Raw genomic sequence first — 56263 nt, forward strand, 5'->3', positions numbered from 1 at the left:
GCTGAAACAGCGGCTAAGCGAACGCGGCAAAGCCGGCAAGCAGATCGTGTGCGCCGCCATGCGCAAGCTCCTGCACCTCGCCTATGGCGTCCTCAAATCGGGCACCGCGTTCGACCAGAAAAGGAGCCTTGCCTGCTAGGGGGTAAGACGGTATCTACGAGACGCCGAGACGGGGCCGGGCCACAGCGCATCACGCATGAACGGCGAAGGACATCCGACGTGCCTCGCCACCGCTCACGCGTGCAGCGCCGCCTGCAACGCCGCCACCTCGTGCCGTGGCGGCCGCAGCGCGCCCAGCGTGCCGACCAGTTCACGGTAGCTGCGCGCCAGTTGCGCGAACAGCCCGGCGTCGCTGTCGCGGGTCTCGGCGACTTCGGCATAGGCGCCGCGGCCGAGATCGATGAAGTAGTCGACGCTGACCCGGCGCCGTTCCGCCACGCCGGGAAACAGCCCGGCGATCAGCAGACAACCGTCGCCGACCTCGCGCAACGCGTCGGCGCGCGTGCGTCCGACCTGCTCCTGCGCATGCAGCCAGGCCAATGCCTGGATGCGCGCCAGCAACTGCGCGTCGCGCTGGTAGCGCAGCAGCACGAACACCAGATAGTGCTCGCGCGATTCGTCCAGCGGCCGGCCCAGGCGCTGCCCGGCCTCGTGCACCAGCGCCTGCCACACCTCGGCCGGCGCCCCCTGTCTGAAAGACTCGTACATACGTCCTCCTGCGTGGTGGGAACCCTCGCAGGAAGCTTATGCATAACCCGGGCCAGTGCGCTGGCAGCCGACCACGCCGTCTGCCAAGGCGGTGCCGCTGCGGCGCCTTACTCCACCGTCACCGACGTGGCCAGGTTGCGCGGCTTGCCCACAGGCGCCAGCGTTCGCCGCATGGACTGGCGGCGCGGCGCGCGCATCAGAACCGGACGAAGCGCGATGTGCCTCCGCCTCCTCGGCGACACCACCTGGCGACCGATGCTGGACGCACCGATACCGTGGCCTGGCCATGTCATTCCGGGCAATGAATCGCGCCAGGCCGACGGCGCTGGCTGCACAGACTTAGCTGCGCCGGCACTAGCGCGACGGGGCGACGTGCGCGGCGTGCGTGCCAGCAGCAGGCGCGTCCTGCAGGACCGCTCAGGAATGACGGGGCTTTTTGCGCGCGCCGCCGGCCACCTGCGCGCCGCCCTGCGCCACGATGCCGACAAGGATCAGGTCGATCCCGGCGATGAAGTCCACGCGGTCGTCGTGCGTCTGCAGTGCGCCGGCCATGCTGCGCACGAAGGGATATGCGACCGGATCGAGCCGCGACCACGTGCTCGCCATTGCGGCCAGGGTCGCGTCGCGGACAAGACCCTGGGTGAGCGCCAGTTGCGTATTGGCCGCGTTCTGTCCGCTTACGCCGAGCATGTAGTTGAGCAGCGCGGACACCGCCGCCCACTGCGCCGTGTCGGCCACACCGAGCGCACGCAGCGGCCGGCCAAGGCCTTCGATGATGCGCACGATCGGCAACTGTCCCGGCGCCTGCCACAGGGCCGACCCGATCCAGGGATGCGCATCGATCGTGTCGAACATGGCCAGGGCCAGCGCGCGGATGGCGGCCTGCGGCGTGGCGCCGGCCGGTGGCGTCGGCAGGCTGCGCGCGATGACGGCGTCGCAGGCGGTCGTCAGCAGATCGCGTTTGTCGGCGATGTGTCCGTAGAGCGCGCCCGGTCCGGTGGCGAGCCGTTCGGACAAGGCGCGGAAGGTCAGCCCGGCCTCGCCGTCGCGATCGAGCAGGGCGATCGCCGCCTCCACGATCTGCTCGCGCGACAGTGCTGCGTCACGGCGGGGCTGATTGCGTCGTGTCTTGGTCATGGCCGATCTTGACATGAATGGAACGCCATTCCAAGATGATGGAACGCCATTCCATCCAGCTCGGCGCAGCGGGGTTCGTTGCGCCCACCCGCCATCGAGGCACCATGCACACTCCCATCGCGATCATCGGTGCCGGACTCGGCGGGCTCGCGCTCGCCCGCGTGCTGCACCTTCACGGCATCGCCGCGACCCTCTACGAAGCCGAGGCATCGGCCGATGCGCGCCCGCAGGGCGGCCTGCTCGACATCCACGACTACAACGGCCAGCTGGCACTCAAGGACGCCGGGCTCTACCCGCAGTTCCGCGCGCTGGTGCTGCCCGGCGCGGATGCGAAACGGGTCGTCGACCGCGATGGCACCCTCCTGATCGAGCGGCCGGACCTCGGCGCCGGCAACCGGCCGGAGGTGGATCGTGGGCAGTTGCGCCGCCTGCTGCTCGACGCCCTCCCCGCCGGCGCGGTGCGCTGGGGCTGCAAACTCGCCGATGTGTCGCCGCTCGCCGATGGGCGGCATCTATTGCGCTTCGGCGATGGCGCCACGGTGACCACCGATCTGCTGGTCGGCGCGGACGGCGCCTGGTCGAAGGTGCGGCCATTGCTGTCCGCTGCCGTGCCCGCCTACAGCGGCACCACGTTCGTCGAGACCCGCCTGTTGGAGGCCGACACCCGGCATCCGGCCAGCGCGCAGCTGGTCGGCCACGGAACGCTGATGGCGGTCGCACCGGGCAAGGGCCTGTTCGCGCACCGCTATGCCGACGGCACGCTGCATGCGTATGTGTCGCTGGTCAGGCCGCAGGCGTGGTTCGACGGCATCGACGTCGCCGTGCCGGCGAGCGCGATGGCGCGCATCGCCGCGGAGTTCGCCGGTTGGGCGCCGGCGCTGACGGCGTTGATCACCGCCAGCGACACGCCGCCGGTGCTGCGCCCGATCCATGCCTTGCCGGTCGAGCACCAATGGGAGCGCGTCCCCGGCGTGACCCTGCTCGGCGACGCGGCGCACCTGATGTCGCCGTTCGCCGGCGAAGGCGCCAACCTCGCGCTCTACGATGGTGCCGAGCTGGGCAAGGCCATCGCCGCGCATCCCGGCGCGATCGAGGCCGCGCTGGCCACGTACGAAACCCGACTGTTCGCCCGCAGCGCGCCGTTCGCCCGCGAATCCCAGCGCAACCTCGCCCTGTTCTTCGACGACGCCGCGCCGCAGAGCCTGGTCGACTTCTTCAACGGCGTCGCCACGTAGCCGCCAGCGACCTCCGCTGGCGCTACGGCGGACATCGCCACAGCGCGCCACATCCGCATCGCACCGTCATGGCGGCCCGCGCACGCCCGCCATCGCTGGCGCGCCGAACGTCCCTGGACGCGCTTACTCCACCGTCACCGACTTGGCCAGATTGCGCGGCTTGTCCACGTCGGTGCCGCGCGCCAGCGCGGTGTGGTAGGCCAGCAATTGCACCGGCACGGTGTGCAGCACCGGGCTGAGCACGCCGGCGTGGCGCGGCGTGCGGATCACGTGCACGCCCTCGGATTCGTTGAAGTTGCTGTCCTGGTCGGCGAACACGAACAGCTCACCGCCGCGTGCGCGCACTTCCTGCATGTTGGATTTCACCTTCTCCAGCAGGGTGTCGTTGGGCGCGATCACCACCACCGGCATGTTGGCGTCGACCAGCGCCAGCGGGCCGTGCTTGAGCTCGCCGGCCGGGTAGCCTTCGGCGTGGATGTAGGTGATTTCCTTGAGCTTGAGCGCGCCCTCCAGGGCGATCGGGTAATGCAGGCCGCGGCCGAGGAACAGCGCGTTGTGCTTGTCGGCGAAGCGCTCGGCCCATACCGCGATCTGCGGCTCCAGGTTGAGCACGTGCTGCACGCTGCCGGGCAGGTAGCGCAACTGCTCCAGGTACTCGGCCTCCTGCTCGGCGCTCAGCCGCCCGCGGCGCTTGGCCAGCACGCAGGTGAGCTGGAACAGCGCTGCCAGCTGGGTGGTGAAGGCCTTGGTCGAGGCCACGCCGACCTCGGCGCCGGCGCGGGTGTACAGCACCATCGCGCTGGCGCGCGGGATGGCGCTCTCGGGCACGTTGCAGATCGACAGGGTCTTGGCGTGGCCCAGCGACTTGGCGTACTTGAGCGCCTCCATCGTGTCCAGGGTTTCGCCGGACTGGGAAATGGTCACGATCAGCTGCCGCGGATTGGCGCAGGCGTCGCGGTAGCGGTACTCGCTGGCGATCTCCACGCTGCACGGCAGCCCGGCGATGCCCTCGATCCAGTAGCGCGCGGTCAGCCCGGCGTAGTAGCTGGTGCCGCAGGCCAGGATCTGCACGCCGTCCACGTCGGCCAGCAGCGCCTCGGCCTTGCTGCCGAACAGCGCGGTGTCGAACCCGCCGGCGTCGAACAGCGCCTCCAGCGTGTCGGCCAGCGCGCGCGGCTGCTCGTGGATCTCCTTCTGCATGAAGTGGCGGTACGGGCCCAGTTCCAGCGAGGCCAGCGACACATCGGACACGTGCGGCTCGCGCTGCACCGGCTGGTCCTGCGCGTCGTACACCTGCACGCCGTCGCGGCGCAGTTCGGCGGTATCGCCCTCTTCCAGAAAGATCACCCGGCGCGTGGCCTGGATCACCGCCGAGACGTCGGAGGCGATGAAGTTCTCGCCCTCGCCCAGGCCGATCAGTAGCGGGCAACCCATCCGCGCGCACACCAGCAGGTCCGGGCGCGACTTGCTCACCGCGGCCACGGCATAGGCACCGGTCAGCTCCTTCACCGCCGCCTGCAACGCGCCGAGCAGGTCGCGGCCCTGGTCGATGTAGTGGTGGATCAGGTGGGCGATGACCTCGGTGTCGGTCTGCGATTCGAACACATAGCCCAGCGCAGTCAGGCGCTCGCGCTGCTGTTCGTGGTTCTCGATGATGCCGTTGTGGACCAGGGCCAGGTCGCCGTGGCTGACGTGCGGATGCGCATTGGCCTCGGTGACGCCGCCGTGCGTGGCCCAGCGGGTGTGGCCGATGCCCAGCGGCGCATGCAGGCCCTCGGCCAGCGCGGCGCTCTCGGTCTCGGACACGCGGCCGGTGCGGCGCACGCGGCGCACCTGCCCGTCGGCGATGGCGGCGATGCCCGCCGAGTCGTAGCCCCGGTATTCCAGGCGCTTGAGCCCCTCGATCAGGACCGGAACCACATCGCGATCCGCGATCGCACCGACGATACCGCACATAGCCACGCCCTTCGCCGAAAAGTCCGCCATTCTAGCCAAGTCCGCTGAATGTCTCGCCGCTGTCCGCTGCCGGACTAGGGCGTGTCACCAATTCCCGAGGATGTCGCGTTGGGTCTGGCAAGCCCAACCCGAAGGGCCGCGATTGCTCGGGAATTGATGACGCGCCCGAGTGTCCGCGAACGTGTCCGCGGACACTCGGACACTCGTCCGCGCCGCCCACCTCCATGCAATTCAATGGTTTGCAGTTGGCACGCATCCTGCGATGAAGTTCCCATCCTCACCGCTGCGATCGTCCGATGATCCGTGACACCTCCGCCCAGGACCAGGTTCTCGCCCGCCCCCGCTCCGCCGCCTGGCGCCGCTGGCTGTGGCCCGGGCTGATCGTTGCGCTGGTGCTGCTGGGCATCGCCTTCGCCGCACGCGGCTGGATCGCCGGCAGCCGCTCGTTCGACGCGCAACGCGTGCGCATCGCCACGGTGACCCGCGGCGACCTGGTCCGCGACATCTCCGCCGACGGCCGCCTGATCGCCGCCAACAGCCCGACCCTGTACGCCATCTCCGGCGGCACCGTGACGCTGAAGGTGGTCGCCGGCGACGTGGTCAAGCAGGGCCAGGAACTGGCCGAGATCGACAGTCCGGAGCTGCGCAGCAAGCTGGCCCAGGAAGAGGCCACCCTGGCCGGCCTGGAAGCCGAGGCCGGCCGTGCCGACCTGGACGCGACCCTGGCCCGCGCCAATGCCAGCAAGCTGATCGACCAGGCGCAGATCGAGCGGCAGGCCGCCAGCCGCGACCTGGAGCGCTACGAGCGCGGCTACGAAGGCGGCGCGGTGCCGCAGGTGGAACTGGCCAAGGCCCAGGACACGCTGAAGAAGGCCGACATCGCGATGAGCCACGCGCAGAAGGATTCGGGCCTGCAGGCGCAGGGCGCCTCGCTGGACGCACGCAACAAGCGCCTGCTGGCCGATCGCCAGCGCGCGGTGGTGGCCGAGGTTCAGCGCCAGGTCGACCTGCTGACCCTGCGCTCGCCGTTCGACGGTCAGGTCGGCCAGGTGCAGGTCTCGCAGCACACCAACGTCGCCGCCAACGCGCCGGTGCTGAGCGTGGTCGACCTGTCCAAGTTCGAACTGGAGATCAAGGTACCGGAGAGCTTCGCCCGCGACCTGGCGATCGGCATGCCGGCGCAGTTGACCAGCGGTGCCGGCGAACCGTTCGCCGGGGCGATCTCGGCGGTGTCGCCGGAAGTGGTCAACGGCGAGGTCAACGCGCGCATCCGCTTCACCGACAAGCAGCCGCCGGGCCTGCGCCAGAGCCAGCGCATGAGCGCGCGGGTGCTGCTGGATACCCGCAAGAACGTGCTCAAGCTCGAGCGCGGTCCGTTCGTCGAACAGTCCGGCGGCCGCTACGCCTACGTCATGGACGGCGACTCGGCGGTGCGCCGCCCGGTCGAACTGGGCGTCACCAGCCTGGGCGAAGTCGAAGTGCGCTCTGGCCTGCAGCCGGGCGACCGGGTCGTGGTCTCCGGCAGCGACCTGTTCGGCGACGCGCCGCAGGTGACGGTGCATTGAAGGCCGGGATTGGTGAGTCGGGATTGGGGATTGGTTGAAGCCCCATGCTGCTCTCCTGTCCTTGCCACTGATCCAGACGCGTCGCACCCCACCAATCCCCAATCCCCAATCCCCGCTCCACCACCACAGGAACTCACGCCATGCTCGAAATGCGCTCCGTCTCCAAGGTCTTCCGCACCGAACAGGTCGAGACGCATGCGTTGCGCTCGCTGGACCTGCATGTCCGCGAGGGCGAGTTCGTCGCCGTCACCGGGCCGTCGGGTTCGGGCAAGACCACCTTCCTCAACATCGCCGGCTTGCTGGAAACCTTCACCAGCGGCCAGTACCTGCTCGATGGCCAGGACGTCAGCAACCTCAACGACGATGCGCGCTCGCGCATGCGCAACCAGAAGATCGGTTTCATCTTCCAGGGCTTCAACCTGATCCCCGACCTCAACCTGTTCGACAACGTCGACGTGCCGCTGCGCTACCGCGGCATGGGCGCGGCCGAGCGCAAGCAGCGCATCGAGGAGGCGCTGGGCCGGGTCGGGCTGGGCTCGCGCATGAAGCACTATCCGTCCGAACTGTCCGGCGGCCAGCAGCAGCGCGCGGCGATCGCCCGCGCCCTGGCCGGCAGCCCGCGCCTGCTGCTGGCCGACGAACCGACCGGCAACCTCGACTCGCAGATGGCGCGCGGGGTGATGGAACTGCTGGAGGAGATCAACGCGCAGGGCTCGACCATCGTCATGGTCACCCACGATCCGGAGCTGGCCGCGCGCGCGCAGCGCAACGTGCACATCGTCGACGGCCAGGCCACCGACCTGCAGCGCGAACCGGTGCTGGCGCACGGCGGCAACGACGCCGCGGCCGCAGGCTGATCGGCAGGGTGACGGCGCGGAGACCGGCATGCTCGGCTACTACTTCCAGCAAGCGTTGCGTAGCCTGCGCCGCAGCCCGGTGCTCACCGCGCTGATGGTGCTGTCCATCGCCGTGGGCATCGGTGCGGCGATGACCACGCTGACGGTGATGCGGCTGCTGTCCGGCGATCCGTTGCCCGGGCGCAGCCAGCAGATCTTCTTCGCGCAACTCGATCCGCGCCCCAGCAACGGCGCCAACCAGAAGCCGTACGACAAGCTGGACTACCCCTCGGCCATGGACCTGTGGAAGAGCGGGCGCGCCGATCGCCAGGCCATGGTCGCCGAGAGCGAGATCAAGGTGCGCGCGCCGGACAGCGCCACCGCGCCCTTCATGACCCAGTTGCTGATGACCCAGGCCGATTTCTTCCCGATGTTCCAGGTACCGTTCGCCTACGGCAGCGGCTGGCGGGCGCGCGACGATGAGGACAGGGCACGGGTGGCGGTGATCTCGGCCGATCTCAACGCCAAGCTGTTCGGCGGCCGCAACAGCGTCGGCCGCAGCCTGCTGGTGCGCGGCACCGCGGTACGCATCGTCGGCGTGCTGGCGCCGTGGCGGCCGTCGCCGCTGTTCTACACGCTGGCCGGCGGCAGCTTCGCGCATGGCGATACCGCCAGTTTCTATGGACGGCCGCAGGACGTGTTCATGCCGCTGTCCAGCAGCCTGGAGGTCAACGACGGCCATATCCAACCATGGACCTGCTTCAGCAAGGTGGATTCCGCAATGGACCTGCGCGATGCGCCGTGCGTGTGGCTGCAATTGTGGGTGCAACTGGACACGCCGGCGAAGGTCGCCGACTACCGCCGGCTGCTGGCCGACTACGCCGCGCAACAGCACGCCGCCGGGCGCATCGGCCGTGCCGACACCGCGCGCCTGCTGTCCCTGCCGCAATGGCTGGAGCACAACCGCGTGGTGCCGGGCGACGTGCGCCTGCAGAGCTGGCTGGCGCTGGCGTTCCTGGGCCTGTGCCTGTTCAACAGCGTCGGCCTGCTGCTGGCCAAGTTCCTGCGCCGCGGCGGCGAGATCGGCGTGCGCCGCGCGCTGGGCGCGTCGCGGCGCGCGATCTTCGCGCAGTGCCTGACCGAGGCCAGCGTGATCGGCCTGGTCGGCGGCGCCGGCGGCTGGCTGCTGACCCTGCTGGGCCTGTGGAGCGTGCGCCAGCAACCCACCGCCTACGCCGACCTGGCGCATCTGGACCCGACGACGTTCGCCGGCACCTTCGCCCTGGCGATCGCCTGCAGCCTCGCGGCCGGCCTGTTCCCCGCCCTGCGCGCCAGCGGTATCGCGCCGGCCATGCAACTCAAGAGTCTGTAACCGGGGCGCACGACGATGCAGATCAAACCCATCCTGAGCGCGCTGGCGCGCCACCGCATCGCCGCGGGGCTGATCACGCTGGAAGTGGCGCTGGCCTGCGCCGTGTTGTGCAACGCCTTCTTCCTGATCGGCAACCGCCTGGAATTGGTGCATCTGCGCAGCGGCATCGACGAGGCCGCGCTGGGCTTGGTGTCGCTGTCCGGCTGCGACGACTGCAACAATGCCGACCTCAACGCCCGCGCGCTGGATGCGGTGCGCCGCACGCCCGGCGTACGTGCGGCGGGCGTGGTCAACAGCGTGCCGTTCGCCACGCCCACCAACAACAACGGACTGTGCCTGGACCAGGACTGCACCCAGATCGGCGGCGTGCCGCATTTCTACATGGTCAGTCCCGGCGCCGTCGCGGCCCTGGCACTGCAGCCGGACAGCGGCCGCACCTTCGGCGACGCGGACTACCAACCGCTCAAAAACGGCCTCCCGACCGCGGCCGGCGTGTGGATCACTCGCGCGCTGGCCGCACATCTGTGGCCGGGTCAGGATCCGCTGGGGAAGGAGTTCTGGGCCGGCGGCCATTTCCGCGTGATCGGCACACTCGACCACCTGGCGCGTCCCGATCCAGGCCGTAGCGAAGACGGCGTGATCGGCAGCGACTGGTCGGTGGTCATCCCGGTGCGCGAAGCGGAGCGCTCAGGCACCTACGTGCTGCGCGCCGATCCGCGCGAGCTGCCGCGGGTGTTGGCGCAGGCGCGCGCCGCAGTGGCGCGGGCGGTGCCCGAAGCGGTGATGGACAACGCGTACAGCAAGCCGCTGCTCGACCTGCGCCAGGAATACTTCCAGAGCGACCGCGCCATGACCGGGCTGCTGGTCGCGATCATCGTCGCGATGCTGCTGGTGACCGCGCTGGGGATCGTCGGCCTGGCCAGCTTCTGGGTGCAGCAGCGCACCAAGCAGATCGGCATCCGCCGTGCGCTCGGCGCCACCCGCCGCGACATCCTGCGCTATTTCCAGACCGAGAACCTGCTGCTGGTCGGCGCCGGCGTGGCGCTGGGCATGCTGCTGGCCTACGGCGGCAACGTGCTGCTGATGCAGGTGTTCGAACTGGAACGGTTGCCGTCCAGCTACCTGCCGGTCGGCGCGCTGCTGTTGTGCGCGCTGGGCCAGCTTGCCGTGCTCGGCCCGGCCCTGCGCGCCGCCGCCGTCGCTCCCGCCATCGCCACCCGCAGCGCCTGACCCGGAGCCCGCATGTTCGCTTATTACCTCAGCCTGGCGCTGCGCAGCTTCGGCCGCAACCGCATCCTCACCGCGCTGATGGTGCTGGCCGTGGCGCTGGGCATCGGCGCGTCGATGACCATGCTGACGGTGCTGCATACGCTCTCCGGCGATCCGCTGCCCGGGCGCAGCGCCACGCTGTTCCATCCGCAGGTGGACCCGCGTCCGCGCAACCTGCCCAGCGCCGACCGCGAGCCTCCGGACGAGCTGACCTGGCAGGACGCCACCGCGCTGTATCGGGCGCAGGCGGCACCGGCGCAGACCATGACCAGCGCGAACTGGCTGCCGGTGCGCCAGACCGTGCCCAACAGCCCCTTGCGCATGCTCACCACCCGCGCCGCCACCGCCGACCTGTTCGCCATGTTCGGCATGCGCTTCCTCTACGGCAGCGGCTGGAGCCGTCATGACGATACCCAGCGCGCGCCGGTGGTGGTGCTGAGCCGCAAGCTCAACGACGCGCTGTTCGGCGGCGCGGACAGCGTCGGCAAGACCCTGACCATCGCCACCCGCCCGTTCCGGGTGGTCGGGGTGATCGACGATTGGAATGCGCAGCCGCGCTTCTACGACCTCAACTCCGGCGCGTACACGCCGCCGGAAGCGCTGTACATGCCGTTCGAGACCTGGCTGGACCTGCCGCAGGACTACGGCTACGGGCCGATGCAGTGCTGGGGCAAGGACGGCGAGGCCGGCCTGCACGACCCCAAGGCGGCGCAATGCACCTGGGTGCAGTACTGGGTGCGGCTGGACACGCCGGAACAGGTGCGGCGCTACCGCGCGGCGCTGGACGCCTACAGCGCGCAGCAGGGCCAGCTCGGCCGCTTCGAACGCGCTCCCAACACCCGCCTGCGCAGCCTGGTCGACTGGCTCGACTACAAGCGGGTGGTGCCGGCCACGGTGCGCATGCAGACCTGGATCGCCTTCGGCGTGCTGCTGGTGTGCCTGCTCAATGCGGTCGGCCTGCTGGTCGCCAAGTTCATGCGCAAGGCCGGCGAGATCGGCGTGCGCCGCGCGCTCGGCGCCAGCCGCCGCGCGGTGTTCGCGCAATGCCTGGCCGAATCGGCGCTGATCGGCTGCCTGGGCGGCCTGCTCGGCATTCCGCTGACCTGGATCGGCCTGTGGCTGGTGCGCCAGCAACCGGTGGCCTATGCGCAGCAAGCGCATGCCGATCCCGCGATCCTGGGCATCGCCCTGGCGGTGGCCACGCTGTCGGCGCTGGCCGCCGGCCTGTGGCCGGCCTGGCGCGCTTCGCGCATCGCTCCCGCCCTGCAGGTGAAATCGCTATGACCGCGCTGCCTCCCGTGCGTCCCATCCTGTCCGCACTGGGCAGCCATCGCGCCGCGGTGGTGCTGATGGCGCTGCAGATCGCCCTGACCCTGGCGGTGCTGTGCAACCTGGTGTTCATCATCGCCCGCACCTACCAGCGGGTGCAGACCCCGACCGGGGTGATGGAACAGGACATCGGCCTGATCCAGAGCATCGGCGTGGTCGGCGAGCCGGGCAGTATCAGCAGCGTCGGCCGCAGCCTGGACATCCTGCAGGCGGTCCCCGGCGTGGAAGCGGCGGCGTTCGGCGCGCCGCCACTGTGGGGTCCTGCGCAGGCGCAACTGTTCCTGGAGCCGCAGGCCACGCAGCCGGCCGCTCGGGCGACATTGTTCACGGGCAGCCAGGGCCTGAACCGCACCCTGGGCATCCGCATCGTCGCCGGCCGCGACCTGCGCGATACGGAACTTCCCGGCGCCTCCGCGTTGTTCGGCGCGCCCGCCGAGATCGAGCGGCGCCTGCCGGCGCTGATCACCCCGTCGCTGGCCGCCAAGCTGTTCCCCGGCGCCTCCCCGCTGGGGCGCTCGCTCTACACCAGCGTCTTCAGTCAGTCGGTGCGCCTGGACATCGTCGGGGTGATGGCGCCGGTGCGCGGCGAGATCACCGGCCACGACGACGATGCCGATGCGCTGCTGACCGAACTGCGCGTCGGCAGCGAAGGCTGGGGCGGCGGCTACCTGATCCGCAGCGCGCCCGGGCAACTGGCGCAGGCGCTGCCGCGCGCGGCGGCGGCGATGCAGCGCGCCAATCCCACCTACGTGCAGCAGCAGGTCGCCACCATGCAGGAGCTGCGCGCCGACTACTTCAAGAGCGACAACGCGGTGGCGCGGATGCTGCTGGCGATCATCCTGATCCTGCTCACCGTCACCGCGCTGGGCATCGGCGGGCTGGCCAGCTTCTGGGTGCAGCAGCGCACCCGGCAGATCGGCATCCGCCGCGCGCTCGGCGCCACCCGCGGCGACATCCTGCGCTACTTCCAGTTGGAAAACCTGCTGATCGTCGGTGGCGGCGCGCTGCTCGGCGCCGTGCTCGCCTACGTCATGAACCAGTGGCTGATGCAGCGCTTCGAACTGGAGCGGCTGTCCTCGCCCACCGTGCTCACCGGCATCCTCGCGGTGTGGCTGCTCGGCCAGCTCGCCGTGCTCGGCCCCGCCCTGCGCGCCGCCGCCGTCCCGCCCGCCACCGCCACCCGCAGCGCCTGACCCCGGAGCTCCCATGTTCGGTTACTACGTCCGCCTCGCCTTGCGCAGCTTCGGCCGCAACAAGGTCCTCACCGCGCTGATGGTGCTGGCCATCGCCTTAGGGATCGGCGCCAGCATGACCACGCTGACCGTGTTCTACGTGCTCTCCGGCGATCCGATCCCGCAGAAGAGCGACCGCCTGTTCTATGTGCAGGTGGATGCACAGCCCAAGGCCGGCTACCAGCCGGGCGAGGAACCGGATTTGCAGAACACCCGCTTCGATGCCGAGGCCCTGCTGCGCGAGAAGCGCGCCAAGCGCCAGGCGCTGATGACCGGCGGCAGCGTGGCGATCGAACCGCGCAAGAGCGGCCTGAAGCCGTTCAAGTCGGAAGTGCGCTTCACCTCGGCGGACTTCTTCCCGATGTTCGATACGCCGTTCCTGTACGGCCACGGCTGGACCGGCACGGAAGACGAGCGCCACGAGCGCGTGGTCGTCATCAGCAGGAAGCTCAACGAAAAGCTGTTCGATGGCGCCGACAGCGTCGGCCGCGAACTGCGCATGGACCAGAACACCTTCCGCATCGTCGGCGTGCTCGACACCTGGGAACCCAAGCCGCGCTTCTACGACGTCACCAACACCTACGGGTCGGACGAACAGGCCTATCTACCGTTCTCGGTGGCGATGGACCTGAAGATGGACCGCAACGGCAGCATGAACTGCTTCGGCGACAACAACGGCGACCAGACCGCGCTCAATGCGCCCTGCGCCTGGGTGCAGTACTGGGTGGAACTGGAAAATCCGGCGCAGGCCGCCGACTACAAGGCCTACCTGGAGAACTACTCCTCGCAGCAGCGCGCGGCCGGACGCTTCCAGCGCCCGAACAACGTGCGCCTGCGCGACGTCATGCAGTGGCTGGACCACAACGAAGTGGTGCCCGGCGACGTGCGCCTGCAGCTGTGGCTGGCGATGGGCTTCCTGCTGGTGTGCCTGCTCAACACCGTCGGCCTGCTGCTGGCCAAGTTCCTGCGCCGCAGCGGCGAGATCGGCGTGCGCCGCGCGCTGGGCGCCTCGCGCGGGGCGATCTTCGCGCAATGCCTGGTGGAGGCCGGCGCCATCGGCCTGGCCGGTGGCGTGGCCGGACTGGGCCTGGCCATGCTCGGGCTGTGGGCGGTCCGCCAACAACCGGCCAGCTACGCCAAGCTGGCGCACCTGGATCCGAGCATGCTGGCGCTGACCTTCACCATGGCGGTGGGCGCCAGCCTGCTCGCCGGCCTGTTGCCGTCGTGGCGCGCCATCCAGGTCGCGCCCGCCCTGCAACTCAAGTCCTGACCCTGCGCGCCCTGCGCCGTCCACGCCCTCTCACAAGGTCATCGCCATGGATATCCGCCCCATCCTGTCCACCTTGCGCCGGCACAAGACCGCCGCCGCGCTGATCGTGCTGGAGATCGCCCTGGCCTGCGCGATCGTCTGCAATGCGCTATTCCTGATCGGCAACCGCATCGAGACCCTGCACCGGCCCAGCGGCATCGCCGAGTCGGAACTGGTGACGATCTCGCTGGGCGGCATCGGCCAGCAGGTCAACGCCGCCGCCCGCACCCGCGAGGACCTGGCCGCGTTGCGCGCCGTGCCCAGCGTGCGCAACGCCACGCTGCTCAACCAGGTGCCGTTCGTGCACTACTCCTGGAACACCAGCCTGTCGCTGACCCCGGACCAGGAGCGCCCCACTCTCAACGCGGCGCAATACATGGCCGAAGAGGGCACGCTGAAGACCCTTGGCCTGAAGCTGGTGGCCGGACGCGATTTCGCGCCCGACGAGTACATGGATATGGACGCCGCCCAGACCGACAAGCAGATCCGAGAGAAAGGCACCGCCATCATCCTCAACCGCGCCACCGCGGAAAAGATGTTTCCGGGTCAGAACGCGCTGGGCAAGACGGTGTATACCGGCCCGGTGGGCGCCCGCGTCGTCGGCATCGTCGACCCGCTGGCGCGCCCCACCGCCGCCAGCGGCCTGGCCGAGATCGACTACGCGATGCTGCTGCCGTTACGCCTGAAGTACACCGACGGGCTGTACGTGCTGCGGGTCACCGACCCGGCGCGGCGCCAGGAAGTGCTGAACGCGGCGACCGCGGCCTTGATGAAGGTCGACAGCAGCCGCCTGGTGCTCAAGCAGCAGACCTACAGAGAGATCCGCGACGACTACTTCCAGGGCGACCGCGCGATGGTGTGGCTGCTCGGCGCGGTCTGCGTGGCGTTGCTGGTGGTCACCGCACTGGGCATCGTCGGCCTGGCCAGCTTCTGGGTGCAGCAGCGCACCAAGCAGATCGGCATCCGCCGCGCGCTCGGCGCCACCCGCGGACAGATCCTGCGCTATTTCCAGACCGAGAACTTCCTGCTGGCCAGCACCGGCATCGTGCTGGGCATGCTGCTGGCCTACGCCATCAACCAGTGGCTGATGGGCAAGTACGAACTGCCGCGGCTGCCGCTGGCCTACCTGCCGATCGGTGCGGTGGCGCTGTGGCTGCTCGGCCAGATCGCGGTGTTCGCGCCGGCGCGGCGCGCCGCCGACGTGCCGCCGGCCGTCGCCACCCGCAGCACCTGACCCCTCCCCTTGGCCGGCTCCGGCCGGCCTTTTTTCTTCAGGCTCCCCGATGGTCGGCTACTACTGCAAACTGGCGCTGCACAGCTTCCGCCGCAACCGCCTGCTCACCGCCCTGATGGTGCTGGCGATCGCGGTCGGCATCGGCGCGTCGATGACCACGCTGACCGTGTTCCATGTGCTGGCGGCCGATCCCATTCCCGGCAAGAGCGCGCAGCTGTTCAACGTCGAATTCAACGTCGAGCCGGACGACCATTACGATCCGAACGACACCGACCCGCAGCAACTGACCCGCCGCGATGCCGAGGCGCTGCTGCGCGACAGGCGCGGCGATCGCCAGGCGCTGATGTCGGCCGGCAGCGTGACCGTGGTGCCGACGCAGCCGCAGCTGACGCCGTTCGGCGCCGAAGCGCGCTACACCAGCGCCGACTTCTTCCCGATGTTCGCCGTGCCGATGCGCTACGGGCATGCCTGGACCGCGGACGACGACGCCCGGCGCGCGCGCGTGGCGGTGATTTCGCGGCGGCTCAATACCCAGCTGTTCGGCGACGTGGACAGCATCGGCCGCCAGCTGCAGCTCGGCGATGCGGTGCTGCGCGTGGTCGGGGTGATCGACGCCTGGGACATGAACCCGCGCTTCTACGACCTCACCAACAACGAATACGGCGACAGCGAGGACGTGTTCGTGCCGTTCTCCACCGCGCGCGACCTGGACCTGGACGTCAGCGGTTCGATGTCCTGCTGGGGCGACAGCGGTGGCGACAAGACCAGCGAGAGCGCGTCCTGCGCCTGGATCCAGTACTGGGTGGAGCTGGATAGCCCCAACAAGCGCGCCGCCTACCTGGACGCGCTGCAGGCCTATGCGCAGCAGCAGCGCGACGCCGGCCGCTTCCGCCATCCGCCGGACATCCGCCTCAGCGACGTGATGACCTGGCTGGACCGCAACCACGCCGTCCCCTCCGACGTGCGCCTGCAGGTGTGGCTGGCGTTGGCGTTCCTGGGCATCTGCCTGCTCAATACCGCCGGGCTGATGCTGGCCAAGTTCCTGCGCCACAGCGGCGAGATCGGCGTGCGCCGCGCGCTGGGCGCCTCGCGCCGCGCGATCTTCGCCCAGCACCTGGTCGAAGTGGCGGCGATCGGCGTGGTCGGCGGCAGCGGCGGCCTGCTGCTGGCGTGGATCGGCACCTGGCTGGTGCGGCAGCAGCCGTCCACTTACGCCGCGCTGGCGCACATGGATGGCCGCATGCTGCTGCTCGCGCTGGCGTTGAGCCTGGGCAGCAGCCTGCTCGCCGGGCTGCTGCCGGCCTGGCAGGCGATGCGCGTGCCCACCGCCCTGCAACTCAAGTCGCAATGACGCGCCGCACGCGCCCCTCTCCGCCAGGAACTCCCGCCGTGTCCCTCCATCCCATCCTCTCCAGTCTGCGCAAGCACCGCGTCGCCGCCGGCCTGATCGTGCTGGAGATCGCCTTCAGTTGCGCCGTGGTCTGCAATGCGCTGTTCCTGATCGATCAACGGCTCGAACGCATGCACCGGCCTAGCGGCGTCGCCGAGCGGGAACTGGTGCAACTGCGAAGCCGCAGCGTGGTCAGCGACGGCAACGGCGCCGCGCAGACACGGGCCGACCTGGACGCGCTGCGCCGCATCCCCGGTGTGCGCGACGCCAGCATCATCAACCAGGCACTGTTCGGCGATTCGCTCGGCTACAGCGGCGTGTCGCTGCGCCCGGACCAGGAACGCAGCACCCTGCATGCGGTGCAGTACTTCGGCGACGCACGGCTGCTCGACACCCTGGGGCTGCATCTGGTCGCAGGGCGCCGCTTCGCGGAAGACGAGTTCATCGACTACGCGCAACTGCGCGATCCGGTCGCCAAGCGCATCCCGCCCTCGGTCATCCTCAGCCAGTCGCTGGCGCAACGCCTGTTCTCCGGCCAGAACGCGGTGGGCCGCACCATCTACGTCTACGGCGAACACCGCGTCGTCGGCGTGGTGCAGCGCCTGGTGCAGCCCCGCGAAGGCGGGACCACCGGCCAGTACGAAGACACGATGCTGTTCCCGGTGAACGTTCCCTACGATCACGGCACCTACCTGCTGCGCGTAAGCGACCCGGCGCAGCGCGAGGCGATATTGCGGCAAGCCAAGGCGACGCTGTCGCAACACGGTCCACGGCGCATGGTGAACGGCGCCAAGACCTTGCAGCAGGCGCGCGCGGCCTACTACCGCGACGACCAGGCGATGGCCTGGCTGCTGGTCGGCGTGAGCGTGGCGCTGCTGCTGATCACCGCGCTGGGCATCGTCGGCCTGACCAGCTTCTGGGTGCAGCAACGCACCAAGCAGATCGGCATCCGCCGCGCGCTCGGCGCCACCTGCACGCAGATCCTGCGGCATTTCCAACTGGAGAACTTCCTGCTCGCCAGCACCGGCATCGTGCTGGGCATGTTGCTGGCCTACGCCGCCAACCTGTACCTGATGAGCGCCTACGAGTTGCCGCGGCTGCCGCTGTGGTACCTGCCGGTCGGCGCGCTGGTGCTGTGGCTGCTCGGCCAGCTCGCGGTGCTGCCGCCCGCGCGCCGCGCCGCCGCGGTGCCGCCGGCGGTGGCCACGCGCAGTGTCTGACCCGACGCGGCCACCCCCCAAGGAAGGAGCTGTCGCATGTTGAACTATTATCTGCCGCTGGCCTGGCGCAGCCTGCGGCGTACGCCGGTCGCCACCGCGTTGATGGTGCTGGCGATCGGCCTGGGCATCGGCGCGAGCATGACCATGCTGACGGTGCTGCATGTGATGTCGCGCGATCCGCTGCCGGGCAGAAGCGCTGCGCTCTACACCCCGCATCTTGACCCGTTGCCGGCCAGTTACCCCGATAGCCAGGAGTGGAGCGATCCGGCTGACAACCTCACCTGGCCCGACGCCATGGCGCTGCTGCGCGCCGCCCCGGCCACGCCACAGGCGGCGATGACCGGCGGGCAGGCGTTGCTGTGGCCACCGCGCGGGGCCCAAGCGCCGCTCGACCTGAGCGGGCGCTACGCCAGCGCCGGGTTCTTCGCCCTGTTCGGCATCCCGTTGCAGCGCGGACGCGGCTGGAGCGCACAGGACGACCAGAACCATGCCCGTGTCATCGTGCTGAGCCGCACCCTGGCCGATACCCTGTTCGGTGCGCGCGACCCGGTCGGCCAGCGGGTGGCGCTCGGGGAAAAGCGCATCGGCTTCGAGGTGATCGGCGTAGCCGGCCCATGGAATCCGCAACCGCTGTTCTATGGCGATCCGGGCAGCAAGGGCAGTTTCGGCCAGCAGGACGATTTCTTCCTGCCGCTGTCGACCGCGATGGAACTGGCGCTGGACGTCAACGGCAACATCAGTAGCTGGGACAAGGTCAGCGGCGACGACGCGGCGCGATTAAAAGATCCTTCGACCAGCTGGCTGCAATTCTGGGTGCGGCTGGACACGCCGCAGCAGGTCGCCGACTACCAGCGCCTGCTCTACGACTATGCCGCGACACAACACGCCAGCGGACGCTTCCAGCGCCCGCCGGAGCGGGCACGACTGTATGCGTTGATGGACTGGCTGCGCCACCTGCGGATGGTGCCCGACGATGTGCGCCTGCAGACGCTGCTGGCACTGGGCTTCCTCTGGATCTGTCTGGTCAACGTGATCGCCTTGCTGCTGGCGAAATTCCTGCGTCGCGGCGGCGAGATCGGCGTGCGGCGCGCGCTCGGCGCCCGCCGGAGCCATGTGTTCCTGCAGTTCGGCAGCGAAGCCGCACTGATCGGGCTGCTCGGTGGCAGCTTGGGCATCGCGATCGCCGAGCTGGGCCTGTGGAGCGTGCGCCAGCGCCCGGACGACTACGCCAGGCTGGCGCGGATGGACCTGCAGATGCTGCTCGCCACCGTGGCGCTGGCGGTGATCGCCGCGCTGCTGGCGGGCCTGCTGCCCGCATGGCGGGCGAGCCGGATCAACCCCGCCCTGCAGATCAAGGACCTGACATGAATCTGCCGATCCGCCCCATCCTCTCCAGCCTGCAACATCACCGCCTCACCGCCACGCTGCTGGCGCTGCAGGTCGCGCTGACCTGCGCCTTCGTCGCCAACGCCGTGTTCCTGATCGGTGGGCGCATCGAACGGTTGCGGGTCCCCAGCGGCTTGCCGGAGCAAGAACTCGCGCTGATCTCGGTCCGCGGCGTCCAGAGCGATGGCAATGCGTTGGCCCAGCAACAATCCGATCTGCGGGCGTTGCGCAGCATCCCCGGTGTCACCGCAGCCGCCGCGATCGGCTTCAGCCTGCCGCTGTCCGGCGGCGCCAACGACTATGGCGGTTGCCCCGACCGGCAGACGCTGGACCGCGCGATGGCGCAGCATTCGATGGACAATACAGGGTGCATCCAGGCCACGTATTACGCCGGCTCGCAAGGTTTCGTGCAGGCCATGGGCGCGCACCTGATCGCCGGCCGCGACTTCCGTGCCGACGAATATTCCACCGCCTCGCCAAGCGCGGTGATCGTCACCCGCACGCTGGCGCAGCAACTGTGGCCAGGTCAACCTGCGGTCGGCAAAACGCTGTATGGCGGAGTCCAGGGCGCCATCGTCGTCGGCGTCGTCGACGATCTGCTGCGCACGACGCTGCGTGGCGCAACGGTCGACCATCTTGCCGCACTGTCGCCGCAGCTTCCCGCGGGCAACCACGTGCAATACCTGTTGCGCAGCGCGCCGCAGGACCGCGAACGGGTCCTGGCCGCAGCGGCCGGCGCGCTGGCAAAGGCGGGGCCGCTGCGGCTGATTCCGCGCGAAGGGCGCCGCAGCTACTCCCAGCTGCGGCAGCGCTATTTCCAGCGCGATGCCACCATGATCGGGTTGCTGCTCGCGGCGACCACGGGCCTGTTGTTCGTGACCGCCCTGGGCATCGGCGGCCTGGCCAGCTTCTGGGTGCAGCAACGCACGCGCCAGATCGGCATCCGCCGTGCCATCGGCGCGACCCGTCGCGACATCCTGTGGCATTTTCGGACCGAAAACCTGCTGATCGTGAGCGCCGGCAGCGCCGTGGGCATGGTGCTGGCATTGCTGCTCAATCACGCGCTTTTGCAGCGCTACGATCTGCCACGCTTGCCGCTGGTCTACCTGCCGGCCGTCGCTGCAGCGCTCTTGCTGCTCGGCCAGCTGGCGATACTGGCGCCCGCGCGCCGCGCCGCCGCGGTGCCGCCGGCAGTGGCCACGCGCAGTGTCTGAGCCAGCGATGCGCGGACACACGACAAGCCGGACGCAGGCTGCGATGATGCGGCCTGATCCGTTTTCCTCCACCGGCGCGCCGACCCGCGCCCAAGGTGCACGATGCCCTGCCTGCTGATCATCGACGACAACCCCGCGGTCGCCACTGCGCTGGAAGTGCTGTTCTCCCTGCACGACATCGACACCGTGTATGCCGACAGCCCGCAAGCTGGCCTACAGCGCCTGGGCGAAGGCGACATCGACCTGGTCCTGCAGGACATGAACTTCACCGCCGACACCACCTCCGGCGAGGAAGGCGTGGCCCTGTTCGAGGCGATCCGCACGCGCCATCCGGACCTGCCGGTGATCCTGCTGACCGCCTGGACCCAGCTCAGCAGCGCGGTGGAACTGGTCAAGGCGGGCGCCGCCGACTACCTGGCCAAACCCTGGGACGACCGCAAGCTGCTGACCACGGTCAACAACCTGCTGGAACTGTCCGAGACGCGCCGCGAACTGGAGCGCCGCCGCGACGGCGAGCGCCGCCATCGTCAGCAACTGGCGCAGCGCTACGACCTGTGCGGCGCGGTGTTCGCCGACCCCGCCAGCGAGCGCGCCATCGCCCTGGCCTGCCAGGTCGCGCGTTCGGAACTGCCGGTACTGATCACCGGCCCCAACGGCAGCGGCAAGGAGAAGATCGCGCAGATCATCCAGGCCAATTCCTCGGTGCGACGCGGCCCGTTCGTGGCGCTGAACTGCGGCGCGATCCCGGCCGACCTGATCGAGGCCGAACTGTTCGGCGCCGAGGCCGGCGCCTACACCGGCGCCAACAAGGTGCGCGAGGGCAAGTTCGAGGCCGCCGACGGCGGCACCCTGTTCCTGGACGAGATCGGCAACCTGTCGCTGGCCGGGCAGATGAAGCTGCTGCGGGTGCTGGAGACCGGCCGCTTCGAGCGGCTCGGTTCCAACCGCGAGCGGCAGGTCAAGGTGCGGGTGATCAGCGCCACCAACGCCGACCTGACCGCGATGATCCGCGAGGGCAGCTTCCGCGAGGATCTGTACTACCGGCTCAACGCGGTGGAACTGTCGCTGCCGGCGCTGGCCGAGCGCCCCGGCGACATCGTGCCGTTGGCCGAGCACTTCCTCTCCGGCGACAAGCCGCTGTCGTCCGGCGCCTGCCAGGCACTGCAGCGCCACGCCTGGCCCGGCAACGTGCGCGAACTGCGCAACGTGGTGCAGCGCGCCGAACTGCTGGCCAGCGGCGCGCAGATCGAGGCCGCCGACCTCAACCTGCCGAAGCCCGCGGCGCCGCGCATGACCGCCGCCGCCGAGCCCGACCGCGAGCGCATCGTGGCCGAACTGGGCCGCGCGCACGGCGTCATCGCCCAGGCCGCCGCCGAACTGGGCATGAGCCGGCAGGCGCTGTACCGGCGCATGGACCGCTACGGCATCCCGCGCGAATGAAACTGCGCCGCTCCTTCACAGCCATGCTGTTCCTGCGCCTGCTGCCGGTGCTGGCGCTGGCGGCGGCCTTGCCGTGGCTGCTGGCCTACTGGATGGACCGCGGCTGGGAAGTGGTGACGGCCTCGACGCTGGCCCTGCTGCTGCTGATGTGGTGGACGCTGCGCCGCGCCACCGCGCCAATGCGCTCGGTGTTCCGCGCCCTGGCCGGCACCGTCAGCAGCTATCGCGACGGCGAGTACAACTTCGGCGTGCACTGGCGCGGCGACGACGAACTGGGCGAGATGGTCGCCGCGCACGCGCAACTGGGCGAGATCCTGCGCGAGCAACGCCAGGGCCTGGCGCAGCGCGAGCTGATGCTCGACACCATGGTGCAGAACACCCCGGTGGCGATGCTGCTCACCTCCAAGGGCGGCGACGGCCTGCGCCGCGTGGTGTTCTCCAACCTGGCCGCGCGCAAGCTGCTGCACAGCGGCTGGAAGCTGGAAGGCCAGCGACTGGACGACCTGTTGCTCGGCGTGCCGGCCCCGCTGCGTGAGGCGATCTCGCGCGGCGGCGACAGCCTGTTTGCGATCGAGGGCGGCGACGAGGATCCGGACGAGGAGCAGATCTACCACCTGTCGCAGCGCCGCTTCCATCTCAACGGCCGCCCGCACGAACTGCTGCTGATCCGCCTGCTCACCGCCGAGCTGCGCCGCCAGGAAGTGCATACGTGGAAGAAGGTCATCCGGGTCATCAGCCATGAGCTCAACAACTCGCTGGCGCCGATCGCCTCGCTGGCGCACTCCGGCGCCGAACTGGTGCGGCGGCAGAAGGTGGAGCGGCTGGAAGAGGTGTTCGGCACCATCGAGGAACGCGCGCGGCACCTGGAAGGCTTCATCCGCGGCTACGCGCGCTTCGCCAAGCTGCCACAGCCGCAACTGCAGACGGTGCACTGGGCGCAGTTCCTGGCCGGGCTGCAGCAGCAGATTCCGTTCGCGCTGGACCTGGAGTCGCCGGACCTGCACAGCCGGGTCGATCCGGCGCAACTGCAGCAGGCGCTGCTCAACCTGGTCAAGAACGCGCACGAATCCCTGCCCGAGGGACAGACGCCGGCCGACGGCGTGCGCGTGCGTGTGTCCACACGCCCGGACTGGCTGCGCCTGGAAGTGCTGGACCGCGGCAGCGGCATGAACGAGGCGGTGCTGCACAACGCGCTGATGCCGTTCTATTCGACCAAGCGCAACGGCACAGGCCTGGGCCTGGCCCTGACCCGCGAGATCGTCGAAGCCCACGGCGGCCGCCTGTCGCTGCACAACCGCGACCAAGGCGGGTTGTGCGTGACGGTGCAGTTGCCGCAGGGGGAGCGGGGCTGAGTGTTTTTGGAGCCGGGATTGGGGATTGGGGATTGGGGACCCGGGACCCGGGACCCGGGACCCGGGACCCGGAGAGCGTAATCGCGGGTGAGGCTGCGGGTGATGATCTAGCTCGCGGCGAGGGCCGTCACTGTGGGTGTGGACGCGCACGACGCGTTCGATGCTGCGCCACGGTCGATGGCCAAGTGCTCTCTCACTCCGCGATGACCAGCGTGCATTCCTTGACCGTTGGTTCGACATCGGTCTTGCCGATGAAGCGACCATGGCCGGCGCGAGAAACGCGTTGGACGTGCACGACGTCCACTCGGCACCGTGCAACGCTACGCCCGCGACCGGGGGCGCCGATTGCCGCGCGTCAGCGCGACGGCAACGGACAACGCATCGCCACCCGCAGTTGCATCGGAAAACCGAGTGCGGCTTCCTGTTGCCAGGTGGCGCGCAGCTGCGGTCCCCACTGCGCAGGCGGCAGCTCGGCGAAGCCTTCGCTGGCGTAGAACGGGGCGTTCCACGGCACATCGCGCAAGGTCGTGAGCAGCATGCACGGGAAGCCGGCGGCCACGGCGACCGCGCGTGCATGCCGCAGCAGCGCCCGACCATGGCCGCGGCGCCCGGCATCGGGATCCACATCCATCTGTAGCACATGGAAGCCGTCGTCCAGGCGCCCGCCCAGCAGATAGCCGACGCAACGCTCGTCCTCGTCCACCGCCACCCAGAGCTGCCCGCGCGCCAGTCCGGCGCGCAACGCCTGCGTATCCAACGCATGCGCCGCGAATACGGCCTGCGCCGCATGGCCCTGCAGCAGGGCGCCGGCGCGCCGCTCGATTTCCGGCAACCGCGCCAGCTCGTGCTCGCGCGCCAGGCGGATGTGCCTGGCCATGCCTCAGTCGCGCTTGCCCGGGCGTTTCCAGCCCTCGACGGTTTCCTGCCGCACCCGTGCCACGCTCAGCTTTCCGGCCGGCGCGCTGCGGGTAATCACCGAGCCGGCACCGATGGTGGCGCCCTCGCCGATCTCCAGCGGCGCCACCAGCGCGCTGTTGGAGCCGACGAACACGCCATCGCCGATCACCGTCTGCGACTTGTTGACGCCGTCGTAGTTGCAGGTGATCACGCCGGCGCCGACGTTGACGCCGCTGCCGATGGTGGCATCGCCCAGATAGGTCAGATGATTGGCCTTGCTGCCGACACCGAGCACCGCCTTCTTGGTCTCGACGAAATTGCCGATGTGCACGCCATCGGCCAGCACCGTGCCCGGTCGCAACCGGGCGAACGGACCGATCTGCACCGCGCCCTCGGCCACTACGCCTTCCAGATCGCAATGCGCGCGCACCTCGGTGCCGGGCCCCAGCACCACGTCCTTCAGCCGCACGAACGGGCCGATGCTGACGCCGTCGCCCAGTTCCACCTCGCCTTCCAGGATCACGTTGGCGTCGATGCACACGTCGTGGCCGACACGCACGCGGCCGCGCTGGTCCAGGCGATGCGGGTCGATCAGCTGCACGCCCTGTTCGCACAGCGCACGCGCCGCGCGCAACTGCCAGGCGCGCTCCAGTTGCGTCAGCTGCCACGGATCGTTGGCGCCCTCGGCCTCGATCGGATCGGCCACCAGCACCATTTCCGCCGGAGTGAACTCGGCGGCAGCCGCGGCGAACACATCGGTCAGGTAGTACTCACGCTGCGCGTTGTCGTTGCGCAACTGCGCCAGCCAGCGCTTCAACGCAGTGGACTCGGCGGTGACGATGCCGGTGTTGATGGTGCGGATGCGCCGCTGCTCGTCGTCGGCATCCTTCTGCTCGACGATCGCCGCAACCTTGCCGGCGGCGTCGCGCACGATGCGGCCGTAGCCGGTGGGATCCTCCGGTTCGGCCACCAGCACCGCGACGCGGCCGGGCGCATGCAGCAGGCGGATCAGGGTTTCGGCGCGGATCAGCGGCACGTCGCCGTACAGCACCAGCACCGTGGCCGCGTCGGGCACGGCCGCCATCGCCTGCTGCACCGCGTGGCCGGTGCCCAGCTGTTGCGCCTGCTCGGCCCACAGCAGGTCCGGCTGGTCGGCGAAGGCCGCCAGCACCGCATCGCCGCCATGGCCATGGACGATGTGGATCGCATCCGGCTGCAGCTGGCGCGCGGTCTCGATCACGTGCGCCAGCATCGGCCGGCCGGCGATCGGCTGCAGCACCTTGGGCTTGACCGACTTCATCCGCTTGCCCGCGCCGGCGGCGAGGATCACGACGTGCAGTGGCAGGCTCATGGGGCGGTTCCGTTGCGGGTGGACGACGAATTCTAGAGGCTGCCGGCCACGCCTGCCGTCACGACCGCGCCACACGCGGCGGGCTGTACATCGACGCCGCAGGCGCTAGCATGCGCGATCGTCTCCTCCTGCGGATGTTCATGGGTCTCCTGCGCCAGGGCAGCCAGTTCCTGCTGATCGGCCTGCTGCAATTGCTGATCGACTGGAGCGTGTTCGTCGCCGCCACCGCGGCCGGCATGCCGACGGTGCCGGGCAACGTGCTGGGCCGCGTCTGCGGCGCCCTGCTCGGGTTCTGGCTCAACGGCCGCATCACCTTCGCCAGCGACGACGCCGCACGCCTGGGCTGGCGCCGCTTCGGCCGCTTCATGGCCATGTGGCTGGTGCTTACCGTGCTCAGCACCTGGCTGGTGGCGCTGTGTGCGCACGGGCTGGGCCTGCGCCTGGCGTGGCTGGCCAAGCCGCTGGTCGAAGGCATGCTGGCGGTGGTGTCGTTCTTCCTCGGCCGGCAGCTGGTCTACCGCTAGCGTTGGCAGCACGGCGGGCATACAGACGGCACGCCGCAGCGCGCAATCGGCATCGATGGCTGTCGGGGCTGAAGCCCCTCCCACAAGAGCCAGCGGATGCCGGGAGCGTCCCTGTGGGGGCGACTTCAGGGAACCTCGAATAACCACGCAGTCCCTTTGTAGGAGCGGCTTCAGCCGCGACAAGCTCTACCGGAAACGCCGGTCGCGGCTGAAGCCGCTCCTACGAGGATAAAGACATGTCCGGCTGCGCCGCGGCAACGAGCGTTATTAGAGAGACCCTTCAGTCGCGACGATCGAAGCCCGAACGACGGGCCCGCATCTGGGGCGCTGATCGCCAGAACAACTTCGCCTCCCTCCAACGCAGGCCATCCGTCGCCGGCCCGCTAGCGACCACTCAGTGGCAGAAATCGCCCAGGCTGCGCACCAGCGCGGTGCGGTGCAGCTGGTCCAACTGCCAGCGCAGCGCATAGGCCTCGGCCGCGCGCGCGGTCGTGGCCGGGCAGTCGGAGGCCTGGCGCACCGCGGCGCTGGCCTGCAGCGCATCCAGCATCTCGCCCTGCAGTTGGTCCAGGCGCGCACGCAGCGCGGTCAGGTCCGGGCGCGGGCTGTTGGGCGCACGACCGCGCAGGTGCCAGCGCGACAGCAGTTCGTACTGCACCAACTTGTTGGATTCGATCTGCATGCCGAAGAAGCGCGCCGCATCGTCCGGATCCACGCCGTGGGCCGGCGCCTGCTCGCGCACGCTCGCCAGCACCGCGGCCTCGCGCGTGGCGTCCAGCACCGGTTTGCCGCTGTCCCACTTGCTCAGCGCGACCTGGTCACCGATCGCATTGCGCTCGGCGATGCGATCCAGCAGCGGCTCCAGCGGGGTGGCGCTGCGTGCGGGCAAGGCGCATCCCATCAACAGGGCGCCGGCCAGCACGGCGGTCAACGCGTGCACGCAGGGACGAGGAACGGAAGCGGACAGGGGCATCTCGATTCTCCGGTAACCGTCTGCGGGTGGGGGATGGACCGCAGATCGGGCGGTCATCTTGCCGTAGTCCGCGGACCGAACGATGACCGCACTCGAGTCTTGTCGCATGACATCGCGGCCGAGTCAGCGACCAGCAAGCCAGCGCCGTGCGCTGCGTCGCATTCCGCATCGATGCCGCGACGACGATCCAGGCGCACGCGCGTGGACGCACCACGTAAGCGCGGAGCACCCATCTCCAGACACGACAACGCCGGCAAACGCCGGCGTCGTCGTCGTGCATGCGGCCGCCGGCCGCGTGGCACGGAACTCAGTGCTTGAGATTCTTGCGCAGGCGCTCCAGCGCCTGCAACTGCGCGGTGACCTCGGCCAGCTTGGCCTGCGCCTCGGCCACGTCCATGCCTTCGCCGCGGTTGGCGAGCAGGCGCTCGGCTTCTTCCTTGGCCTTTCGCACCGACGCCTCGTCGATGTCCTGCGCGCGGATCGCGGTGTCGGCCAGGATCGTCACCACCTGCGGCTGCACCTCGAGGATGCCGCCGGAAATGGCGAAGTCCAGCTGCTCGCCGCTCGGGGTGGTCACCACCACCTTGCCGGGCTTGAGCCGAGTGATCAGCGGCGCGTGCTTGGGCGCGATGCCCAGCTCGCCCAGTTCGCCGGTCGCGACCACCAGGGTGGCGTCGCCGTGGTAGATCTCATGCTCGGCGCTGACGATGTCGCAACGGATGGTGCTCATGATTACCTCGCTGGCGCGAGGCGGGATTGGGGAGTCGGGATTGGGGATTGGCACAAGCGGTCGCTCCGCTTGGTCCTCACACCCACTCCCTTGTCCTCGATGCCGCCTTGCGAATCCCTAATCCCGAATGCCGAATCCCGGCGCTTACGCCTTCTCGGCCATCTTCTTGGCCTTCTCGACCGCTTCCTCGATGCCGCCCACCATGTAGAAGGCCTGCTCCGGCAGGTGGTCGTACTCGCCGTCGACGATGGCCTTGAAGCCGCGGATGGTGTCCTTCAGCGACACGTACTTGCCCGGCGAGCCGGTGAACACTTCGGCCACGTGGAACGGCTGGCTGAAGAAGCGCTCGATCTTGCGCGCGCGCGACACGGCCTGCTTGTCCTCTTCGGACAGTTCGTCCATGCCCAGGATCGCGATGATGTCCTTCAGTTCCTTGTACTTCTGCAAGGTGGACTGCACGCGGCGGGCGGTGTCGTAGTGCTCGTGGCCGATCACGTTCGGGTCCAGCTGGCGGCTGGTCGAATCGAGCGGATCCACCGCCGGGTAGATGCCCAGCGAGGCGATGTTACGCGACAGCACGACGGTGGCGTCGAGGTGGGCGAAGGTGGTCGCCGGCGACGGGTCGGTCAGGTCGTCCGCGGGCACGTACACGGCCTGGATCGAGGTGATCGAGCCGGACTTGGTCGAGGTGATGCGCTCCTGCAGCACGCCCATTTCCTCGGCCAGGGTCGGCTGGTAGCCCACCGCCGACGGCATGCGGCCCAGCAGCGCCGACACTTCGGTACCGGCCAGGGTGTAGCGGTAGATGTTGTCGACGAACAGCAGCACGTCCTTGCCCTTGCCCGACGCGTCCTTCTCGTCGCGGAAGTACTCGGCCATGGTCAGGCCGGTCAGCGCGACGCGCAGGCGGTTGCCCGGCGGCTCGTTCATCTGGCCGTACACCATCGCCACCTTGTCCAGGACGTTGGAGTCCTTCATCTCGTGGTAGAAGTCGTTGCCCTCGCGGGTACGCTCGCCCACGCCGGCGAACACGGACAGACCCGAGTGCGCCTTGGCGATGTTGTTGATCAGCTCCATCATGTTGACGGTCTTGCCGACGCCGGCGCCGCCGAACAGGCCGACCTTGCCGCCCTTGGCGAACGGGCACATCAGGTCGATGACCTTGATGCCGGTTTCCAGCAGCTCGGTGGCCGAGGACTGGTCTTCATAGGTCGGCGCCGCGCGGTGGATTTCCCAGTGATCGCTGGCCTGCACGTCGCCGGCCTCGTCGATCGGACGGCCCAGCACGTCCATGATGCGGCCCAGCGTACCGGCACCGACCGGCACCGAGATCGCGCGGCCGGTGTTGGTGGCGATCAGGTTGCGCTTGAGGCCGTCGGTGGAACCGAGGGCGATGGTGCGCACGATGCCGTCGCCCAGCTGCTGCTGCACTTCCAGCGTGATGGCGGTGCCTTCGACCTTCAGTGCGTCGTAAATCTTCGGCACATCGGCACGCGCGAATTCGACGTCGACGACCGCGCCGATGATCTGAACGATCTTGCCCTGACTCATTTTGCTGCTCCGGTTAGCTTTAGTTCTGTCCGGATGGCCTGCGCCATCCCATGGATTTCGTGATTGGGGATTCGCGATTCGGGATTCGCAAAAGCGCGCTGCGCTGCTCTTGCCAATCCCGACTCTCCAATCCCGAATCCCGGCACTACACGGCCGCTGCGCCGCCGACGATTTCGGAAATTTCCTGGGTGATCGCAGCCTGACGCGCCTTGTTGTAGACCAACTGCAAGGTGCTGATCAGCTTGCTGGCGTTGTCGCTGGCCGCCTTCATCGCGACCATGCGCGCCGCATGCTCGGACGCCACGTTCTCCAGCACCGCCTGGTACACCAGCGACTCGATGTAGCGCGTCATCACGTGCTCGAGCACGGTCGCGGCATCGGGTTCGTACAGGTAGTCCCAGTCGTGGTGCGCGACCTGGCTCTCGGCCGCCGGCAGCGGCAGCAGCTGGTCGAAGCTGGCCTTCTGCGTCATCGTGTTGACGAAGCGGTTGTAGACCAGATACACGCGGTCCAGCTTGCCTTCGGTGAACGCGTCCAGCATCACCTTGATGACGCCGATCAACTGCTCCACGCGCGGCAGGTCGCCCAGGTGGCTGACGCTGCCGACCATGTCCACCTTGAGCCGGCGGAAGAACACCGAGGCCTTCTGGCCGATGGTGACCACGTCCACGCCCGCGCCCTGGTCCTGCCACTGGCGCACTTCGCCCAGCATCTTGCGGAACAGGTTGTTGTTCAGGCCGCCGGCCAGGCCGCGATCGGAGGAGATCACGATGTAGCCGACGCGCTTGACCGACTCGCGCTGCACCAGGAACGGATGCGTGTAGTCGGTGCTGGCCTGCGCCAGATGCCCGATCACCTGCTTCATCGCCTGCGCGTAGGGACGCGAGGTCTTCATCCGATCCTGCGCCTTGCGGATCTTGGAGGCCGAGACCATCTCGAGCGCGCGCGTCACCTTGCGGGTGTTCTGCACGCTCTTGATCTTGGATTTGATTTCGCGTCCGCCTGCCATTACTCGCTCGCTCCGCTCGTGGGATTCGGGATTCGGGATTGGGGATTCGCTAAAGCTCCCAAACCCACCTCGCCTACAAACCCAACTATCTGAATCTGAAGATCCGGAGCGGTGATCGGGATCGACCCATCCCCTGAACCACCGCTCTTACGAATCCCGAATGCCCAATCCCGAATCCCGGCTCTTTACCAGCTACCGGTGGTCTTGAACTCGCCGATGCCCTTCTTGAACGCGGCCTCGATGTCGCCGTTCCAGTCGCCGGTGTCGTTGACCTTGGCGATCAACTCGCCCTGGGTGTTGGCGAAGTGGGCGTGCAGGCCCTCTTCGAACGCCAGCAGCTTGTTGACCGGCACGTCGTCGAGATAGCCCTCGTTGACGGCGTAGATCGACAGCGCCTGGTTGGCAATGGACATCGGCAGGTACTGCTTCTGCTTCATCAGCTCGGTGACGCGCTGGCCGCGCTCGAGCTGCTTGCGGGTGGCTTCGTCCAGGTCCGAGGCGAACTGCGCGAACGCCGCCAGCTCGCGGTACTGCGCCAGCGAGATGCGGATGCCGCCGGAGAGCTTCTTGATGATCTTGGTCTGCGCGGCGCCGCCGACGCGCGACACCGAGATACCGGCGTTCACCGCCGGGCGGATGCCGGCGTTGAACAGGTCGGTTTCCAGGAAGATCTGGCCGTCGGTGATCGAGATCACGTTGGTCGGCACGAACGCCGACACGTCGCCGGCCTGGGTCTCGATGATCGGCAGCGCGGTCAGCGAACCGGTCTTGCCCTTGACCTCACCCTTGGTGAACTGCTCCACATAGTCCTCGGACACGCGCGCGGCGCGCTCCAGCAGGCGGCTGTGCAGGTAGAACACGTCGCCCGGGTAGGCTTCGCGGCCCGGCGGGCGCTTCAGCAGCAGCGAGATCTGGCGGTAGGCCACGGCCTGCTTGGACAGATCGTCGTACACGATCAGCGCGTCTTCGCCGCGATCCATGAAGTACTCGCCCATGGTGCAGCCGGCGTAGGCGCTGATGTACTGCATCGCCGCCGATTCGGAGGCGGTCGCGGCGACCACGATGGTGTGCGCCAGCGCGCCGTTCTCTTCCAGCTTGCGCACGATGTTGGCCACGGTCGAGGCCTTCTGCCCGATCGCCACGTACACGCACTTGATGCCGGTGTTCTTCTGGTTGATCACCGCGTCGATGGCCAGCGCGGTCTTGCCGGTCTGGCGGTCGCCGATGACCAGCTCGCGCTGGCCGCGGCCGATCGGGATCATCGCGTCGACCGACTTGTAGCCGGTCTGCACCGGCTGGTCGACCGACTTGCGCCAGATCACGCCCGGCGCCACGCGCTCCACCGGCGCGGTCTGGCTGGTGCCCAGCGGGCCCTTGCCGTCGATCGGCTCGCCCAGCGCGTTGACCACGCGGCCCAGCAGTTCCTTGCCGACCGGCACTTCCAGGATGCGGCCGGTGGTCTTGGCCACGTCGCCTTCGCGCAGGCTCTCGTAGTCGCCGAGCACCACGGCGCCGACCGAGTCGCGCTCCAGGTTCAGCGCCAGGGCGTAGGTGTCGTTCGGCAGTTCGATCATTTCGCCCTGCATCACGTCGGCCAGGCCGAAGATGCGCACGATGCCGTCGGACACGCTGGTGACCGTACCTTCGTTGCGCGACTCCGCGGCCAGCTTGACCTGCTCGATGCGGTTCTTGATCAGTTCGCTGATTTCGGAGGGGTTGAGCGTGGTTGCCATCTTGGTTTCCTTCGGATCGTCCATCGCGCAGCGGCGGATGGCGACGTGTGGTTAGCTTCTTTGAGAATCGGGAATGGGGAATCGGGAATCGCGGGTGGCGTCGCCGCCGGGCCGGGTTCTCTCCTCTCTATTCGCCATTCCCGTTTCTTAGTGGGCCAGTGCGGATTGCAGACGCGACAGCTTGCCTTTCAACGAACCGTCGATGACCACGTCGCCGGCGTCGATCACCGCGCCGCCGATCAGCGAAGCGTCCACCGCCGTGGTGATCTCGACCTCGCGGCCGAAGCGCTGCTTCAGCGCCACCTTCAGCGAGGCCACCTCGGCATCGCTCAGCGCCGTCGCGGAGGTCACGTTGGCCTGCACCACGCGCTCGGCCTCGGCCCGCAGCTGGTCGTACAGCCCGGCGATCTCCGGCAGCAGCGGCAGCCGCTGGCCTTCGGCCAGCAGGCTCAGGAAGCGCTGGTACTGCTCATCAGCGGCTTCCGGCGCCAGCAGCGACACCGCCTGTTCCCGCTGCAGCAGCGGGTTGTGCAGCAACGCGGCCACGCGCGGGTCGGCCGCGACCTGGGCGGAGAACGCCAGCGCCTGCGACCAGGGCGCGAGCTTGCCGGCGTCGCTGGCCGCGGCGAACGCAGCGCGAGCGTAGGGACGCGCCAGTGTGAGGGCCTGGCTCATCTCAGATCTCCGCCGCCAGCTCGTCGAGCAGCGCCTTGTGGGCGTTGGCGTCGATTTCGCGCTTGAGCAGCTTCTCGGCACCGCTCACCGCCAGCAGCGACACCTGGCGACGCAGATCCTCGCGCGCACGGTTGGCCGCGGCGTCGATCTCGGCCTGGGCCAGTTCCTTCTGCCGGTTGGCTTCGACGATCGCCTCGTGCTTGGCCGCCTCGACGATCTGATTGGCGCGCGCATGGGCCTGATCGATGATCTCGTTGGCCTTGATGCGGGCGTCCTTCAACGCTTCGTTGACCTTTTCCTGCGCCTGCGCCAGATCCTTCTGACTGCGATCGGCCGCGGCCAGGCCTTCGGCGATCTTCTGTTGGCGCTCTTCGATGGCCTGCATCAGCGGCGGCCAGATCTTGGTCGCGACGATCCAGATCAGACCGGCGAACGCCAGCGCCTGGGCAAAGAGGGTGAGACCGATATTCATGGGGTACGCTCAGCCAATGGTGACGGGGTGGACGCGCCGCCAGCACGGCAGCGCGTCCGAACCTTCATCCGTAGCGGCGGCCGCCGGTGGCGACCGCACGCCGGTACGACGGGATCAACCGCCCTGCGGCAGACGCGCGACGAACTCGCCGATCATCGGGTTGGCGAATGCGAACAGCAGGCCGACCGCGACGCTGATGATGAACGCGGCGTCGATCAGGCCGGCGGTGATGAACATGCGGACCTGCAGCACCGGGATCAGTTCCGGCTGGCGCGCGGCCGATTCCAGGAACTTGCCGGCCATGATGGCCAGACCGAGGCCGGCGCCCAGCGCGGCCAGGCCGATCATGATGCCGACGGCGAGGACGGTGGAGCTCTGGACTTGGGCGAGGTTGGTCAGGACGGCGAAGTACATGGTTTTCTCCAGGAACAAAGTTGCTTGAGGATGGTGAATCGAACGAAGGGTTGCTTAGAACGCGTGAAACAGAAACGTCAGTGGCTGTCTTCCGCCAGGCTCAGATACACGATGGACAGCATCATGAAAATGAACGCCTGCAGCGGAATCACCAGCAGGTGGAACAGCATCCAGCCGAAGCCGAACGCACCGCCGGCCAGCGCGCCGAAGATGCCGGCACCGCCGAGCACCCAGATCAGCAGGAACACGATCTCGCCGCCGAACATGTTGCCGAACAGTCGCATCGCCAGCGACACCGGCTTGCTCAGCCACTCGACGATGTTGAGGATCAGGTTGAACGGCAGCATCCACTTGCCGAACGGCGCGGTGAGGAATTCCTTGGCCATGCCGCCCACGCCCTTGGAGCGCAGCGAGAAGAAGATCATCAGGAAGAACACGCTGATCGACATGCCCAGGGTGGCATTGACGTCGGCGGTCGGCACCGGCTTCCAGTAGTGCACGCCGGCCCAGCTCAGCGGGATCGCCAGGAAGTCCGCCGGGATCATCTTGATGAGGTTCATCATCAGGATCCAGAAGAACAGGGTGATTGCGATCGGGGTCACCAGCTTGCTGGTGCCGTGGTAGGTGTCCTTGGCCTGGCGGTCCACGAACTCCAGCAGGATCTCCACGAACGCCTGCCACTTGCCCGGCACGCCGGCGGTGGCCTTGCGCGTGGCCAGCCAGAAGCCGAACACCATCAGCAGGCCGGACAGCACCGACATGACCATGGTATCGACGTGCACCTGCCAGAACCCGCCTTCCTGCACCTGGAAGGTGAGGTTGTGCAGATGGTGCTGGATGTAGGAGGTAGGGGTTTCTGCCTCGCCCGCCATGTGTCCTGAGCCTTTTCTTGATTCGATCAACGTCTGGCCAGAGCCAGAACCTGGAACATCAGCCCGACGGCGATACCCGCCAACAGGGCCAGAGGAGGCAGCCGCCACCAGGCAAAGCCCAGCGCCAGTACCGCGAACACCAACACCCACTTCAGCACCATGGCCACGATCAACCGCGCCAATGCCGAACCCGCCGCCTGCACACCGCCATTGAGCGCGGTACGTGCTGCCAGCCATCCCCCTGCCACGGTCGCCAGCCCGGTTGCGGCAGCGCCCATCGCGTACTTCGGCCCCAGCAGCAAGAACAGCAGGGACATCACGGCCACCGCCACCAGCGGGTAAATCGCTGCGCGCAGCATCAGCCGCCGACCCGCATCAACGGAGTTCAGCACAGAAAATCCTGCATTTGGTGGTGGATTGAGGACGGCTTCGCGTCCGTCGAGCCGCGGAATTATAGCAATGGGACAATTTGCGAGACAACCGCCAGTGGTCCTGACCGCGCCCGAATGCCCATCCGCCCGTAGACGATAGCACGGCCGTCGCCCACGGCCGGCGCCGAATGCGGCGTTGCAACACGTCTTTGCGGAGGAACTTTCTGTCCACTGCCCTGTCTGATCGGACAGGGACTGCGCCCATCCTCGTCGGCCCACAGCGCAGGCCCACCGAGCCCCGGTCTTTCCGGGGCTCTTTTCGTTGCGCGTTCTGGGACGTGGGTGGCGACACGGGCAACCATACTTTCACGAATGGTGGACGCGGATTTAAGGATAGTGACGCCACGCGCTGGCGCCAGCCATCGACGACCTATCCCAAGAACCCAAGACGACGGAGCTTGTCCCCCATGAAACACTTGCTTGCCCTGGCGCTGCCGTTCGCGCTCGCCGCCGCTTACGCCACGCCCGCCCACGCCGAAGACGGCGACGACCGCTTCACCCTGCGGGTGGGCGCGATGAACGTGGACAACGACAACACCCTGCGCGGCAATGCCGTAATCAATGGTAACGCCATTTCCGGCGCGCAGGACTTCAATTTCGGCGGCAAGGAATGGGAGCCGCGCGTGGATGGCGTGTTCCGCCTCAGCACCCGCCAGCGCCTGATCTTCGACTACTTCAAGTACGACAAGGACCGCCGCGAAGAGCTGGGCGAGGACGTCAGCTTCGGCGGCGTGACCGTGCCGACCGGCAGCTTCGTCAAGGGCGAACTGAAGTACCAGGTCGCCAGCCTGGTGTACGACTACTCGGTGATCGACAACCCGCAGTTCAGCATGGGCCTGCAGATCGGTGCCGAGTGGGCCAAGGTGCAGGCCAACGCCTACGCCGACCTGGGCCCGGTGTACGCCGGCACCTTCCTGGACGAGAGCGAGGACGGCGCCGCGCCGGTGGTCGGCCTGCGCTTCACCGCGCACCCGAGCGAGCACTGGCTGTTCAACATCCAGGGCCAGTACCTCAACACCAAGTGGGGCAACTTCGACAAGTACGACGGCGACCTGAGCCGCGCCAACGCCATCGTCGAATACCGCTTCACCCGCAACTTCGGCATCTTCGCCGGCTACGACTGGTTCAAGCTCGACGTGGACCGCAAGCGCGACAATGCCAGCATCGGCCTGAAGCAGGAATTCAAGGGTCCGGTCGCGGGCGTGACCTTCGCGTTCTGATTGGTTCGGGACCCGGGACCCGGGTCCCGCAAGCAGCTTCATGCAGAACCCCGCAGCGATGCGGGGTTCTGTCGTTTAACGGGTACGTGGTCAAGGCCGGCGCGGCGACAGCCGCGTCGCGCAGCCGACACACACTCAGGGCGGCTTGGTCGCCCCCGCCACCAGCAGATGCTGGTGCGTCGTGCAGTAGCACTCGTCGTGCCAGCCGTAATGCGGATCGGTGCAGATCGCGTGCTGCACCACCGCCGGCAGCGACGCCACGTCGCTGCGCAAGTCGCGCTTCAACGACACGAATACCGAGCCCGGCTGCGGCCAGTCGGTCCGGCGCGGCGGCTCGGCGATGCGGTTGCCGCCGGCCAGTTCGCGCTGCAGCAGCGCCTGCAGTTCGGGACATAGATTGTCCTGCCCCACAGCGACCTCCGTGCGTCGGCTCACCCCGGCCGCGACCGCACCGCACGCGGCGGCACGGTCGCGCGGGGCGGCATCACTTCTTCTTGGGGATGTACAGGTCGGTGATGGTGCCGTCGTAGACCTCGGCACTCATGCCGACCGACTCGCTCAGGGTCGGATGCGCATGGATGGTGTGGCCGATGTCCTCGGCCTCCGCGCCCATCTCGATCGCCAGGCCGATCTCGGCCAGCAGGTCGCCGGCGTGCACGCCGACGATGGCGCCGCCGATGACCCGGTGCGTCTCCTCGTCGAAGATCAGCTTGGTGAAGCCCTCGGTGCGGCCGATGCCGATGGCGCGGCCGCTGGCCGCCCACGGGAACTTGGCCACGCCGACCTTCAACCCCTTGGCCTTGGCCTCGGTCTCGGTGACGCCGACCCAGGCGATTTCCGGGTTGGTGTAGGCCACCGACGGAATCACCCGCGCCACCCACTCCTTCTTCTCGCCGGCGGCCACTTCCGCGGCCAGCTTGCCCTCGTGGGTGGCCTTGTGCGCCAGCATCGGGTTACCGACGATGTCGCCGATGGCGAAGATGTGCGGCACGTTGGTGCGCATCTGCCGGTCGACCGGAATGAAGCCGCGCTCGGTGACGTTGATGCCGGCCTTGTCGGCGCCGATCTTCTTGCCGTTGGGCGCGCGACCCACCGCGACCAGCACGCGGTCGTAGGTGGTGGCGGCCAGCGCCGGCGTTTCGCCCGCGGTAGCGGCTTCGAAGGACACGGTGATGCCCTTCTTGTCGGCCTTGACCTCGGCCGCCTTGGTCTTGAGATGGACCTCCACGCCCTGCTTCTTCAGCCGGTCGGCCAGCGGCTTGACCAGGTCCTTGTCGGCGCCCGGCATCAGCTGGTCCATGAACTCGACGACGGTGACCTTGCTGCCCAGCGCGCTGTACACGGTGGCCATTTCCAGGCCGATGATGCCGCCGCCGACCACCAGCAGGGTCTTGGGGATGTCCTGCAGTTCCAGCGCGTCGGTGGAGTCCATCACCCGCTTGTCGTCCCACGGGAAATTCGGCAGCTTCACCGCCTGCGAGCCGGCAGCGACGATGCAGTGCTCGAAACGCAGCAACTGGGTCTTGCCGTCGGCGCCGACGATCTCCAGTTCGTTCGGCGACACGAACGACGCCACGCCGGTGACGGTGCGCACCTTGCGCTGTTTGGCCATGCTGGCCAGGCCACCGGTGAGCTTGCCGACCACCTTCTCCTTGTACTCGCGCAGCTTGTCCAGGGTGATCTTCGGCTTGCCGAAGTCCACGCCGAAGTCGCCGGCATGGGCGACCTCGTCGATCACCGCGGCCGCGTGCAGCAGCGCCTTGGAGGGAATGCAGCCGACGTTGAGGCAGACGCCGCCGAGGCTGGCGTAACGCTCGATCAGCACCGTGTCCAGGCCCAGGTCGGCAGCGCGGAACGCGGCGGTGTAGCCGCCAGGGCCGGCGCCGAGCACCACCATCTTGCATTCGATGTCGGCGGGCTGGCCGCTGGCCAGCGCCGGCTTGGGCGCCGGCGGCTCGGCCGGCGCGCGGTGCGACGGCGCCACCGGCGGCTTGCTGGCCGGCACCTCGGCCGGGGCCGCGGCGGGCGCGGCCGCGGCGCCGTCCGCGGTCTCCAGCAGCGCGATCACCGCGCCCTCGGACAGGATGTCGCCAAGCTTGACCTTCAGTTCCTTGATCACGCCGGCGGCCGCGGACGGCACTTCCAGCGTGGCCTTGTCCGACTCCAGCGTCACCAGGCCCTGGTCCTTCTTCACCGTGTCGCCGACGGCGACCAGCACCTCGATGACCGGAACGTCGCTGTAGTCGCCGATATCCGGGACCTTGACCTCAATGACCGCCATGCAGCTTCTCCTGTGGCCCATCGCCGCGGCGGTGGGCGTTTGCAGTTCGTCGGCGCGACCGCGCAAACACGCGGCGCGCGCAAGTGGGGGAAAACCGGCACCGCGACGGACGCGGCGCCGTGACGGCAGGGCTTACAGCAGCACGCGGCGCATGTCCGCCAGCACCTGGCTCAGGTAGGTGGTGAAACGCGCGGCGGCAGCGCCGTCGATGACGCGGTGGTCGTAGCTCAGCGACAGCGGCAAGAGCAGCTTGGGCGCGAATTCCTTGCCGTTCCAGACCGGCTGGATCGACGACTTGGACACGCCCAGGATCGCCACTTCCGGCGCATTGACGATCGGGGTGAAGGCGGTGCCGCCGATGCCGCCGAGCGAGCTGATCGAGAAGCAGCCGCCGCTCATGTCGGCCGGGCCCAGCTTGCCGTCGCGCGCCTTCTTGGCCAGCTCGCCGCTCTCGCGCGCCAGCTCGACCACGCCCTTCTTGTCCACGTCGCGGATCACCGGCACCACCAGCCCGTTCGGGGTGTCGGCGGCGAAGCCGATGTGGAAGTACTTCTTCAGGGTCAGGTTCTCGCCGCTGGCATCGAGCGAGGCGTTGAACTCGGGGAACTGCTTCAGCGCCGCGGCGCTGGCCTTGAGCAGGAAGGCGAGCATGGTCAGCTTGATGCCGGCCTTCTCGTTTTCCTTGTTCAGCGCCACGCGCAGGGCTTCCAGGTCGGTGATGTCGGCCTGCTCGAACTGGGTGACGTGCGGGATCATCGCCCAGTTGCGCGCCAGGTTGGCGCCGGAGATCTTCTTGATCCGCGACAGCGGCTTGACCTCGACCTCGCCGAACTTGGCGAAGTCCACCTTCGGCCACGGCAGCAGGTTCAGGCCGTTGCCGCCGGCGGCAGGCGCGGCACCCGCAGCGGCCGGCGCGGCGCCGGACAGCGCCGCCTTGACGTAGCGCTGCACGTCGTCCTTGCTGATGCGGCCGCCTTGTTCCGAGCCACTGACCTGGAACAGGTCCACGCCGAGTTCGCGGGCGAACACGCGCACCGCCGGGCTCGCATAGGGCACCTTCTGCGGCAGCACGCTGTCGGCGTCGAACGCCACCGGCGGGCTGCTCTGGGTGGCGGACGGCGCGGCGGCCTTGGCCGGCGCCGTGGCCTGGACCTGGGCGATTTCGCGCTGGGCCAGCTTGTCCGGCGCAGAGGAGGTCGGCACCGGCTCGACGCCGCCGCCGGTCTCGGCGCTGGGCTGGATCGCGGGCGCGGAGGGTGCGTCGGCATCGCTGCCGGCCACTTCGATCAGCGCCACCACCTTGCCCTCGGACAGGCTGTCGCCGACCTTGACCTTGAGTTCCTTGACCACGCCGGCCACCGACGAGGGCACTTCCATCGTCGCCTTGTCCGACTCCAGGGTGACCAGGCTCTGGTCTTTCTTGACCGTGTCGCCGACCGCGACCAGCACCTCGATCACCGGCACGTCGCTGTAGTCGCCGATGTCCGGCACCCGCGCCTCGACCACGCCGCCCGCCGCGGCAGCGGCCGGCGCCGGCTTGACCGCATTCTGCGAGGGTGCGGCGGCCGGGGCGGCGGCCTGCTGGGCCGGCGCGGGCGTGGCCTTGGCGGCTGCAGGCGCAGCGGGTGCGGCACTGGCGCCACCCTCGGCCACTTCGATCAGCGCCACCACCTTGCCCTCGGACAGGCTGTCGCCGACCTTGACCTTGAGTTCCTTGACCACGCCGGCGAACGGCGACGGCACTTCCATCGTCGCCTTGTCCGACTCCAGGGTGACCAGGCTCTGGTCCTTCTTCACCGTGTCGCCGACGGCCACCAGCACTTCGATTACCGGGACGTCGCTGTAGTCACCGATATCGGGGACAAGTGCTTCCTTGATTTCGGCCATGCGGGCAACTCCGGCAACTAATGAGGGGGAAACCCCTATTGTGGCGGCCCGCAGCCGCAGCGCCAACCTTTGCCGGGCAAAAAAGCCCGATCGCCTGCGCGGCGCGCGACTGCCGGCGGACAGTACGCCGGCGCATGTTGCGCGCCCGCGGCGCCAACCGCCGGTGCGCCGCCTTCACGGAGCCGCCGCTAGGCTCGCCGCAGATTTCCGGAGGGCAGGCATGCGGATCCTGGTGCTGTTGATGGCGTTGGCGATGCCGCTGGTCGCCTGGTTCGGGCAACGCGGCGCGTTCGGCCCGACCAACGGCGCCATTTCCGACCGCTACCCGACCCTGATCGTCGCCGCCGGCTACGCCTTTGCGATCTGGGGCGTGATCTTCCTGCTCGACCTGGCCTTCGGCCTGTGGCAATTCAGCGCGCGGCGCCGCCGCGGCAGCGCGCTGGCGCAGGTGCGGGCACCGGCCGCGCTGGGCTTCGCGCTGACCGCGGCGTGGATGCCGGTGTTCTCCCAGCAGCACTTCCTGCTGGCGCTGGCGGTGATCTGGACCGCGCTGGCGGCGATGCTGCTGGCCGCGCTGCGGCTGTCGCGCGATCGGGCGACCGAACCGGGCCAGACCCTGTGGGCCTGGCTGCCGCTGTCGCTGCATGCCGGCTGGCTGTCGCTGGCGGCGTTCCTGAACACCGCGCAGGTGGTCGTGGCCTACCGCTGGCTCTCGACCGAGCGGATGCTGCCGTGGAGCCTGGTGCTGTTCGCGCTGGCGGCGGCGCTGCTGCTGGGCATGAACCGGGCGATGCGCGGCAATCTTGCCTATGCGGCGGCGGCGCTGTGGGCGCTGGCCGCGGTCTACGTCAAACAGGCCGGCAGCACGCTCGCCGGTGCGCAGACCGCGGCCTGGGTGGCGCTGCTGCTGGCCGCCGCGCTGGCGCTGCAGACCCTGTGGCTGCGCCTGCGCGCGCGGCGCTGAGTCAATCGTCCGTCACGGCCGGGCGCAGCCAGTGCTGCAGCGGCGACCATGCCTGCAGCAGGCGCGGCCAGGCGAAGGCGGCATTGGCCGGACTGCTGGAAGGCAGCGCCAGCAGCACCAGCGGCGGATCGCGCAGCGGCAGTTGCGGCTGCACGAAGCGCGCGAACGCCTGCGCCGCCGCCGTGCCGTTGCAGGCGATGACGCGCAACTGCGGCAACTGCGCGATGCGTTCGGGCAAGGCATTGAGGACTTCGCTGCCGCGCACGATCGCCGCATCCAGGCTGCCACGGCGTCGGCACTGGCCGATCACGTCCCACAGGCCGACGCCGGCGGCGTGCAGCGCCTGCATCCGCGCTTCGGCGTCCAGTGCCACATCGAAACCGCACAGCGCCGCCATCAGCGGCCAGAACCGGTTGCGTGGATGCGCGTAGTAACGCGCCTGCTGCAACGACGCCGCGCCTGGCATGGAGCCGAGCACCAGCACCCGGCAATCGTCGCGTATCTGCGCGGGCAGACCCTGCAACAGCGGCTGCGTCGTCACGTCGCACACATCAGGATGAACAGCCAAAAGCCTTAAAACCTCGTTATTTCAAGCATCAGGCGCAAGTGCCTGAACGTCGCCTGCATTGGTCTGGCGAGGGTCGGCGACGATTCATCTTCTCATCGATACGGTGTGCGCGCCCACTCCCGTGGCCCCACAAGAAAAAGATGAGGAGATACCCCATGCGGTCCATTCAGATCCTGAGCCTGGCTGTCGTGTCCGCCCTTGCGTTTGCGCCCGCCGCATTCGCACAGGATGCCGATACCGCGTCCGGCAAGCATTTCTCCGTCGTCGGCAGCGCGACCCTGCTCGACACGCACTCCAAGCCGGCGGCCGGCCTCGACGTCGATGGCGGCCCGGCGCCGACCATCAGCGCCAGCTGGCTGATCAACGACAACTGGGCGGTTGAACTGTGGGGCGCTGCCGACAAGTTCAACCACCGCGTCAAGGCGGACGGCGTTGGCAAGGTCGGCACCGTCGAACAGCAGCCGATCGCGCTGAGCGGCCAGTACCACTTCGGCCAGGCGGACAACGTGTTCCGTCCGTTCGTCGGCGTCGGTTACTACGAGTCCAACTTCAGCAACGAGAAGATCGACGCGCTTGCCGGTACCGGCCAGCACGTGAGCCTGGACACCGCCAAGGGCGCCATCGGCACCGTCGGCGTGGACATGAACATCAACTCCACCTGGTTCGCCCGTGCCGATGCGCGCTACATGCATTCGCGTCCGGAAGTGAAGGTGGCCGGCGAAGGCACCGGCGAAGACCTGAAGCTGGATCCGTGGCTGTTCAGCTTCGGCGTCGGCGCGCGCTTCTAAGCGTTTCGTCTCCAGTGGTTGCGCAAACGGGCCCGAAAGGGCCCGTTTGTTTTTGTTCATTCGCTTGGCTCGACTCTGCGCTCACAATTGCTGGCAGCGCGATCGACAGAAGCGGTACCGCGTCGCCTTGCAGGCGCGCTCGCCCTCAACGCGGCGAGCGATCGAACCCGCGGTAGCGATCGAAACGGCGCAGGCGCCGCCGCAACAGCCAGGCATAGGCGCAGGCATAACCGAGTAACAAGGCCGCCGCGGCCAGCAGGCTGGCGTGGCTCATCCAGCCCTCGGTGGGCCAGGCCGCACCATCGACCAGGCTGCGCCAGCCCTGCCACACCCCGGCACCGATGCGCACCGCCACCAGCGCGGTCATGCCCAGCACCAGCCACAGGTTCGGCGTGTAGTGCAGCCCGTGCGGCAGTGGCTCGAAGCGGGTGGCGACGATGCCGAGCGCACCCAGCAGCACGCCGATACCCCAGCCGGCCAACGCACTGATGGCCGCACCGGGCCACCAGTGCGCGGCGATCAGGGCGAAGACCAGCAGCACCACGCTGGACAGCAGCGCCGACCACAGTTGCACTGCGATCAGCCAACCGCGCGCCTGACGCCGCGCCGTGCCCACGCGGAACCGCTGCAGCAGCGACAGCGGCAGCAGCACCGCGGTCACCGCCAGCGCGATCACGATCGCCAGCGGAATGGCCAGCAGCAGCGGCATGCGTGTGGGCCGATCAGAACGCGGGCAACACCGCGCCCTGGTACTTGCGCTGGATGAAGGCCTTCACTTCCGGGCTGGTCAACGCCTTGGCCAGCTTCTGCACGCGCGGATCGTCCTTGTTGTCGGCACGCGCGACCAGGAAGTTCACGTATGGCGAATCCTTGCTCTCGATCGCCAGCGCGTCGCGGGTGGGATTGAGTCCGGCGTCGAGCGCGTAGTTGGTGTTGATCAGCGCCAGGTCGACCTGGTCCAGCACCCGCGGCAGCATCGCCGAATCCAGCTCGCGGAACTTCAGCTGCTTGGGATTGGCGACGATGTCGCGCTGGGTGGACAGCGCATTGCGCGGGTCCTTGAGCTTGATGACCCCGGCCTTGTCCAGCAGGATCAGCGCGCGGCTGTTGTTGCTGGGGTCGTTGGGGATCACCACGTCGGCGCCCTGCGGCAGTGCGTCCAGCGACTTGTAGCGGCGCGAATAAGCGCCGAACGGCTCGATGTGCACGCCGACCACGGTGACCAGATCGCTCTTGCGGTCGCGGTTGTAGGCCTGCAGGTAGGGCTCGGTCTGGAAGTAGTTCACGTCGATCTGCTTCTGTACCACCTGGTCGTTGGGCTGCACGTAGTCGTTGAACACGCGCACGTCCAGGGTCACGCCCTGCTGTTCCAGCATCGGCTTGACCACCTCCAGGATCTCGGCGTGCGGCACCGCGGTGGCGGCGACGCTGAGGTGGTCGCTGGCGGCGCCGGCATCGGGCTTGCCGCAACCGCCGAGGGCGAGCACGGCGCTGGCGAGCAGGAGGCGGAACGGGAATCGGGTCATGGCAGGTATCCGGAAAACGTGGGGAAGGAGAAGGGCAGCGACCAGCTCTGTCAGCACGCTAGCAGACCCGGCCTCGCTCTGCGGCGAAAGACCTTAGATTGCGTCGTGTTGTGGGAGCGACGCTCGTGTGCGCTTGCAGGTCAGCCGTGACCGCGCTACCGCCAGCGGTCGCAGCTGATCCCGCAAAGGGACAAGAGCCGCTCCTACGACGACAACCAGGAGGACATCAGCGCCGGCTGTAATGCGCGACCAGGCGGTCGCCGAGCATCTGCAGCGCCTGCACCAGCAGCAGCAGGATCACCACCGTCACCAGCGCCACGTCGGCATGCGAGCGCTGGTAGCCGTCGCGGTAGGCCAGGTCGCCGAGGCCGCCGGAACCGATCGCGCCGCCCATCGCGGTGAAGCCGATCAGGGCGATGGTGGTCACCGTGGCGCCGGCGATCAGGCCCGGCCGCGCTTCCGGCAGCAGCACCCGCGTCACCAGTTGCCAGGTGGTCGCGCCCATCGCCAGGCTAGCCTCGACCACGCCGCGGTCCACTTCGCGCAGTGCGGTCTCCACCAGCCGCGCGTAGAACGGCGCCGCACCCACCACCAACGGCAGGATCGCGCCGCGCACGCCCAGCGAGGTGCCCATCGCCCACAGCGTCAGCGGGATCATCGCGATCATCAGGATGATGAAGGGCACCGAGCGCAGCACGTTGATGACCAGCGCCAGGCCGCCGTACAGCAGCGGCTTCTGGTGGGTCTGGCGCGGGCCGGTCAGGAACAGCAGCACACCCAGCGGCAGGCCGATCAGCAGGGTCAGCGGCAGCGAGCCGCCGAGCATCAGCAGGGTGTCGACGGTGGCGCGGCCGATCTCGCTCCACTTGCCGGCATCGAGATTGCGGAAGAAGCCGGCGGCGGCGGTGGCGAACGGGCTCATCGGCGCAGCTCCTGCACATGCACGCCGGCGGCGACGAAGGCGGCCTGCGCCGCATCCATGTCGCCACCGACCAGGGCCACGGTCAGTTGGCCGTAAGGGGTGTCCTTGATCCGGTCGATGCGCCCGGACAGGATGTTGTAGTCCACCGCGGTGGCGCGGGCGATGCGCCCGAGCAGCGGCGCGTAGGTGTCGGTGCCGAGGAAGGTCAGCCGCAGGATGCGCCCGTCCACCGCGGTGAGGTCGCGGTACAGCTCGGCCTCGTCGACGTGTTCGGCCTCGGAGACGAAGCGCTTGGTGGTCGGATGCTGCGGATGCAGGAACACCTCGGTGACCGGCCCACTCTCGACCAGGCGCCCGGCGTCGAGCACCGCCACGCGGTCGCAGACGCGGCGGATCACTTCCATCTCGTGGGTGATCAGCACGATGGTCAGGCCCAGTTCGCGGTTGATCTGCGCCAGCAGCGCCAGCACCGAGGCGGTGGTCTGCGGATCCAGCGCGCTGGTGGCCTCGTCGCACAGCAGGATCCGCGGGCGCGTGGCCAGGGCGCGGGCGATGCCGACGCGCTGCTTCTGCCCGCCCGACAGCTGCGCCGGATACTTGCCGGCATGCGCGGCCAGCCCCACCCGCTCCAGCAGTTCGGCCACCCGCGCGTCGATCTCCGCGCGCGGTGTGCCGGCCAGTTCCAGCGGGAACGCGACGTTGCCGGCGACCGTGCGCGAGGACAGCAGGTTGAAGTGCTGGAAGATCATGCCCACGCGCTGGCGCAGTGTGCGCAGCCCGGCGCGATCCAGCGCGGTGACGTCCTCGCCGTCGATGATCAGGCGGCCGCCGCTGGGCTCCTCGAGCCGGTTGATCAGCCGGATCAGGGTCGACTTGCCGGCGCCGGAATGGCCGATGATGCCGAACACCTCGCCGGCGTCGATGCGCAGGTCGAGCGGATGCAGCGCCACGACCGGCTGGCCGGCGACGGAATAGGACTTGTGCAGGCGCTCGAACTGGATCAACGCGCGGAACCGGCAGCGACGGGGGGCGCAAAGCCTAGCAGGCCAAGATGGCGTGCGTTATTCCATTCGATTCTAACGTAGGCGCGCATCGCAGCCGGCTACGACTACGGCCGCGCCTGCGGCGGCGGATGCGCCACCGCGCGGATCCGCTCGCGGTGCAGCAGATACAGGCCGCTGGCGACGATGATCGCCCCGCCCACCCAGGTCCAGGCGTCGGGCAGCTTGCGCCACAGCAGCCAGTCCCAGGGAATCACCCACAGCAGGCCGCTGTACTCCAGCGGCGCGACCAGCGAGGCGTCGCCGCGGCGGAACGCCTGGGTCAGCGCCACCTGGCCCAGCGCCCCGGCCAGGCCCATGCCGGCGATCCAGCCGGTGTCGGCCGGGCGCAGCGGGGTCCAGTCCGGCAGCGCCAACGCGCCGGCGCCCAGCGCCATGATCAGCAGGAACCACACTACCAGCGACTGCGACGTGTCGGTGCGCGCCAGCAGGCTGACCAACACCGAGGCGACCGCATAGGCCACGGCCGCCAGCAGCACCATCAGCCCCGGCAGCGAGACGAACCCATCCATGCCGGGGCGCAGCACCACCAGCACGCCGACCAGGCCGACGCCGATCGCCGCCCAGCGCCGCGGACCCACGTACTCGCCGAGCAGCGGCACCGACAGCGCCGCCACCAGCAGCGGGGCGACGAAGTAGATGGTGTAGGCGGTGGACAGCGGCAGGCTGCGCAAGGCCCAGGCGAAGCAGCCGATCATGGCGATGCCGAGCACGCCGCGCAGCAGGTGCAGCCCCCAGCGCACCGGCCAGATCGCATGCGGCCCGGCGCTGGCCAGCACCCACACCAGCACGAACGGCAGCGAGGCGCCGCCGCGCAGCGCCGCGACCTGCAGCGCCGGATAGTGCGTGCTGAGCTGCTTCATGGACGCATCCATCAGCGAAAAGAACGCGACCGCGGCGATCATCCACGCGGCGGCTGCGGCATTGGAACGGGAGGTGGGCATCGGCGCATTATCGCCGCGATCGGCGCTGGGCGTGGTGCCGGAGGACATCGCGTCGGGACTGAAGTCCCTCCCACATGGCTCCGGCCGGCGTGCCGGCCGATGCCGCCTCCTGTGGAAGCGTCTTCAGTCGCGACGCGCGGCACCGACCAACGCACGGCATTGCGCACATGCACGTCCCCACGCGCCGCCCGCACGTTCTACGATAGGCATCTTTGCCGAGGACCCGCCCATGCCTTCCTTCGATATCGTTTCCGAAGTCGACAAGCACGAACTGACCAATGCCGTCGACCAGGCCAACCGCGAGCTGTCGACGCGTTTCGACTTCAAGGGCGTGGAGGCCAAGTTCGAGCTGGACGACCAGGTCATCACGCAGTCCGCGCCCAGCGATTTCCAGGTCAAGCAGATGACCGACATCCTGCGCGCGCGCCTGCTGGCCCGCGGCATCGACGTGCGCTGCCTGGAGTTCGGCGACGTGGAGACCAACCTGGCCGGCGCGCGGCAGAAGATCACCGTCAAGCAGGGCATCGAGCAGAAGCTGGGCAAAAAGATCGTGGCCTCGCTCAAGGAGGCCAAGCTGAAGGTGGAAGCGCAGATCAACGGCGACAAGCTGCGGGTCAGCGGCAAGAAGCGCGACGACCTGCAGGACGCGATCGCGCTGCTGAAGAAGAGCGATTTCGAGCTGCCGCTGCAGTTCGACAACTTCCGCGACTGAGGCGGGCCGAGCAAACGCTTCACGCCTCATCGCCATATCAGTACGAGGGCGCATGGGGGCACCGCGTGGCGACTGGTCGCGTTGCACTCGACCGCACGATGTCTTCGCAGGCGGCGTGAATGCCCACACCGCCGATCGCATCGCCGGGGCCGCGCGGCGGAATGGCCGGTACGCCATGTCTCAAGTACGCCATGCCGCGACCTGCGCACGCCATCCGGCCAGCGCAGGCGTGGGCGTCCCGGCGTGGCAACCGGGACGCCTCCTGGCGTCGCGATGCGTGCAAAGGCGATGCACGGCGCAGCGCGACGCGTCGATACGACGCCGCCTCCGGGCCGCGGACGCTCAACGCCGCGCGCCGCAATCCTGGGCTAGGCGCCCGCGGTGACGCCCGCGGCCAGCATCCGCCGCCCCTGCTCCACTTCGGCCTCCAGGTCGTGCGTCCAGATCCAGTCGAAGCGCTGCGCCAGCGTCTGCGCCAGCCGCGTATCGTCGGCGCCGGCCTGCGGATCGCGCAGCTCGTACAGCTCGCCGGCCTCGCGCGAGGTGCGCTGCACGCGGCAGGCGCGCGGCAGGCGCAGGCGCTCGTAGACCTGCAGCAGGGCCGGCAGATCGCCGCGGGTCAGGCCGGGCGTGGCCAGCAGTTGCGCCAGCAGATAGGCGTCCTCCAGGCCCTGCCCGGCGCCGGCGCCCTGGTGCGGCAGCATCGCGTGCGCGGCATCCCCGATCAGCGCCAGCCGCCCGTGCACGTAGCCGGGCAACTCGGCCAGATCGTGCAGCGCCCAGTGCGTGGGCGTGTCGATGCACTCCAGCAAAGTGCGCGCCGCCTCGCCCCAGTGCGCGAACGCCTCCAGCATCTCGCGACGGCTGGCCTCGCGCACCCAGGCCTGGCCGGTACGCCACTGCGGCGCCGGGTCGCTGCGGTCGGAGACGAAGGCGACCACATTGATCAGCCGGCCCTGCTTCACCGGGAAGGTGAGGATGTGCGCGTCCAGGCCCAGCAACATCTGCGGCACGTCGACCAGATGCGCGTCCACACCGCGCGTGGCGAAGGCGGCGCGCAACCGCGCCGCGTCGATCAGGCCACGGTAGGCGCAGGTGCCGGTGAAGCGCGGCTCCGCCGGCGCGTGGCCAAGCGCGCGCAGCACCTCGCCGCGCAAGGCCGACTTGATGCCGTCGGCGGCGATCAGCACATCGCCTTCGTACTGGCTGCCGTCGGCGAAGCGCACGCGCGCCGCGTCGGCATCCTGCTCCACGGCGACCGCGCGCTTGCCGAACTGGGCCAGTCCGAACGGCAGGCGCGTGGCCAGCGCGTCGAGGAAGTCGGCGCGATGCACCGAGGACTGGCCGACGCCCGGCGCCAGGGTCTGCCCCAGCAGCCGCGCGTCCTCGCCGCGGCGCCATTCGAACCACACGTCCTGCCACGGTGCCGGCGTGCGGTCGGCGAGTTCGGCATAGGGCTCGCCCATGCCCAGGCCGGCCAGCGCGCGCACCGCGTTGGGACCGAACGAGACGCCGGCGCCGATCTCGCCGAAGGCTGGCGCCGATTCGAACAACTGCACGTCGAGATGGCGGTGGCGGCACAGGCCCAGGGCCAGGCCGACGCCGGCGATGCCGCCGCCGACGATGCCGATGCGCAGGGGGGATGAAGGAGTCATCTGGAGTTCTCCGGTGGGGATCGTCAATCGCGGCCGGCCAGCAGGATCTTCTCTGCCAGCCGCGCGGGCGCGCTGAAACACACTTCGTGGCTGCCCGGCAGGCTGACCAGGCGATAGGCGCCCAGGCGCGCACTCAGCCGCGGATGCCAGCCGTACTCGCCCGGCGGCAGCGCCACGTCGTCGGTGGCGTAGAGCCAGCTGCGCGGGATCTGCAGCTCATGGAAGCGCTTGAGCGGCACCGCGTCGAAATGGCTGCGCGCCGGGGTCGGGCTCAGCTGCGCGTAGGCCTGCTGCGCCTGCGCCAGGTCGGCGTCGCCGATGAAGCCGTCGCGCCAGATCGGGAACGGCAGCATGATGCCGCCGTCGGCATCGACCGCGTTCTTCCACAGCGCCTGGTAGTGCGGCGGCAGCAGGTCGAACAGCGCCTCGCCGTCGCGCAGCACGAAGGCATTGTGGAACACCAGGCGTTTGCAGCGTTCCGGTTCCTCTTCCGCCAGGCGCTGCACGATGCTGCCGCCCCAGCTGTGGCCGAGCACGACCAGGTCGCGCAGGTCGTGGCGGCGCACGTAGTCCACCACCGAGGCCACGCAGTCGGCGTGCGAGACGCGCTTGTCGGCGCCGGCGCCATGCCCGGCGATGGTCGGCGCATGCACCTGCACACCGTGCGCGCGCAGGTGCTCGGCGACGCCATCCCAGGCGTGGCCGTCGTGCCAGGAACCGTGCAGCAACAGATAGGTTTGCATGGAGTCGTCTCCGTGAGGCTCAGCGGAAGGTCCAGCCGATGCCGAGAGTGAAGTAGGTGAGATCGCGCGTCCCGGCCTGCACGCCGCCGCTGGCGACCGCGCCGCCCGGCGCGTGGGTGACGCTGCCGGTCAGCGACAGCTGCGGCGACAGCCGCCAGGTCGCGCCCAACGCGTAGTGGCGGTATTGCGCCAGCGGCGCCAGCACGGCCAGTTGCGCCTGGCTGTCGGGGATCAGGCGGCTGGCGCGCGAGTAGCCCAGCCGCAACGACCACGCATCGTCGAGGCGGTAGTCGGCGCCGAGCCGGAACACGCGCTGGCTGCGCCAGCCGAAGCCGGGGCCGTCCGCATCGCCGAGCGCGCCGCCCTGGTCGATGCGATTGCCGTAGGCGCGCTCGCCGGACCAGTCGATCCATAGCCAGTCGGCCGCCAGGGTCAGTGCCGCGGTGGGCTGCCAGGCCAGGCCGGCGCCGGCCTGCTGCGGCAGGTCCAGGTGGCCGTCCGGCAACAACCCGCGGTAGCGCTGCAGGCGGCCGAAGCGGATGCGGCTGGACCAGGTAATGCCTGCGTTCAAGCCCGGTGCCAACTGGCCGTACCAGCCCAGCGCCACGCCGTAGCCGTAGGCCGAATCGGCACCTGCCGACTGGAAGCCGATCCCCTCCAGGCCGGCGATGTGCAGGCGCTGATAGGCCAGCCGCGGCGAAATGCCCAGGTATTGGTGCTCGCCCACACGCCAGGCCAGGGTCGGTGCCAGCACCACCTGCTGGAGCCTGGACAGCGTGTCATGGCTGCCGTAGACCGGGGCGCCATAGTCCAGCGCCACGCCATGGCCGAACACCGACACGCCCAGGCTCAGGTCGTCGTTGAGTTGGCGGTTGTAGCCGGCGGTCGGCACCGGGACCAGCGCATCGTCCTTGTAGCGGGCAGCGCCGACCTGGCTGCGCACCGGCGCGGAGATCAGGGTGAGGTCGGCATCGAAGCGGTCGCCGACCGCGCCCATGCCGGCCGGGTTGTTGGCCGAGGCCGCCGCATCCAGCGGCAGCGCGATCGACGTGCCGGCCAGGCCCTGGGTCTGCGCGCCGTAGCCGGGCAAGGCCACGCCGTTGTTGGCGGCCGCGCCGCCGGAAACCGCCGCCATGGTCCACAGCAGCGTGGTCCAGCGCTGCTTGAAGTGGCGTTGCGTCGTGCGACGCGATGGATGTCGGAACTGCTGCATGATCGGGCCCTCCCTCCGAGCCGATGCGTGGATGCGCACCGCCGGACGGCGGCGCGCGGGGGTGCGTGCCGTCGCCTATGCGGCGGCAGCGGAAATCGAACGTGGATGTGCTCGCGGTTCGGCGCGCGCCGATCGAAGACGGCGACGGCGACGGATCGCTTCCGCGCCATCGGCGCATCGCCGCAGCATGTCGCCGCGGCCGCGCACCGCATGCGCCGCGCGCCAGCGCCACGGCACGGGTCGGCTGATGGGGTCGGTGGGACGCGGCGTGCGGTTCATGCCATCGACACTGCGCGCGATCGGACCGGGCGTCTAAGACCATCGCAGTCTCGCTCGATACTCTGCCGGTATGTTCGTCGCGCAAGGCCCGAATCCACTGCATCTTCCGCGGTGCATCAATGCGTGCGCGACACGCGCATTACGTTCATCGCCGCCCGTGCATGTGCGCCTCGCCCGGTGCGAATCGCGCAATGACGCCAGTGCAGCGGGCTCGCGGGGCAGCGGCGGGCGGCGCCCGCCAGGCGGGGCGACAGGCAGCGCCGGATCGCGAGATGGCGACGCTGCCGAATTGCACAACGCGGCACTCGGACGCGAGCAAAGCCAGAAAGCAGAACGCGCCTGCACGACGCAGACGGCATCGTGCAGGCGCGTATCAGGGCGCGGCGGACAGCGCTGGCGCCGCCGCGCAGGTCGTGGCGGCGGTGCCGCCGCCGCGGGCGACCGGCTCAGGACGCCATGCGCAGGATCGGCTTCAGGGTGATGCCGCTGCTGCTGTCGGCGGCGGCCTGGTTGATCTGCGCCAGCGGATAGAACTTCACCAGCTTGTCGAACGGGAAGCGCCCCTGCTGATACAGCGTCACCAATTGCGGAATGAAGACCTGCGGCACGCTGTCGCCTTCCACGATGCCGCGGATGCTGCGTCCGCCCAGCAGCAGATTGTTGACGTCGAAACCGGCCTTGGTGCCCAGCTTGGGCGCGCCCACCACGCCGATCGTACCGAGACCGCCCAACGCCTCGATGCCGAGCTCCAGCAGCTCCGGGCGCCCGGTGGATTCGAGCGCGAAGTCCGCGCCTCCGCCAGTGATCGCGCGCACGGCCTCGACCAGATCGCCTTCGCGGTTGTCGATGACATGTGTCGCGCCCACCTCCATCGCCAGCTCCAGCCGCGAGGGCACCACGTCCACGGCGACGATGCAGGCGGCCCCGGCCACGCGCGCGGCCATCACCGCGCTGAGTCCGACCGCGCCGGCGCCGATCGCCACGAAGCTGCTGCCGGGCCGCACGTTCAGCGCGTTGATCACGGCGCCGGCACCGGTCTGGATGCCGCAGCCGAGCGGGCCCAGCAGTTCCAGCGGCGCCTCGCGCGCCACCTTGATGGCGTTGTTCTCGCGCGCCAGCGCATAGGTGGCGAAGGAGGATTGGGCGAAGAAGTGGTCGTGCAGCGGCTGGCCGTGCAGATCTTCGATGGCGGTATGGCCGTGCGCGTCGCCCCCGCCGAAGTTGCGCGGAAAGAATTCCTGGCAGTAGGCGGCGTGGCCTCCCGTGCAGGGATTGCAGTGGCCGCACGCGCCGTAGGTCAGCACGACATGATCGCCGACCTGCAAGCCCTTGACGTTGGGCCCGAGCGCCTCGACCACGCCGGCGCCCTCGTGGCCGAGGACCGCCGGCAGCGGCACGGGATAGTACTGATCGCGCACGATCAGGTCGGTATGGCACAGGCCGGTGGCCACCACCCGCACCAGCACCTCGTCGTCCTGCGGCGCGCGGATGCGCGCCTGTTCGATGGTGAACGGCTGTTGCGGCGCGTGCGCCACGGCCACGGTGATCTGGAGCTTGTCGGTTGCTGCATGCATGGCACGTCTCCTGGCGGTCAAAGTGGGTAGGCGGGCGCGGTGCCCTTGACGGTCAACCACTGCCATTGGGTGAATTCCTCCCAATTGGCCGGACCGCCGATGCTGCTGCCGTTGCCCGACGCGCCGACGCCGCCAAACGGATTGATGACCTCGTCGTTGACGGTCTGGTCGTTGATGTGCAGCAGGCCCGTGCGCAGCTGTTCGCCCAGCGCCAGCGCGCGGCCGACGTCGGCCGAGATCACCGCCATCGACAGGCCGTACTCGGTGTCGTTGGCCAGGGCGATGGCATCGGCGTCGGTCTCGAACGGCACCACCACCGCGACCGGGGCGAAGATCTCCTCGCGGAAGGCGGGATTGTCCGGCCGGACATCGCTGAGCACGGTGGGTTCGAAGAAGAGGTCGCGGTAGCCGCCGCCGGCCGCGAGGGTGGCGCCGGCCTTGCAGGCGTCCGCCACCAGCCGCGCGGCATGGTCGCGCTGGGCGGCGTTGATCAGCGGCCCGAGCGCGACCTCGCCGCTGGCCGGGTCGCCCACGCGCAGGCTCCCGGCCTTGGCGGCCAGGCGCTCCACGAAACGCGGATAGAGCGCGCGCTGCACCAGCACCCGCCCGGTCGACATGCAGATCTGTCCCTGGTGCAGATACGCGCCCCAGGCCGTGTTGGCGATCGCCAGATCGAGGTCGGCATCGTCGAGCACGATCAGCGAATTCTTGCCGCCCAGTTCCAGCGAGACCTTCTTCAGGTGCCGACTGGCGGCCTCGCCGACCTTGCGTCCGGCCGCGGTGGAACCGGTGAACTGGATCATCGCCACGTGCGGGTCCGCGGTCAGTGCGGCCCCGGCGGCGCCGTCGCCGGGCAACACGTGCAGCACGCCGGCGGGCAGACCGGCCCGTTCGAACAGCCGGGCGATGACCACACCGCCGCAGACCGCGGTGCGCGGATCGGGCTTGAGCACGACCGCGTTGCCCAGCGCCAGCGCCGGGGCCACGGCGCGCATCGCCAGGTACAGCGGGAAATTGAACGGCGCGATCACCCCGACCACGCCGAGCGGACGCCGTCGCGCCACGCTCAGCCGCCCCGGAGCCGATGGCAGCACCTCGCCTTGGCTGCGCGACGGCAGCGCCGCCGCTTCGTGCAGCGCGCTCGCGCACAGGCTCGCCTCGAAGCCGGCCTTGTCCTGGGTGGAGCCGCTTTCGCGCACCAGCCAGCCGGCGATCTCCTGCTGGTGGCGTTCGGCCAGCCTCGCCGCCTCGCGCAGCACCTGGGCGCGCTGCGCATACGGCGCCGCGGCCCAACCGCGCTGCGCCTGCGCGGCGGAGGCCGCGGAGGCGGCGATCTGCGCCGGCCCGGCCAGGCCGATGCGCGCGAGTTCCTTGCCGGTGGCCGGCTCGATCGCCGCAGCGCTGGCGTCGCTCGCCTGCCATTGGCCGGTAAACAAGGCGGCCTGCCAGGCATCGTCTTGCAGCAATGCATCTTCCGTCATGGTCGTTCCTCGGGATCGTTCGTTCAGGGGCGTGCCAGCCGCTCGCGCAGGAACGCCGCGGCATGTTCGAGCGCGTGTACCGCCGCCGGCAGCACGCCGGCCATTTCGACGAAGCCGTGCACCATGCCCGGCAGTTCGACATAGTCCACCGGCACCTCGGCCGCGCGCAGGGACTCGGCGTAGAAGCGCCCGTCATCGCGCAGCACGTCGCAGGCGGCGGTATAGATCAGCGCCGGCGGCAGGCCGCGCAGGTCCGCCGCACGCAACGGCGACACCCGCGGATCGCTTGGATCGAAGCCCTCCACGAACGGCGCCACCATCGCCTGCATGGTCGCCAGGGTCAGTGGCGGCATCGCGGCGTTCTCGTGTCGCGCCGGAAACTCCCGCGCCGCTGGCGACAGATCCGTACTTGGATAGAACAGCACCTGCGCGCGCAGCGTCACCGCACTGCCACGCAACTGCTGGCATGCCACCGCTGCCAGACTGCCGCCGGCGCTGTCGCCGGCCACGGCCAGCCGCGCGGGATCGATGGCAAGCCCGTCGGCATTGGCCGCCAGCCAGGTAATGGCCGCCACTACGTCCTGCGGCCCGGCCGGTGCCGGATGCTCAGGTGCCAACCGATAGCCGATGGCCACGACCGCGCAACCGGCCGCCTGCGCCAATCGCCGGCAAATCTTGTCGTGGGTATCCAGATCGCCGGCGGTCCAGCCGCCGCCATGCGCATAGACGATGGCCGGGCCGGTGCTGGCGGATTCGGGGCGATACAGGCGCAGCGGGATCGCGCCGGCCGGCCCCTGCGCATGCAGGTCGCGGACGTCGGCCATCGGCAACGGCGTGCCTCCCAGCAATGCGCCGATCTGTGCGTAGGCCTGACGCATCAGCGGGATCGGCAACGTCTCCAGGGCAGGCACGCCGGCGGCGGCCATGCCCTGCAGCACCGCCAGTACATCCGGTGCCAGCCGCGCAGGATCGAACGGGATGGTCTGCATCGATGAAGACTCCAGGGGGATGGGGTGGTGCGGCGGGACGTCAGGGCCGGTGCACGGCGGTGCGCATGCGGACCGGGCTGCCGGCGTCCGCCCGCGAGACGGCATGGCAGACGGCTCGGACCAGGCGAAGACGCGGGACAACGCCAACGCACGGACGGTCGCCCGCGCGCCTCATCCCTGGTCGCCTCCGCCGACCGGCAGCACGGTGCCCGTGATGTAGGAGGCCTCGTCCGAGGCAAGGAACAGGATCGCCGCGGCCTGCTCGTCGAGCGTGCCGTAGCGCTTCATCAGGCTCGAATCGAGCGTCTGCGCCACGATGTCCTGGTACCACGCCTGCTCCTGCGCGCTCTGCGGCTCGGCATTGCGCGGCACCCGCCGCGGCGGAGCGTCGGTGCCGCCCGGCGCGACCGCGTTGACCCGGATCCCCTGCCCTGCGTACTCGAACGCCAGGCAGGCGGTCAGCGCGTTGACTCCCCCCTTGGCGGCACCGTAGGGAACGCGGTGGATGCTGCGGGTGGCGATGGAAGAGACGTTGACGATCGCGCCGCCGCCCTGCTCGATCAGATACGGCAGCACGGCCCGACATCCCCACAGCGCGGGAAACAGCGAACGCCGCACTTCGGCCTCGATCTGGTCCGGC

General features: G+C 69.2%; 51 protein-coding genes and 1 pseudogene (1 of these 52 cut by a window edge). 21 read left to right on the plus strand and 31 right to left on the minus strand.

The annotated features are described in order from the left end of the window. A pseudogene (locus GGR66_RS20315) lies at positions 1-139 on the plus strand (IS110 family transposase); the annotation flags it as partial. Positions 140-234: 95 nt separating this feature from the next. Here GGR66_RS20315 and GGR66_RS20320 read toward each other — a convergent pair. Both GGR66_RS20320 and GGR66_RS20325 read right to left on the minus strand, forming a co-directional pair. Further along, positions 235-708 (minus strand): hypothetical protein, encoded by a 474-nt coding sequence (locus GGR66_RS20320; protein ID WP_160969212.1) that lies wholly within the window; start codon positions 706-708, stop codon positions 235-237. A 417-nt stretch (positions 709-1125) separates the two neighbouring features. Further along, on the minus strand, positions 1126-1785 hold the full coding sequence (locus GGR66_RS20325) for a TetR/AcrR family transcriptional regulator (protein WP_326521090.1): 660 nt from the start codon (positions 1783-1785) through the stop codon (positions 1126-1128). 164 nt (positions 1786-1949) lie between these two features. Here GGR66_RS20325 and GGR66_RS20330 point away from each other — a divergent pair, with 164 nt between their 5' ends. Then, on the plus strand, positions 1950-3080 hold the full coding sequence (locus tag GGR66_RS20330; protein WP_184450294.1) for an NAD(P)/FAD-dependent oxidoreductase: 1131 nt from the start codon (positions 1950-1952) through the stop codon (positions 3078-3080). 123 nt (positions 3081-3203) lie between these two features. On the opposite strand, the gene glmS is transcribed toward GGR66_RS20330, so the two are convergent. Continuing rightward, the gene (gene glmS, locus GGR66_RS20335; protein ID WP_184450427.1) at positions 3204-5036 is read right to left on the minus strand and encodes a glutamine--fructose-6-phosphate transaminase (isomerizing); all 1833 of its coding nucleotides are present in this window, start codon (positions 5034-5036) and stop codon (positions 3204-3206) included. A 296-nt stretch (positions 5037-5332) separates the two neighbouring features. On the opposite strand from glmS, the gene GGR66_RS20340 reads away from it, so the two are divergent. From GGR66_RS20340 to GGR66_RS20405, 14 genes are all read left to right on the plus strand, one after another. Next, a complete protein-coding gene (locus tag GGR66_RS20340; protein ID WP_184450296.1) occupies positions 5333-6601 on the plus strand; it encodes an efflux RND transporter periplasmic adaptor subunit in 1269 nt (422 codons plus the stop codon). Between the two features lie 140 nt (positions 6602-6741). Beyond that, the gene (locus tag GGR66_RS20345; protein WP_160969222.1) at positions 6742-7458 is read left to right on the plus strand and encodes an ABC transporter ATP-binding protein; all 717 of its coding nucleotides are present in this window, start codon (positions 6742-6744) and stop codon (positions 7456-7458) included. Between the two features lie 28 nt (positions 7459-7486). Beyond that, complete coding sequence (locus tag GGR66_RS20350) at positions 7487-8809, plus strand: ABC transporter permease (protein WP_184450298.1); 1323 nt, start codon at positions 7487-7489, stop codon at positions 8807-8809. Between the two features lie 15 nt (positions 8810-8824). Then, positions 8825-10039, plus strand: coding sequence for an FtsX-like permease family protein (locus GGR66_RS20355; RefSeq protein WP_184450300.1), 1215 nt, complete (start codon positions 8825-8827; stop codon positions 10037-10039). Positions 10040-10051: 12 nt separating this feature from the next. Further along, positions 10052-11362: an ABC transporter permease gene (locus GGR66_RS20360; protein ID WP_184450302.1), complete on the plus strand. Its 1311-nt coding sequence runs from the start codon at positions 10052-10054 to the stop codon at positions 11360-11362. Beyond that, positions 11359-12600, plus strand: coding sequence for an FtsX-like permease family protein (locus tag GGR66_RS20365; protein ID WP_184450304.1), 1242 nt, complete (start codon positions 11359-11361; stop codon positions 12598-12600). The genes GGR66_RS20360 and GGR66_RS20365 overlap by 4 nt, the downstream gene beginning before the upstream one ends. A 13-nt stretch (positions 12601-12613) precedes the next feature. Then, on the plus strand, positions 12614-13909 hold the full coding sequence (locus GGR66_RS20370; RefSeq protein ID WP_184450306.1) for an ABC transporter permease: 1296 nt from the start codon (positions 12614-12616) through the stop codon (positions 13907-13909). A 46-nt stretch (positions 13910-13955) separates the two neighbouring features. Then, positions 13956-15182 (plus strand): FtsX-like permease family protein, encoded by a 1227-nt coding sequence (locus GGR66_RS20375; protein ID WP_184450308.1) that lies wholly within the window; start codon positions 13956-13958, stop codon positions 15180-15182. A 49-nt stretch (positions 15183-15231) separates the two neighbouring features. After that, a complete protein-coding gene (locus tag GGR66_RS20380) occupies positions 15232-16533 on the plus strand; it encodes an ABC transporter permease (RefSeq protein ID WP_184450310.1) in 1302 nt (433 codons plus the stop codon). Between the two features lie 38 nt (positions 16534-16571). After that, complete coding sequence (locus tag GGR66_RS20385) at positions 16572-17792, plus strand: FtsX-like permease family protein (RefSeq protein ID WP_184450312.1); 1221 nt, start codon at positions 16572-16574, stop codon at positions 17790-17792. Positions 17793-17828: 36 nt separating this feature from the next. Then, entirely contained in the window at positions 17829-19160 is a 1332-nt protein-coding gene (locus GGR66_RS20390) for an ABC transporter permease (RefSeq protein ID WP_160969240.1), read from the plus strand. After that, on the plus strand, positions 19157-20392 hold the full coding sequence (locus GGR66_RS20395; protein WP_184450429.1) for an FtsX-like permease family protein: 1236 nt from the start codon (positions 19157-19159) through the stop codon (positions 20390-20392). The genes GGR66_RS20390 and GGR66_RS20395 overlap by 4 nt, the downstream gene beginning before the upstream one ends. 102 nt (positions 20393-20494) lie before the next feature. Beyond that, positions 20495-21832, plus strand: coding sequence for a sigma-54 dependent transcriptional regulator (locus GGR66_RS20400; RefSeq protein WP_184450315.1), 1338 nt, complete (start codon positions 20495-20497; stop codon positions 21830-21832). Continuing rightward, positions 21829-23184, plus strand: coding sequence for a HAMP domain-containing sensor histidine kinase (locus GGR66_RS20405; RefSeq protein ID WP_184450317.1), 1356 nt, complete (start codon positions 21829-21831; stop codon positions 23182-23184). The genes GGR66_RS20400 and GGR66_RS20405 overlap by 4 nt, the downstream gene beginning before the upstream one ends. A gap of 355 nt (positions 23185-23539) precedes the next feature. Here the strand turns inward: GGR66_RS20405 and GGR66_RS20410 are convergent, their stop codons facing one another. Beyond that, positions 23540-24061 (minus strand): GNAT family N-acetyltransferase, encoded by a 522-nt coding sequence (locus tag GGR66_RS20410; RefSeq protein WP_184450319.1) that lies wholly within the window; start codon positions 24059-24061, stop codon positions 23540-23542. 3 nt (positions 24062-24064) lie between these two features. Further along, positions 24065-25432 carry a bifunctional UDP-N-acetylglucosamine diphosphorylase/glucosamine-1-phosphate N-acetyltransferase GlmU gene (gene glmU, locus GGR66_RS20415; RefSeq protein WP_184450321.1) on the minus strand — a complete coding sequence of 456 codons (1368 nt, stop codon included), beginning with the start codon at positions 25430-25432 and terminating at the stop codon, positions 24065-24067. A 140-nt stretch (positions 25433-25572) separates the two neighbouring features. On the opposite strand from glmU, the gene GGR66_RS20420 reads away from it, so the two are divergent. Then, a complete protein-coding gene (locus GGR66_RS20420; protein ID WP_184450323.1) occupies positions 25573-25956 on the plus strand; it encodes a GtrA family protein in 384 nt (127 codons plus the stop codon). A 394-nt stretch (positions 25957-26350) separates the two neighbouring features. On the opposite strand, the gene GGR66_RS20425 is transcribed toward GGR66_RS20420, so the two are convergent. The 10 genes from GGR66_RS20425 to GGR66_RS20470 all read right to left on the minus strand — a co-directional run bounded on the left by GGR66_RS20425 (position 26351) and on the right by GGR66_RS20470 (position 34777). Then, positions 26351-26929: a chorismate mutase gene (locus GGR66_RS20425; RefSeq protein ID WP_184450326.1), complete on the minus strand. Its 579-nt coding sequence runs from the start codon at positions 26927-26929 to the stop codon at positions 26351-26353. Positions 26930-27236: 307 nt separating this feature from the next. Further along, the gene (locus GGR66_RS20430) at positions 27237-27659 is read right to left on the minus strand and encodes a F0F1 ATP synthase subunit epsilon (RefSeq protein WP_019796279.1); all 423 of its coding nucleotides are present in this window, start codon (positions 27657-27659) and stop codon (positions 27237-27239) included. A 144-nt stretch (positions 27660-27803) separates the two neighbouring features. Then, positions 27804-29210, minus strand: coding sequence for a F0F1 ATP synthase subunit beta (gene atpD / locus GGR66_RS20435; RefSeq protein WP_160969252.1), 1407 nt, complete (start codon positions 29208-29210; stop codon positions 27804-27806). Positions 29211-29355: 145 nt separating this feature from the next. Continuing rightward, a complete protein-coding gene (gene atpG, locus GGR66_RS20440; RefSeq protein ID WP_048492349.1) occupies positions 29356-30219 on the minus strand; it encodes a F0F1 ATP synthase subunit gamma in 864 nt (287 codons plus the stop codon). A 185-nt stretch (positions 30220-30404) separates the two neighbouring features. After that, positions 30405-31952 (minus strand): F0F1 ATP synthase subunit alpha, encoded by a 1548-nt coding sequence (atpA, locus tag GGR66_RS20445; protein ID WP_160969254.1) that lies wholly within the window; start codon positions 31950-31952, stop codon positions 30405-30407. A gap of 147 nt (positions 31953-32099) precedes the next feature. Next, on the minus strand, positions 32100-32627 hold the full coding sequence (locus GGR66_RS20450) for a F0F1 ATP synthase subunit delta (RefSeq protein ID WP_017910292.1): 528 nt from the start codon (positions 32625-32627) through the stop codon (positions 32100-32102). Position 32628: 1 nt separating this feature from the next. Next, on the minus strand, positions 32629-33099 hold the full coding sequence (locus GGR66_RS20455; protein ID WP_017910291.1) for a F0F1 ATP synthase subunit B: 471 nt from the start codon (positions 33097-33099) through the stop codon (positions 32629-32631). A 114-nt stretch (positions 33100-33213) separates the two neighbouring features. After that, the gene (atpE, locus tag GGR66_RS20460; RefSeq protein ID WP_010340497.1) at positions 33214-33513 is read right to left on the minus strand and encodes a F0F1 ATP synthase subunit C; all 300 of its coding nucleotides are present in this window, start codon (positions 33511-33513) and stop codon (positions 33214-33216) included. Positions 33514-33590: 77 nt separating this feature from the next. Then, positions 33591-34385 carry a F0F1 ATP synthase subunit A gene (atpB, locus tag GGR66_RS20465; RefSeq protein WP_160969256.1) on the minus strand — a complete coding sequence of 265 codons (795 nt, stop codon included), beginning with the start codon at positions 34383-34385 and terminating at the stop codon, positions 33591-33593. A 26-nt stretch (positions 34386-34411) separates the two neighbouring features. Continuing rightward, entirely contained in the window at positions 34412-34777 is a 366-nt protein-coding gene (locus GGR66_RS20470) for an ATP synthase subunit I (RefSeq protein ID WP_184450328.1), read from the minus strand. Between the two features lie 446 nt (positions 34778-35223). Here GGR66_RS20470 and GGR66_RS20475 point away from each other — a divergent pair, with 446 nt between their 5' ends. Then, positions 35224-36036, plus strand: coding sequence for a hypothetical protein (locus GGR66_RS20475; RefSeq protein WP_160969258.1), 813 nt, complete (start codon positions 35224-35226; stop codon positions 36034-36036). 135 nt (positions 36037-36171) lie between these two features. Here the strand turns inward: GGR66_RS20475 and GGR66_RS20480 are convergent, their stop codons facing one another. The 3 genes from GGR66_RS20480 to aceF all read right to left on the minus strand — a co-directional run bounded on the left by GGR66_RS20480 (position 36172) and on the right by aceF (position 40204). Then, positions 36172-36471, minus strand: a complete 300-nt coding sequence (locus tag GGR66_RS20480) for a hypothetical protein (RefSeq protein WP_184450330.1) — start codon at positions 36469-36471, stop codon at positions 36172-36174. Positions 36472-36520: 49 nt separating this feature from the next. Continuing rightward, a complete protein-coding gene (lpdA, locus tag GGR66_RS20485; protein ID WP_184450333.1) occupies positions 36521-38317 on the minus strand; it encodes a dihydrolipoyl dehydrogenase in 1797 nt (598 codons plus the stop codon). 132 nt (positions 38318-38449) lie between these two features. Further along, complete coding sequence (aceF, locus tag GGR66_RS20490) at positions 38450-40204, minus strand: dihydrolipoyllysine-residue acetyltransferase (protein WP_184450335.1); 1755 nt, start codon at positions 40202-40204, stop codon at positions 38450-38452. Positions 40205-40424: 220 nt separating this feature from the next. Here aceF and GGR66_RS20495 point away from each other — a divergent pair, with 220 nt between their 5' ends. Next, a complete protein-coding gene (locus tag GGR66_RS20495) occupies positions 40425-41168 on the plus strand; it encodes a hypothetical protein (RefSeq protein WP_184450337.1) in 744 nt (247 codons plus the stop codon). Between the two features lies 1 nt (position 41169). On the opposite strand, the gene GGR66_RS20500 is transcribed toward GGR66_RS20495, so the two are convergent. Next, a complete protein-coding gene (locus GGR66_RS20500) occupies positions 41170-41709 on the minus strand; it encodes a DNA-deoxyinosine glycosylase (protein WP_184450339.1) in 540 nt (179 codons plus the stop codon). A 182-nt stretch (positions 41710-41891) separates the two neighbouring features. Between GGR66_RS20500 and GGR66_RS20505 the strand changes: the two genes are divergently transcribed. Continuing rightward, positions 41892-42524: an OmpW family outer membrane protein gene (locus GGR66_RS20505; protein ID WP_184450341.1), complete on the plus strand. Its 633-nt coding sequence runs from the start codon at positions 41892-41894 to the stop codon at positions 42522-42524. 145 nt (positions 42525-42669) lie between these two features. Here the strand turns inward: GGR66_RS20505 and GGR66_RS20510 are convergent, their stop codons facing one another. From GGR66_RS20510 to GGR66_RS20530, 5 genes are all read right to left on the minus strand, one after another. Further along, entirely contained in the window at positions 42670-43233 is a 564-nt protein-coding gene (locus tag GGR66_RS20510) for a DUF1453 domain-containing protein (protein WP_160969272.1), read from the minus strand. A 13-nt stretch (positions 43234-43246) separates the two neighbouring features. Further along, entirely contained in the window at positions 43247-44050 is an 804-nt protein-coding gene (locus GGR66_RS20515) for a MetQ/NlpA family ABC transporter substrate-binding protein (RefSeq protein ID WP_160969274.1), read from the minus strand. A 226-nt stretch (positions 44051-44276) separates the two neighbouring features. Continuing rightward, positions 44277-44972, minus strand: a complete 696-nt coding sequence (locus tag GGR66_RS20520) for a methionine ABC transporter permease (protein ID WP_160962381.1) — start codon at positions 44970-44972, stop codon at positions 44277-44279. Next, entirely contained in the window at positions 44969-45976 is a 1008-nt protein-coding gene (locus GGR66_RS20525; protein WP_184450343.1) for a methionine ABC transporter ATP-binding protein, read from the minus strand. Before GGR66_RS20525 ends, GGR66_RS20520 begins: the two co-directional genes overlap by 4 nt. Before the next feature lie 104 nt (positions 45977-46080). Next, complete coding sequence (locus GGR66_RS20530; protein ID WP_184450345.1) at positions 46081-46977, minus strand: DMT family transporter; 897 nt, start codon at positions 46975-46977, stop codon at positions 46081-46083. A gap of 229 nt (positions 46978-47206) precedes the next feature. Here GGR66_RS20530 and GGR66_RS20535 point away from each other — a divergent pair, with 229 nt between their 5' ends. Then, positions 47207-47689: a YajQ family cyclic di-GMP-binding protein gene (locus GGR66_RS20535; protein WP_160969280.1), complete on the plus strand. Its 483-nt coding sequence runs from the start codon at positions 47207-47209 to the stop codon at positions 47687-47689. A 368-nt stretch (positions 47690-48057) separates the two neighbouring features. Here the strand turns inward: GGR66_RS20535 and salA are convergent, their stop codons facing one another. The 7 genes from salA to GGR66_RS20570 all read right to left on the minus strand — a co-directional run. Beyond that, positions 48058-49344, minus strand: coding sequence for a salicylate 1-monooxygenase (gene salA, locus GGR66_RS20540; RefSeq protein ID WP_184450347.1), 1287 nt, complete (start codon positions 49342-49344; stop codon positions 48058-48060). 23 nt (positions 49345-49367) lie between these two features. Beyond that, positions 49368-50087 carry an alpha/beta hydrolase gene (locus GGR66_RS20545; protein ID WP_184450349.1) on the minus strand — a complete coding sequence of 240 codons (720 nt, stop codon included), beginning with the start codon at positions 50085-50087 and terminating at the stop codon, positions 49368-49370. A gap of 19 nt (positions 50088-50106) precedes the next feature. Next, positions 50107-51300 carry an outer membrane protein transport protein gene (locus GGR66_RS20550; RefSeq protein ID WP_184450351.1) on the minus strand — a complete coding sequence of 398 codons (1194 nt, stop codon included), beginning with the start codon at positions 51298-51300 and terminating at the stop codon, positions 50107-50109. Between the two features lie 725 nt (positions 51301-52025). Further along, a complete protein-coding gene (locus GGR66_RS20555; protein WP_184450353.1) occupies positions 52026-53153 on the minus strand; it encodes an NAD(P)-dependent alcohol dehydrogenase in 1128 nt (375 codons plus the stop codon). Positions 53154-53170: 17 nt separating this feature from the next. After that, the gene (locus GGR66_RS20560; RefSeq protein WP_184450355.1) at positions 53171-54634 is read right to left on the minus strand and encodes a benzaldehyde dehydrogenase; all 1464 of its coding nucleotides are present in this window, start codon (positions 54632-54634) and stop codon (positions 53171-53173) included. A gap of 23 nt (positions 54635-54657) precedes the next feature. Then, positions 54658-55623, minus strand: a complete 966-nt coding sequence (locus GGR66_RS20565; RefSeq protein ID WP_184450357.1) for an alpha/beta hydrolase — start codon at positions 55621-55623, stop codon at positions 54658-54660. Positions 55624-55794: 171 nt separating this feature from the next. Further along, positions 55795-56263, minus strand: partial view of a 1,6-dihydroxycyclohexa-2,4-diene-1-carboxylate dehydrogenase gene (locus GGR66_RS20570; protein ID WP_184450359.1) — the 3' portion only. The gene runs 305 nt beyond the window's last position; the window shows 469 of its 774 coding nt (coding positions 306-774); its start codon lies off the right edge, out of view — the gene reads right to left on this strand; its stop codon occupies positions 55795-55797.

It is taken from the genome of Xanthomonas sp. 3498 (assembly GCF_014199795.1).
Classification (GTDB): Bacteria; Pseudomonadota; Gammaproteobacteria; order Xanthomonadales; family Xanthomonadaceae; genus Xanthomonas_A; species Xanthomonas_A rydalmerensis.

What these genes read in the sequence shown, in the direction of transcription:
- GGR66_RS20510 (WP_160969272.1), bottom strand. Translation starts at nt 43,233, where the DNA reads ATGCCGCTGCTGCTGGCCATTCCGCTGGCGATCGTGATCGCGCTGGCG.
- GGR66_RS20375 (WP_184450308.1), top strand. Translation starts at nt 13,956, where the DNA reads ATGGATATCCGCCCCATCCTGTCCACCTTGCGCCGGCACAAGACCGCC.
- GGR66_RS20370 (WP_184450306.1), top strand. Translation starts at nt 12,614, where the DNA reads ATGTTCGGTTACTACGTCCGCCTCGCCTTGCGCAGCTTCGGCCGCAAC.
- GGR66_RS20425 (WP_184450326.1), bottom strand. Translation starts at nt 26,929, where the DNA reads ATGCCCCTGTCCGCTTCCGTTCCTCGTCCCTGCGTGCACGCGTTGACC.
- GGR66_RS20365 (WP_184450304.1), top strand. Translation starts at nt 11,359, where the DNA reads ATGACCGCGCTGCCTCCCGTGCGTCCCATCCTGTCCGCACTGGGCAGC.
- atpD (WP_160969252.1), bottom strand. Translation starts at nt 29,210, where the DNA reads ATGAGTCAGGGCAAGATCGTTCAGATCATCGGCGCGGTCGTCGACGTC.
- GGR66_RS20450 (WP_017910292.1), bottom strand. Translation starts at nt 32,627, where the DNA reads ATGAGCCAGGCCCTCACACTGGCGCGTCCCTACGCTCGCGCTGCGTTC.
- GGR66_RS20420 (WP_184450323.1), top strand. Translation starts at nt 25,573, where the DNA reads ATGGGTCTCCTGCGCCAGGGCAGCCAGTTCCTGCTGATCGGCCTGCTG.
- GGR66_RS20495 (WP_184450337.1), top strand. Translation starts at nt 40,425, where the DNA reads ATGCGGATCCTGGTGCTGTTGATGGCGTTGGCGATGCCGCTGGTCGCC.
- GGR66_RS20520 (WP_160962381.1), bottom strand. Translation starts at nt 44,972, where the DNA reads ATGAGCCCGTTCGCCACCGCCGCCGCCGGCTTCTTCCGCAATCTCGAT.
- GGR66_RS20355 (WP_184450300.1), top strand. Translation starts at nt 8,825, where the DNA reads ATGCAGATCAAACCCATCCTGAGCGCGCTGGCGCGCCACCGCATCGCC.
- GGR66_RS20380 (WP_184450310.1), top strand. Translation starts at nt 15,232, where the DNA reads ATGGTCGGCTACTACTGCAAACTGGCGCTGCACAGCTTCCGCCGCAAC.
- GGR66_RS20330 (WP_184450294.1), top strand. Translation starts at nt 1,950, where the DNA reads ATGCACACTCCCATCGCGATCATCGGTGCCGGACTCGGCGGGCTCGCG.
- GGR66_RS20430 (WP_019796279.1), bottom strand. Translation starts at nt 27,659, where the DNA reads ATGAGCACCATCCGTTGCGACATCGTCAGCGCCGAGCATGAGATCTAC.
- GGR66_RS20360 (WP_184450302.1), top strand. Translation starts at nt 10,052, where the DNA reads ATGTTCGCTTATTACCTCAGCCTGGCGCTGCGCAGCTTCGGCCGCAAC.
- atpB (WP_160969256.1), bottom strand. Translation starts at nt 34,385, where the DNA reads ATGGCGGGCGAGGCAGAAACCCCTACCTCCTACATCCAGCACCATCTG.
- GGR66_RS20320 (WP_160969212.1), bottom strand. Translation starts at nt 708, where the DNA reads ATGTACGAGTCTTTCAGACAGGGGGCGCCGGCCGAGGTGTGGCAGGCG.
- GGR66_RS20515 (WP_160969274.1), bottom strand. Translation starts at nt 44,050, where the DNA reads ATGACCCGATTCCCGTTCCGCCTCCTGCTCGCCAGCGCCGTGCTCGCC.
- atpA (WP_160969254.1), bottom strand. Translation starts at nt 31,952, where the DNA reads ATGGCAACCACGCTCAACCCCTCCGAAATCAGCGAACTGATCAAGAAC.
- glmU (WP_184450321.1), bottom strand. Translation starts at nt 25,432, where the DNA reads ATGAGCCTGCCACTGCACGTCGTGATCCTCGCCGCCGGCGCGGGCAAG.
- GGR66_RS20565 (WP_184450357.1), bottom strand. Translation starts at nt 55,623, where the DNA reads ATGCAGACCATCCCGTTCGATCCTGCGCGGCTGGCACCGGATGTACTG.
- GGR66_RS20535 (WP_160969280.1), top strand. Translation starts at nt 47,207, where the DNA reads ATGCCTTCCTTCGATATCGTTTCCGAAGTCGACAAGCACGAACTGACC.
- GGR66_RS20410 (WP_184450319.1), bottom strand. Translation starts at nt 24,061, where the DNA reads ATGGCCAGGCACATCCGCCTGGCGCGCGAGCACGAGCTGGCGCGGTTG.
- GGR66_RS20505 (WP_184450341.1), top strand. Translation starts at nt 41,892, where the DNA reads ATGCGGTCCATTCAGATCCTGAGCCTGGCTGTCGTGTCCGCCCTTGCG.
- glmS (WP_184450427.1), bottom strand. Translation starts at nt 5,036, where the DNA reads ATGTGCGGTATCGTCGGTGCGATCGCGGATCGCGATGTGGTTCCGGTC.
- GGR66_RS20560 (WP_184450355.1), bottom strand. Translation starts at nt 54,634, where the DNA reads ATGACGGAAGATGCATTGCTGCAAGACGATGCCTGGCAGGCCGCCTTG.
- GGR66_RS20475 (WP_160969258.1), top strand. Translation starts at nt 35,224, where the DNA reads ATGAAACACTTGCTTGCCCTGGCGCTGCCGTTCGCGCTCGCCGCCGCT.
- GGR66_RS20390 (WP_160969240.1), top strand. Translation starts at nt 17,829, where the DNA reads ATGTTGAACTATTATCTGCCGCTGGCCTGGCGCAGCCTGCGGCGTACG.
- aceF (WP_184450335.1), bottom strand. Translation starts at nt 40,204, where the DNA reads ATGGCCGAAATCAAGGAAGCACTTGTCCCCGATATCGGTGACTACAGC.
- GGR66_RS20395 (WP_184450429.1), top strand. Translation starts at nt 19,157, where the DNA reads ATGAATCTGCCGATCCGCCCCATCCTCTCCAGCCTGCAACATCACCGC.
- GGR66_RS20455 (WP_017910291.1), bottom strand. Translation starts at nt 33,099, where the DNA reads ATGAATATCGGTCTCACCCTCTTTGCCCAGGCGCTGGCGTTCGCCGGT.
- GGR66_RS20400 (WP_184450315.1), top strand. Translation starts at nt 20,495, where the DNA reads ATGCCCTGCCTGCTGATCATCGACGACAACCCCGCGGTCGCCACTGCG.
- salA (WP_184450347.1), bottom strand. Translation starts at nt 49,344, where the DNA reads ATGACTCCTTCATCCCCCCTGCGCATCGGCATCGTCGGCGGCGGCATC.
- GGR66_RS20350 (WP_184450298.1), top strand. Translation starts at nt 7,487, where the DNA reads ATGCTCGGCTACTACTTCCAGCAAGCGTTGCGTAGCCTGCGCCGCAGC.
- GGR66_RS20555 (WP_184450353.1), bottom strand. Translation starts at nt 53,153, where the DNA reads ATGCATGCAGCAACCGACAAGCTCCAGATCACCGTGGCCGTGGCGCAC.
- GGR66_RS20345 (WP_160969222.1), top strand. Translation starts at nt 6,742, where the DNA reads ATGCTCGAAATGCGCTCCGTCTCCAAGGTCTTCCGCACCGAACAGGTC.
- GGR66_RS20550 (WP_184450351.1), bottom strand. Translation starts at nt 51,300, where the DNA reads ATGCAGCAGTTCCGACATCCATCGCGTCGCACGACGCAACGCCACTTC.
- GGR66_RS20340 (WP_184450296.1), top strand. Translation starts at nt 5,333, where the DNA reads ATGATCCGTGACACCTCCGCCCAGGACCAGGTTCTCGCCCGCCCCCGC.
- atpG (WP_048492349.1), bottom strand. Translation starts at nt 30,219, where the DNA reads ATGGCAGGCGGACGCGAAATCAAATCCAAGATCAAGAGCGTGCAGAAC.
- GGR66_RS20545 (WP_184450349.1), bottom strand. Translation starts at nt 50,087, where the DNA reads ATGCAAACCTATCTGTTGCTGCACGGTTCCTGGCACGACGGCCACGCC.
- atpE (WP_010340497.1), bottom strand. Translation starts at nt 33,513, where the DNA reads ATGTACTTCGCCGTCCTGACCAACCTCGCCCAAGTCCAGAGCTCCACC.
- GGR66_RS20530 (WP_184450345.1), bottom strand. Translation starts at nt 46,977, where the DNA reads ATGCCCACCTCCCGTTCCAATGCCGCAGCCGCCGCGTGGATGATCGCC.
- GGR66_RS20405 (WP_184450317.1), top strand. Translation starts at nt 21,829, where the DNA reads ATGAAACTGCGCCGCTCCTTCACAGCCATGCTGTTCCTGCGCCTGCTG.
- lpdA (WP_184450333.1), bottom strand. Translation starts at nt 38,317, where the DNA reads ATGGCGGTCATTGAGGTCAAGGTCCCGGATATCGGCGACTACAGCGAC.